A 57,526-nucleotide genomic window follows, 5' to 3' on the forward strand; every position below is an offset into this window, starting at 1 on the left:
CAACGGATCGCCGCGGGTCAGTGAGCACGCCAAGGCCGCCGTCGAGGCCGCGATCGCCGAACTCGGCTACGTGCCCAACCGCGCGGCCCGTGCCCTGGCCGGCAACCGCACCGACGCCATCGCCCTGGTCGTCCCGGAGGCGGAGACCCGGCTCTTCGCGGAGCCGTACTTCTCCGACATCATCCGCGGCGTCGGTGCCGAACTGGCCGACACCGACATGCAGTTGCTGCTCACACTGTTGCGGACCCCGAAGGAGCGGCAGCGCTTCGCCGAGTACCTCGGGGCCCACCGGGTGGACGGCGTCCTGCTGGTCTCGGTCCACGAGGACGATCCGCTGCCCGACATCCTGGAGCAGATGGAGATGCCCACGGTGCTCAGCGGCCGCCGCTCCGACCGGGAGTCGGTGGCGTACGTCGACTCCGACAACGTCGGCGGCGCCCGCTCGGCGGTGGCGCACCTGCTCGGCCGCGGCTGCCGGGCCGTCGCCACCATCACCGGGCCGCTGGACATGTACGTCGCCCGCTGCCGCCTCGACGGCTACCGCCAGGCGATCGGGGACGCCGACGTGGTCCCGGACGACGCCCTGGTCGCCCGCGCCGACTTCACCGAGGAGGGCGGCCGCGCCGCGATGCGCGCCCTGCTGGAGCGGCGGCCGGACGTCGACGCCGTCTTCGCCGCCTCGGACGTCATGGCGAGCGGCGCGCTGCAGGTGCTGCGGGAGAACGGCCGCCGGGTGCCGGACGACGTGGCGCTGATCGGCTTCGACGACTCCGCGGTGGCCCGGCACACCGACCCGCCGCTGACGAGCGTCCGCCAGCCCATCGAGGAGATGGGCCGCACGATGGCACGGGTCCTGCTGGAGGAGATCGGGGCCGCCAGCGCGACCCGGCGGCACGTCGTCCTCGCCACGGAACTGGTGCGCCGGGAGTCGGCATGAGGACGGGGCGCGGCGCCTCGGGGTGACCCCCGCCACAGTGAGAAGGGTCACGGTGTGATATCGCCCCGCGGGGGGCTCGGCCGGGGCTCGCTGTCGGACCCGGCCGATAACATCACGGGTATGTCACCGACCGTTCTGGACCGTCGATCCGTCGAGGCCGCCAATGAGGCAATACGGCGGTACGTGGCGGGCCGGCGTACCTGGTCGCGCGCCGAACTGGCCGAGCTGGACCGCCTGCGGGCGATCTGGCAGGCCGCCCGCCAGGGCCACGGCCGCGGCCGCACGCAGGGCCGCAAGGGCGAGGAGTAGGACCTCCCCGGCAATGCCGACACAAGATGTCGGGTATGCCGGGGAGCATCGTCGTATGACGACACGCTGGGCGGACTTCGAGGCCGCGCAACCCGGCCTCGCACAGGCCGTGACCACACGATTCAGCCCCTACAAGCACCATGTGCTCGCCACGCTGCGGGCCGACGGCTCCCCGCGGTTGAGCGGCATCGAGGCCGAGTTCCGGCTCGGGGAGCTGTGGGTCGGCATGATGCCGAACTCGCGCAAGGCCCTCGACCTCCGCCGCGACCCGCGCTTCTCCCTCCATGTGAACCCCGGTCCCGGCACCTCCATGGACGGTGGCGACATCCGGATCAGCGGCCGCGCCGTCGAGGTCACCGACCCCGCCGCCGTCGCCCGCTTCACCGGCGAGGTGACCGTGCCGGAGGGCCCGTTCCACCTCTTCAGCGCCGACCTGACCGAGGTCGTGCGGACGTATGTCGACGACCCCGACATCGTGGTCCAGGTCTGGCGCCCTGACAGCCCCGTGCGCACCCTGCGGCGCGGCAACGACGAGGGGCCACCGCGCGAGGAGGGCTGAGCCCGGGTCAGCCCGCAGCGAAGGGACTGCCGCCGTCGCGCACGATCGCGACCAGGTCCCCGAGGTGCCGCAGGGCCGCGGTGTGGAGCTGGGGACCGTAGCTGATCCGGGCGACCCCCAGCTCCGCCAGCCGGGACGTCGTGGGACTGCCGGGCAGGGCCAGGACGTTGACGGGGCGTCCGCCGGCGGCCGCGACCAGGGCCGCCGTGGTCTCCTCGTCCAGCGGGCCGAACGGATACACGCAGTCCGCGCCCGCCTCCAGATACAGCCGCGCCCGCCGGGCGGCCTCCGCGAGCCGCTCCTGCGCCGGCGTCCCGGCCTGCACCAGGACGTCGGTGCGGGCGTTGATCACCAGGTCCGGATCGGCAGCGCGGACGGCGGCGAGGAAGTCGGCCTGATCCGCGGCGTCCACGAGGCGGCCCGTGCGCGGATCGGTGTCCTCCAGGTTGCAGCCGACGGCCCCGGTGGCCGCCAGCCGCTCGGCGAACTCCGCCGGGCCGAATCCGTACCCCCGCTCCATGTCCGCCGTCACCGGGACCCCGGCCGCCCGCACGACGCGCGCGACCGCGGCCAGCATCTCCGCCGGCGGTACGACCTCCCCGTCGGGGTGGCCCAGCGACGCCGCCACGGGCGCGCTGCCGGTGGCGATGGCGGGGAATCCCGCGTCGGCCACCACGCGCGCCGAGGCGGCGTCCCAGACGTTGGGCAAAATCAACGGGCGGCCGGGAACGTGCAGCGCGCGCAGGCGGGCGGCGAGCTGCGCGCGGGAGGAGTCTGCTGTGCTCATGGGCCCACGGTAGGCGGGCCACCGTCCGGGCGCCCGGTCCCGTCGCGCGCCGCCGGGACGGGCCACTCGGCCGAGCGGGCGCGACGGCGGGTGCGCCCGGCGCGGGTCTGCCGCAAGCTGGAAGGGTGACCAGCACTCCCATCGTCGTCTCCCTCGTCCACGAGGGGGACCCGCCGTTCCGCATCGTCCAGATCGGCGGTGAGACCGTGGGCATCGCCTACGACCTCCTCGACGTCGTCCGTATCGCCCACGAGGCCGGCATCGACCACGTGGATCTCGACGACCCGGCCGCCGTGCGCTGGGTCGGCGGCGCCAAATACCACTGGAAGCTCTGATCGGCGCCCTCTCACGCTGCCTCTCACGCTGCGCCCCGCGGTGATCAACCAGGGCCCTGTCCACCGATGTTGATGTGCGAAGCTGTCGTCTGCCGTCCGCGGGCCGGGAGCCCGGGCGGCCGTCGAGAGGAGCGCAGCGTGAGACAGGACGGCTTCCGCGCCGAGGAGATAGACACCAGCAGGCCACACCCTGCGCGGATCTACGACTACCTGTTGGGCGGCAAGGACAACTACGAGGTGGACCGTCACGCGGGCGACGAAGTCGCCGCCGCGGCGCCCGAGGTGAGGCTCGGCGTACAGGCCAACCGGGGCTTCCTGCAGCGCGCCGTCCGGTACGTCGTCGGCAGCGGTGTCCGCCAGATCCTCGACATCGGCACCGGGCTGCCCACCTCGCCGAACGTGCACGAGATCGCGCAGGAGGCCGCCCCTGACGTGCGCATCGCGTACGTCGACAACGACCCGATCGTGAACACGTACGCCAGCACGCTGCTCGGCCGCTCCGGCGCCACCAGCGTCGTCCTCGCCGATCTGCGCGATCCGCGGGCCATCGTGGACCACCCCGACGTCCGCAAGGTCATCGACTTCGACGAGCCGGTCGCCCTGCTGCTCGTCGCCGTCCTGCACTTCCTCACCGACGCGGAGCAGCCCGGGCAGGTCGTCGCCACCCTGCGCGACGCGCTCCCGGCCGGCAGCTTCCTGGTGCTCTCGCACGCCACGGGCGACTTCGCCGACCGCAGCGAGGCCCAGGCCGTCTACAGGAAGGCCACCGCCTCCTTGAACCTGCGCTCCCGCTCCGAGGTCGAGAGCTTCTTCGACGGCTTCGAGCCGGTCGCCCCCGGCCTGGTCCAGGTCCCGTTCTGGCACCCGGACACCGAGCCGTCGCCGCGTTCCGGCGAGATCGGCTTCTACGGCGGCGTGGCCCGCAAGGCCTAGGCACGCGGGAGCCGGGCACCGGCGACCGGGCAGGGCACCTGAACCGCGCAGACGCGGTTCAGGTGCCCTGCCCGGTCGGGCACGAAAAGGGCCCGGTCTGCTCTCGCAGACCGGGCCCTTTTCCTTCAGGGTGAGTGACGGGACTCGAACCCGCGGCATCCTGGACCACAACCAGGTGCTCTACCAGCTGAGCTACACCCACCATGACCGGCGCTTGTGTTTCCTTCGCACCGGCCGAGGAAAAGTGTACAGGGTTCGGGAGGGTGCTCGCGCCTACGTTTCCCGCGGGTCGGTCACTTCGCCGTTTCCACAGGTAGGACGTGCTTCGCGGCGATGGCGCGGGCGGTGTCCGTGTCGGGTCCCGGCTGGGGGACGAAGACGGCCTCGCGGTAGTAGCGCAGCTCCGCGATGGACTCGCGGATGTCGGCGAGCGCGCGGTGGTTGCCGTTCTTCTCGGGGCTGGCGAAGTAGGCCCTCGGGTACCAGCGGCGGGCCAGTTCCTTGATCGAGGAGACGTCCACGATGCGGTAGTGCATGTACTGCTCGAGCGTCGCCATGTCGCGGGCGAGGAAGCCCCGGTCGGTGGAGACGGAGTTGCCGCACAGCGGCGCCTTGCGGGGCTCTCTCACGTACTGGCGCACGTAGTCCATGACGAGCTTCTCGGCCTCCCCCAGGGTCACGCCGCCGTCCAGCTCCTCCAGCAGCCCCGAGGCGGTGTGCATCGTGCGGACGATGTCGGGCATGCTCTCCAGCGCTTCCGCGGGGGGGCGGATGACGATGTCGACCCCCTCCCCGAGCACGTTGAGCTCCGAGTCGGTGACGAGCGCCGCCACCTCGATCAGAGCGTCCTGGGCCAGGGAGAGCCCGGTCATCTCGCAGTCGATCCACACCATCCGGTCGTTCATACGTCTCACCCTACGGGGCGATCCCGTGGAGCAGGCACAGCCGCGTTCCTGCTGCGTCCGTCCCGGCCGTCGCGGGGCCGCCGCAGCGGGTGCACCTCGCGGGCGTCGAAGCGGCTGCCGGCCTGCTCGGGTATGCGGGCCGCGTAGGTGTCGGGGTCCTGCTTGACGAGGCCGGCGCCGGCCGGCGGACCGCCCTGGCCGGGGATGGGGAGCACGCCGCCCGCGGTGCGCTCGGTCGCCTGCGGGGAGCCGCGGCGCGGCGTGGGCACGGGGCCGCCGGACGCCTCGTGGCCGCGCGGGTCCTTGGCGGCCGCGGGCGCGTCGGGTTCCTCGTGGGGGCGCCGGGCGCGGAAGGCGGCCCGGTAGGAGGCGGGGGAGGAGCCGAGCTGCCGGCGGAAGTGGCCGCGCAGCGCGACGGGGGAGCGGAAGCCGCAGCGGGCCGCGACCTCGTCGACGGAGTAGTCGGAGGTCTCCAGCAGCCGCTGCGCCTGAAGGACGCGCTGGGTGATCAGCCACTGGAGGGGGGCGCTGCCGGTCAGGGTGCGGAAGCGGCGGTCGAAGGTGCGGCGGCTCATGTAGGCGCGCGCGGCGAGGGTCTCCACGTCGAACTGCTCGTGGAGGTGCTCCAGGGCCCACGCGACGACCTCGGCGAGCGGATCGCCCCCGATCTCCTCCGGTAAAGAGCGGTCCAGATGCCGTGGCTGGCCGGCCCAGTCGCCCCTGCGCGGCGGTACGACCAGCCGGCGGGCCAGCGCGTTGGCGGCCTCGCCGCCGTGGTCGGTGCGCACCACGTGCAGGCACAGGTCGATCCCGGCGGCGGTGCCGGCGCTGGTGAGCACGTCACCGTCGTCGACGAAGAGTTCGCGGGGGTCGACATGGACCGAGGGGTAGCGCTTGGCCAGCGTCGGCGCGTACATCCAGTGCGTGGTGGCGGGGCGGCCGTCCAGCAGTCCGGCGGCGGCGAGCACGAAGGCTCCGGTGCACAGGCCGATGATGCGCGCGCCCTCCTCGTGGGCGCGGCGCAGCGCGTCCAGCGCCTCGGGGGGCGGCGGTTGCGAGATGGAGCGCCAGGCGGGCACGACGACCGTCCCGGCCCGCGACAGCGCCTCCAGCCCGTAGGGCGCGGACAGTTCGAGGCCGCCGGTGGTGCGCAGCGGGCCGTCCTCGCCGGCGCAGACGAGCAGTCGGTAGCGGGGCACCCCGGCGTCCTGGCGGTCGATGCCGAACACCGACAGGGGAATCGAGCTCTCGAAGATGGGGCCGCCGCTGAACAGCATGACGGCCACGACCTCCTGACGGCGGCGCGCCGACAGCTTGCGCGGCGCGCGTCCGGCGGCCGGGGCGGCGGACGGGCCCGCCGCGGAGGCGGCGACGGCCGGTGCGGCGGGAACCCCCGGGACATTCGGCAGGCCGTGGGCCCCCGAAGCCGCCGGAGACAGTGACAGTGCGGTGGACATGCCGGCGGCCGACTGGATCTCCGCCATGGTGCCGGTCCTGGACTCCTGGTTCATGGAGCTGGGGCCCCCCTCGGTCGACTCGTCCTCTCGGTCCTGCACGGATCCCCCGCCGTCGTTTCTCAAGATCGAATCTACTGGCTCAGTTGCATCCGCAATGGCAAGTTCATCACCTGCCGGTATGTCGACATGACCACGTGGCGTGAAGCATTCGATCACGAAGCGTTCCGCTCGTGAAGTGTGCCTCGAAGCGGTGGACAGGCGCACAAGCGCTGTGCGCCCCCTCATTCCGGTTCCCCACCGGCGGTAGGGCGGTTGGCGGTGGTGTGTCCCAAGTGGCCTTCACCACAGGGAAGTTGGCTGAAAATGAGGGGAAGCACTGCACGCGCCCCAGGTCAGCGCCCCGTCGTGCGCCCCCCGGGTGGCCGGTGAGCGAGTGCGCCCCCAGGCGCAGAAGGAGCCCTGAGGACGATTCCGGATATGGCCGGTGGCGGACAGGCCGCGACGGGCGGCGGAGGGGCGACTTGTCCGGTTGGCGACGTGGCGTTGCGCTCGGCGCCGCGCTCCGGCATTCTCCTGGAAACTCCGGGGTAAGGGGACGCTGTGAAGGTCCGCGCACCCCTGTGCAGTGGCCTGGGGCCGCCGTACTCTGGAGTCAGCGGGAAGGGCAGCCCCTTACCGGTCGAAATCCGGCCGGTCCCGCGGCCCCCGCACTGTTGTTGTCCGCCCTCTCGGTGCCACCGGCGCCGACCTTGCCGAGAAACCGCATCATGGCCGGTTACGAGCTTCCCGAGCCCGCCGACGGAAAGCCGCTCGCCGAATCGGCGGCGGCGCCGCAGGCGGACTCCGAGCTGCGCGCTGCCTGCGACCCCGCCTTCAGGCACGGGGTGGTGGTCGGCTTCGACGGCTCCATGTCCAGCGAGCGGGCGCTCGCGTACGCCATCGGCATGGCACGCAGGTCGGGTTCCGCGCTGATCATCGTGCACGTCGCCAACCGCCTGCCGGCCACCGTGTGGGCCGGCTGCGAACCGCCCGTCTTCGTCGACGTCCCCGACCACCGCACCGAGGTGCTCGGCCTCGAACTCGCCTGCGCCGACCACCTCTCGGAGGTGCCGTGGATCCTCGTCGAGCGCGGCGGGGACATCTGCCACGAGCTGGAGGAGGTCGGCCGGGAGTACGAGGCCGACGCCATCGTGGTGGGCGGGACGCACGGGATCATCGGCAAGATCTTCGGTTCGGTCGCCGGACGGCTCGCCCGGCGTGCGCAGCGGCCTGTCGTGGTCATTCCATAACGATTCGGCGCCAGTTGCCGTGAATGCCGGCTCCCGGGGATTGCTTGTGCCCTTGTGAAGGGTATCTCACCTGCAGTTTCTTCCCTCGAACACGAAGGGGGCCGGCGGTGGACAACGACGTCTCCACGGCACGTTCAGCGGGAGCCGGCGCAGCGGCTCTGGGATATCTGGCACTCGGCCTGACACTGATCGCCTACGGGCTGTTCAGCACGGGCGTCATCGACAACGCCGCGGCGGCGGACGCCGCGCGGCTCGCGCTCTTTGTCGGCGGCATCACCCAATTCGTCGCCGGCATGTGGGAGTTCTACGGCGGCAACGGCTTCACGGGCACCGCATTCGCCTCGCTGGGCGCCTTCTGGGTGACCTGGTCCGGCGGGTCCGGCGCGGGTGCGGGCAAGGAGGTCGTCGGGCTGTTCATGCTCCTGTGGGCGCTGCTGGCACTCACCCTCACGATGGCGGCCTGGCAGATGGGCGGCGTGGCGCAGGCGGCCTTCGGGCTGCTGACCGTCTCCGCCGCACTGTCCGGCGTCGCCGCCCTGGCCTCCAACGGCGGACTCGGCAAGGTGGCCGGATGGATCGGCCTGGCGGCCGGCGTGGTCGCCTGGTACGGCGGCACGGCACTGCTCACCAACGCCGCCTGGGGCCGCCGGGCCCTGGCGGACGGCTGGCGGCTCAGCGTCCCGCACCGCGGGCACGCGGCCTGACCCACCGGTACGGACAGGCCCCCCACGCCGCAGGGCGTGGGGGGCCTGTCCATGTGTGCGGGGGCGCAGGGGGCGTCCGGGTCCGCTATTCCACCGTGACCGACTTCGCCAGGTTGCGCGGCTTGTCGATGTCCCGGCCCAGCGCCAGCGCCGAGTGGTACGCCAGCAGTTGCAGCGGGATACCCATCAGCACCGGGTCGAGCTCCGGCTCGTTGCGCGGGACGACGATGGTGTGGTCGGCCTTCGCCTCCACCTGGTGCGCCACCGCGAGGATGCGGCCGCTGCGGGCCTTGATCTCCTCCAGCGTCGCCCGGTTCTTCTCCACCAGCTCGTCGTCCGGGACGATCGCCACGGTCGGCACCGACGGCTCGATGAGCGCCAGCGGGCCGTGCTTGAGCTCGGACGCCGGGTAGGCCTCCGCGTGGACGTAGGAGACCTCCTTGAGCTTCAGCGAGGCCTCACGGGCGACCGGGTAGCCGCGCACGCGGCCGACGAACATCATGCTCTTGGCGTCCGCATACTCCGCCGCCAGCTTCTTGATCTCGTCCTCGCCGGCCAGGACCTCCGCGATCTGGCCGGGCAGCTTGCGCAGGCCCTCGATGATCCGACGGCCGTCGGCGACCGACAGGTCGCGGATCCGGCCGAGGTGCAGCGCGAGCAGCGCGAAGGCCACGGCGGTGTTCGTGAAGCACTTGGTGGACACCACGCACACCTCGGGGCCCGCGTGCACGTACATGCCGCCGTCGGTCTCCCGGGCGATGGCGCTGCCGACCACGTTGACCACGCCCAGGACGCGGGCGCCCTTGCGCTTGAGCTCCTGGACGGCCGCGAGGGTGTCGTAGGTCTCGCCGGACTGGCTGACGGCGATGTACAGCGTGTCCGGATCGACCACCGGGTTGCGGTAGCGGAACTCCGAGGCCGGCTCGGCGTCGGCCGGGATCCGGGCCAGCTCCTCGATCATCTGGGCGCCGATCTGGCCTGCGTGGAACGCCGAACCGCAGCCGAGGATCTTCACCCGGCGCACCGCCCGCGCCTCGCGGGCGTCGAGGTTCAGCCCGCCCAGGTGGACGGTGGAGAAGCGGTCGTCGATCCGGCCGCGCAGCACGCGGTCCACCGCGTCCGGCTGCTCGGCGATCTCCTTGTGCATGTACGTGTCGTGGCCGCCGAGGTCGTAGTTCTCGGCCTCCCACTCGATGGTGGTCGGCTCGGGCGACGTGCGGCTGCCGGCCGTGGTGTACGTGCGGTAGTCGCCGGCGGTCAGGGTGGCCATCTCGCCGTCGTCCAGGGTGACGACCTGGCGGGTGTGGCGGACCAGGGCGGCGACGTCGGAGGCGACGAGCATCTCGTGCTCGCCGATGCCGAGCACGACCGGGGAGCCGTTGCGGGCGACCACGATGCGGTCCGGGAAGTCTGCGTGCAGGACGGCGATGCCGTAGGTGCCCTCGATGCGTGCCAGGGCCTGCTGGACCCGCTCCTCCAGCGTCTCCGCCTCGGAGCGCGCGATGAGGTGGGCCAGCACCTCGGTGTCGGTCTCGGAGGCGAAGACGACGCCGTCGGCGGTCAGCTTGGCGCGCAGTTCGTCGGCGTTGTCGACGATGCCGTTGTGGACGACGGCGACCTTGCCCTCGGCGTCCAGGTGGGGGTGGGCGTTCTCGTCGCTGGGGGCGCCATGGGTGGCCCAGCGGGTGTGGGCGATGCCGGTGGTGCCCGCGAAGCGCTTGGGGACGCGGGCCTCCAGCTCACGGACCCGGCCCTTGGCCTTGACGGCCTTCAGGCCTCCGGATTTGCCCGTGATCACTATGCCCGCCGAGTCGTACCCGCGGTACTCCAGCCTCTGCAGGCCTTCCAGCAGCAGCGGCGCGACCTCGCGCCTGCCGATGTATCCGACGATTCCGCACATGGATGTTGTCCCTCCCGATCGTGGTGCGGCCCGTACGCCGTGGGGTCCGGCGAGACGGCCGTGGACGCGAGTCAGCCGTAGACGATGCGGCGCAGCTGCCGCAGCGAGAACTCCGGCGGGGCCACCGCGCGGTGCGGCAGCTCGGCGGTGATCTGTTCGAAGATCTCCGCGTTCTGCAGCCCCTTGGACTGCAACTCGCGATGGCGCCGCCGTACGAAGTCCTCGGCCGTCTCGTCGAAGTACGCCAGGACGTCGAGGACCACCCGGGCGGCCTCGCCGCGGCTCAGCGGCGTGGTCCGCACCAGGTGGTCCACCAGGTCGTCATAAGGCGTCCGGCGTTCGAGCACCGGTCGATACTGCGGGAGGGGCGGGAGGGTTTGCAAGAATCCTGCCCGATATCGGGCAGGCGGCATGGAAAACTACGCCGGAAGGCCGAGCTCGCGCGCGATGAGGATGCGCTGGACCTCGCTCGTGCCCTCGCCGATCTCCAGGATCTTGGAGTCCCGCCACATGCGCGCGACCGGGTACTCGTTCATGAAGCCGTAGCCGCCGTGGATCTGCGTGGCCTCCCGGGCATTGGTGACCGCGCTCTCGGAGGAGTAGAGCTTGGCCATCGCCGCCTCCTTCTTGACCGGCTCGCCTGCCACCAGCCGCGCGGCCGCGTCCCGCCAGGCGAGCCGGGCGGTGTGGGCGCGCATCTCCATGTCGGCGATCTTGAACTGGATCGCCTGGTTGGTGCCGATCGGACGGCCGAAGGCGACCCGCTCCTTGGCGTACGCCAGCGACTCGTCCACACAGCCCTGGGCCAGGCCCGTGGCCAGCGCCGAGATCGCGATCCGGCCCTCGTCCAGGGTGCGCAGGAACTGCGCGTAACCGCGGCCGCGCTCGCCCAGCAGGTTGGCGGCGGGCACCCGGCAGTCGGCGAAGGACAGCTCACGGGTGTCCGAGGCGTTCCAGCCGACCTTGCTGTACTTCTTGGACACCGTGAAGCCGGGCGTGCCGGACGGCACGATGATCGAGGAGATCTCCGGGCGGCCGTCCTCGCCGCGCCCGGTGACGGCGGTGACCGTGACCAGGGCGGTGATGTCCGTGCCCGAGTTGGTGATGAAGCACTTGGTGCCGTTGATCACCCATTCGCCGGTCGCCTCGTCCAGGCGCGCGGTGGTGCGCGTGCCGCCCGCGTCCGAGCCGCACTCCGGCTCGGTCAGGCCGAAGGCGCCCAGCTGCTCGCCCGCGGTCAGGCGAGGCAGCCACGTCCGCTTCTGCTCCTCGGTGCCGTAGCGGAAGACCGGCATCGCGCCGAGGGATACCCCGGCCTCCAGGGTGATCGCCACCGAGGAGTCCACCCGGGCCAGTTCCTCCAGAGCCAGGCAGAGGGCGAAGTAGTCGCCGCCCATGCCGCCGTACTCCTCGGGGAAGGGCAGCCCGAACAGGCCCATGCGGCCCATCTCGCGGACGATCTCGTAGGGGAACTCGTCCTGCTCGTAGAACTCGCCGATCTTCGGAGCTACGACGTCGTGCGCGAACTCCTCGACCGTGCGGCGGAGTTCCTCGTACTCGGCGGGGAGCCGGTGGGCGGTCGTCATGGCAGTGATCACTCCTGGTGGGAGAGGGCGCGGACGGTACGGGAGGGGCTGGGCCGGCCCAATTGCCCGGCCATCCACACGCTGGTGGCGGTGAGACGGCCGATGTCGACGCCGGTCTCGATGCCGAGGCCGTCGAGCATCCAGACCAGGTCTTCGGTGGCGAGGTTGCCGGTGGCGCTCTTGGCGTACGGGCAGCCGCCGAGACCGCCGGCGGAGGCGTCGACGACGCCGACGCCGTGCCGGAGGGCGGCCAGGGTGTTGGACAGTGCCTGGCCGTAAGTGTCGTGGAAGTGCACGGCGAGCCGGTCGACGGGCACGCCGAGGCCGGTCAGGGCGTCCAGCAGGGCCACCACATGGCCGGGGGTCGCCACACCGATGGTGTCGCCGAGGCTCAGCTCGTCGCACCCCAGGTCGTACAGGCGCCGGGCGACGGAGGCGACCTGGCCGACCGGTACCGCGCCCTCCCAGGGGTCGCCGAAGCACATCGACAGATAGCCGCGGACCCGGGCCCCCGCCTCGCGGGCACGGGCGACCACCGGCGCGAACATCGCCAGGGACTCGTCCACCGTGCGGTTGAGATTGGCCTTGGCGAAGGACTCCGTGGCGCTGCCGAAGACGGCGACCTCGCGCACGCCCAGGGCGAGCGCCCGCTCCAGACCGCGGTCGTTGGGCACCAGCACCGGCAGCCGCACGCCCTCGCCGAGGTCGTCCAGCAGCGGCATCAGCTGCTCGGCGTCGGCCAGTTGGGGCACCCACTTGGGGTGCACGAAGCTCGTCGCCTCGATGGTCGTCAGACCGGCGCCGGCCAGGCGGTGCACGAACTCCGCCTTCACCTCGGTCGGCACGGTGGTCTTCTCGTTCTGCAGACCGTCGCGCGCGCCGACCTCGTGGATGCGGACCCGGCGCGGCAGCCCGTCCAGGGGTACGGCCATCGGCAGTCCGGGACGTTCGTCGCCGGCCGTCACTTCGCCTCCTCCTGCCGCGGGTCCTGGTGCGGCGTGACGACGGCGAGTACCTGGTCCATGGCGACCGTGCTGCCCGGGCTCACGTCGATCTCGGTGACCGTGCCGTCGTGCGGGGCGGTGATGACGTGCTCCATCTTCATCGCCTCGACCACCAGCAGGCTCTGGCCCGCGGTGACCTCGTCGCCCTTGGCGACCTTGACCACGGTCACCGTGCCGGGCATCGGCGCGGCGAGGGTGTCCACCCCGCCGGCGCCCGCGCCGCCGTGCAGTGCCGCCTCCACGGGGTCGTACGCCTGGACGTGCCAGCCGTCGCCGTCCCGGCCGAGCCACTCACCGGCGTGGTCGAAGGCATGGGTGACACCGTCCCACTCCACGGTGACCCGTGGTCCCGCCCCGGCGGCCAGCCGGGCCTTCACGGCGGGGGCGTCATCGACGCGCACCTCGGCGTCCCCCGCGCGGCCGCGCACGCGCAGTGCGACCGGCTCCCGTCCCGGGACGCGCAGCCAGTGCGGCGTCCACGCGGGCTCGCCGCCCAGCCGCCAGCCGCTCGGCACCGAGAAGGGATCGGTCCAGGCCGGTGACGGATCCGCCGGCTCCAGGGCGGCGTGCCGCAGCAGCGCTGCCGCCGCGTAGACCTCCGTGGGCACCTCGGACGGTACGAGCCCGGCCAGTTCGCGGTCGATCAGCCCGGTGTCCAGCTCGCCGGAGACGACCTGGGGGTGCGCCAGCAGGCGCCGCAGGAAGCCGGTGTTGGTCTCCAGCCCCAGCACGCTCGTCCCCGCCAGCGCCGCCCGCAGGCGGCGCAGGGCGGTGGCGCGGTCCGGGCCGTGCGCGATGACCTTGGCCAGCATCGGGTCGTAGGACGTGCCGATCTCGCTGCCCGTGGTCAGCCCGGAGTCGACGCGGACGCCCTCGCCCACGGGCTCGTGCAGGGCCAGCACCGTGCCGGCCGAGGGCAGGAAGCCCCGGGAGGGGACCTCCGCGCAGATCCGCGCCTCGACGGCATGGCCGCGAAGGGCGATGTCCTCCTGGACGAGGGGCAGCCGTTCGCCGGCGGCGATCCGCACCTGCCACTCCACCAGGTCCAGCCCGGTGACGAGTTCGGTGACCGGGTGCTCGACCTGCAGCCGCGTGTTCATCTCCATGAAGCAGTACGCCTCCGGGTCGGCGCCGGGGACGATGAACTCCACCGTGCCCGCGCCGACGTAGCCGCACGACAGCGCGGCCTGCACGGCTGCGGCGCCCATGGCCGCCCTGGTCCGCTCGTCCAGCAGGACGGAGGGGGCCTCCTCGATCACCTTCTGGTGGCGGCGCTGGAGTGAGCACTCGCGCTCGCCGAGGTGGACGACATGGCCGTGGCCGTCGGCGAGCACCTGGATCTCGATGTGCCGGGGGCGGTCGATCCACCGCTCCACCAGCAGCGTGTCGTCCCCGAAGGAGCCGCGGGCCTCGCGCCGGGCGGCCGCGATCTCCTCGGCGAGCAGCGCCTCGTCGCGCACCAGGCGCATACCCTTGCCGCCGCCGCCGGCCGACGGCTTGAGCAGTACAGGGGTGCCGATCTCCAGTGCTGCGGCCGTCAGTTGCCCGTCGGTGAGGCCGCTGCCGCTGCTGCCGGGCACCACAGGAACCCCGGCGGCCTGGACGGTCTCCTTGGCGCGGATCTTGTCGCCCATCAGCTCGATGGCGCGCGCGGGCGGCCCGATGAAGACCAGTCCGGCGTCCTCGCAGGCACGGGCGAAGGCGGCGTTCTCGGCGAGGAAGCCGTAGCCGGGGTGGACGGCCTGGGCTCCGGTGCGGGCGGCCGCCTCCAGCAGCCGCTCGGCGGACAGGTAGCTCTCGGCGGCGGCCGCCGGGCCGATGCGTACGGCGGTGTCGGCCTCACGCACATGGCGCGCGTCGGCGTCCGCGTCGCTGAAGACGGCGACCGAGCGCACCCCGAGCCGCCGCAGGGTGCGGATGACCCGGACCGCGATCTCGCCGCGGTTGGCGACCAGGACGGTGTCGAACATCTGCGGAGTCACGGTCGTCCCCCTACATCCGGAAGACGCCGTAGCCGGGCGCCTCGGGATCGCGTTGCGGAATGGGCGCGTTGGCGCATGCGGTGAGGGCGAGCCCGAGCACCTGGCGGGTCTGGAGCGGGTCGATGACGCCGTCGTCCCAGAGCCGGGCCGTCGCGTAGTACGCGTTGCCCTGCTCCTCGTACTGCGCGCGGATCGGGGACTTGAAGCCCTCCTCGTCCTCCGCCGCCCAGGTGTCGCCGGCCGCCTCGATCTGGTCGCGCTTGACGGTGGCCAGCACGGAGGCCGCCTGCTCGCCGCCCATGACGGAGATCTTGGCGTTGGGCCACATCCACAGGAAGCGCGGCGAATAGGCGCGCCCGCACATCGAGTAGTTGCCCGCGCCGTAGGAGCCGCCGATCACGACGGTGAGCTTGGGCACGCGGGTCGTGGCGACCGCGGTCACCATCTTGGCGCCGTGCTTGGCGATGCCGCCCGCCTCGTACTGCCGGCCCACCATGAAGCCCGAGATGTTCTGGAGGAACAGCAGCGGGATGCCGCGTTGGTCGCACAGCTCGATGAAGTGAGCGCCCTTCTGGGCGGATTCGGAGAACAGGATGCCGTTGTTGGCGACGATGCCGACCGGGTGGCCGTGGATGCGGGCGAAGCCGGTCACCAAGGTGGTGCCGTACTCGGCCTTGAACTCCGCGAAGCGGCTTCCGTCGGTGATGCGGGCGATCACCTCGCGGACGTCGTAGGGGGTGCGCGAGTCGACCGGGACCGCGCCGTAGAGGCCCGCGGGATCGACGGCGGGCTCCTCGACGGGCGCGACCGTCCAGGGCAGCGCGCCGCGGTCGGGCAGGGTCGCCACGATGTTCCGCACGATGCGCAAGGCGTGGGCGTCGTCCTCGGCCAGGTGGTCGGTGACACCCGAGACGCGGGAGTGGACCTCGCCGCCGCCCAGCTCCTCGGCGGTCACGACCTCGCCGGTGGCGGCCTTCACCAGCGGCGGGCCGCCCAGGAAGATCGTGCCCTGGCCGCGCACGATGACCGCCTCGTCGCTCATCGCGGGCACATAGGCGCCGCCCGCCGTGCACGAGCCGAGCACGGCGGCGATCTGCGGGATGCCGCGCGCCGACATGGTGGCCTGGTTGAAGAAGATCCGGCCGAAGTGGTCGCGGTCGGGGAAGACCTCGTCCTGGCGTGGAAGGAAGGCCCCGCCGGAGTCCACGAGGTAGAGGCACGGGAGCCGGTTGTCGAGGGCGATCTCCTGCGCGCGCAGGTGCTTCTTGACCGTCATCGGGTAGTACGTGCCGCCCTTGACCGTGGCGTCGTTGGCGACGATCACGACCTCGCGACCGGAGACCCGGCCGATGCCGGCGACGACGCCCGCGGCCGGGGCCTGCCCGTCGTACATCCCGTCGGCGGCCAGCGGCGCCAGCTCCAGGAAGGGCGATCCGGGATCGAGCAGTCCGTCCACGCGGTCGCGGGGGAGCAGCTTGCCGCGCGCGGTGTGCCGGGCGCGGGCTCTCTCTCCGCCGCCGAGCGCGGCAGCGGCGAGCTTCTCGCGCAGCTGCGCGGACAGCTCGGCGTGCGCCTTGGCATTGGCGTGAAAGGCCTCGCCCGCCGGATCCGCGGCGCTGACGAGGACGGGTGCTTCCATGTCGCGGGCCCCCGGGTGTTAGCGGTCGTTAACTGTGATGTCGCCTACGTTAGCGGTCGTTAACACGACTGTCTAGAATGTGAGGACCACGAGATCGCGGGGGGCGGCCGGACGCCGGGCGCCGCCCGGAAAGGTGAGGTGTGGAGCCCACGAGGACGGCCGCGAAGGCGGCAAGCGGCAGACGCGACCAGATCCTTCAGGAGGCCGCGCGGCTCTTCGCCGCACGCGGGTTCCACGGCGTCGGTGTGGACGAGATAGGGGCGGCCTGCGGCATCAGCGGCCCGGGTCTGTACCGGCACTTCGCGGGCAAGGACGCGATGCTGGCCGAGCTGCTCGTCGGCATCAGCGGCCGGCTGCACGCGGCGGGCCGGATGCGCGTCGCCGAGGCGGGCGATCCCGCCGCCGCGCTGGACGCGCTGGTCCAGGGGCACATCGACTTCGCCCTGGACGACCGGGCGCTGATCATCCTCCATGACCGGGAGCTGGACCGGCTGCGCGAGTCCGACCGCAAGCTGGTGCGCCAGTTGCAGCGCCAGTACGTCGAGCAGTGGGTCGCGGTCGTCCGGCAGGTCCACCCGGGGGCCGCGGAGGCCGAGGCGCGGGCGGCCGTGCACGCCGTCTTCGGCCTGCTCAACTCGACCCCCCACCTGGGTCCGCACGGCGGGCTGCCCGGGCGGGCGGCGACGGCCGTGCTGCTGCACCGGCTGGCCCTGGGCGCTTTTGCCGCTCTGGACAGTCCGCGCGACCGGGAAGTAACTTACTGAGCGCTTGCTTATTTCGCTCGGTCTGCAGAGGAGGCGCCAAGTGCGTCGCACGGTATTCAACGAGGACCACGAGGCGTTCCGGGAGACCGTCCGGGACTTCATCGCCCGCGAGGTCGTCCCGGTCTACTCGCAGTGGGAGGAGTCCGGCTACCCGCCGCGCGAGTTCTACAACCGCCTCGGTGAGCTGGGCATCTTCGGCATCGAGGTGCCGGAGGAGTACGGCGGCGCCGGCGTCACCGGCTGGAAGTTCAGCGCCGTGGTGACCGAGGAGTGCGCCCGCGCCGGGGTCAGCTTCGGCAGCAGCGGTGTGCACACCGGCCTGGTGCTCCCCTACCTCCTCGAGTTCGCGAACGAGGAGCAGAAGAAGCGCTGGCTGCCCGACTTCATCAGCGGCGACATGATGACGGCCATCGCCATGACCGAGCCGGGCACCGGCTCCGACCTGGCAGGGATGACCACCAACGCCAAGCTCTCCGCGGACGGTACCCACTACGTCCTCAACGGCGCCAAGACCTTCATCACCGGCGGTGTCGTCGCCGACCGTGTGCTCGTGGTCTGCCGCACCGCGCCCGCGAGCCCGGAGGACCGCCGCGGCGGCCTGTCGATCCTCGTCGTCGACACCAAGAGCGAGGGCTACGCGGTCGGCCGCAAGCTGGAGAAGATCGGCCTGCGCACCTCCGACACCGCGGAGCTGTCCTTCACCGACGTCAAGGTGCCCGTCGAGGACCTGCTCGGCGAGGAGGGCAGGGCCTTCTCCTACCTGGCCCACAACCTGCCGGTCGAGCGCCTCGCGATCGCTGTGGGCTCCTACGCGCAGGCCGACGCGGCCGTCCGCTTCGCCGGCCAGTACGTGCGCGACCGCAAGGTCTTCGGCAAGGCCGTCGCCGAGTTCCAGAACACCAAATTCGTGCTCGCCGAGTGCGCCTCGGACGTGGACGCCATGCAGGCCGTCGTCGACCGCGCGCTGGAGGCCCACGAGCAGGGCGACTTCACCGCCGCCGACGCCGCCCGTGCCAAGCTGTTCTGCACCGAGACGGCGGCCAAGGTCATCGACCGCTGCCTCCAGCTGCACGGCGGCTACGGCTACATGCTGGAGTACCCGATCGCCCGCCTGTACGCGGACAACCGCGTGCACCGCATCTACGGCGGCACCAGCGAGGTCATGAAGTCGATCATCGCCAAGTCGATGGGCCTGTGACCGAGCGGTCCGCCGCCCGGCCCGAGAGAGCATTGTGACCAACGCGACTCTGCAGTCCCTGCTCGATCTGCTCGACCTCGAGCGGATCGAGCAGGACATCTTCCGCGGCGCCAGCCGCTCGGCCGTCGTCCCACGCGTCTTCGGCGGCCAGGTCGCCGCCCAGGCGCTGGTGGCGGCCGGGCGCACCGTGCCCGAGGGGCGCGACGCGCACTCCCTGCACGCGTACTTCCTGCGCATGGGAGACCCCGGCGCCCCGATCGTCTACCAGGTCGACCGCATCCGCGACGGCCGCTCCTTCACCACCCGGCGGGTGGTGGCGGTGCAGCACGGGCAGCCGATCTTCCACCTCTCCGCGTCCTTCCAGACGTACGAGGAGGGGCTGGAGCACCAGGAGCCGATGCCGGCCGCCCCGGACCCGGAGTCCCTGCCCACCGGCGAGGAACTGCTGCGGCCGCACGCCGACCGCTTCCCCGACCCCACGGTGGTGGACCGTCTCCTGGAGGCGCGTGCCGCCGTCGACCTGCGGTACGTGGACCAGCCGCCGTTCCTCGCCCATGAGCGCGGCCCGCGCGAAGCCCGCTCCCAGGTGTGGTTCCGCACCAACGGCAAGCTCGCCGACGACCGGCTGCTGCACGTCTGCCTGGCCACCTATGTGTCGGACATGACGCTGCTGGACTCCGTGCTCCTGGCGCACGGGCGCGGCGGCTGGGCGCTCGGCGACGTGGTGGGCGCCAGCCTGGACCACGCCATGTGGTTCCACCGGCCGTTCCGTGCCGGACGAGTGGCTGCTGTACGACCAGCAAAGCCCGTCCGCCTCCGGCGGCCGTGGGCTCGGCACCGCCCGCATCTACACCCAGGACGGGCGGCTGGCCGTCTCCGTCATCCAAGAAGGACTCGTCCGGGTCCCGCGCACGTCGTAGCCACGGCCGCCGCCCGGCGGCATCACCGAGCAGGCGGCGGGCGCCGCCGCTGCCGCACCTTGTGCCGCGAAGCGCCCGCAGGCCGCCCTGCGGCCGAGCCGCGGGTGCAGGGCGCCGCCGAATCGGGCGGCACTTTTGAGCGGACGTTGTGCGGTCGTGCGCGGCCGACGCCCGTGCGGTTGCGCGGGACGCGCGGTCACGCCGGGCGGTTCAGCCCCGCGGCGTCCAGCAGGTAGGCGGTCATCGGGTCGTAGAAGCGCGGGTCGGTGACGTGGTCGTCGAGCGGGACCGTGACGGACACCGTGCCCTCGGCCTCGGCCACGAAGAGCGCCGGGTCGTTGCAGTCGGCGAAGCCGATCGCGGTGATGCCGCGCTGCCCGGCGCATCCGGCCCAGCCGTGGTCGGCGACGACCAGGTCGGGCAGCGGCAGGTCCTGCGCGGCCAGCGCGTCCAGGACCGCCGCCATGGGCGCGGGGGAGTGGGTGTGCCACAAGGTGGCGCCGCGCTCCAGCATCGTCACGTCGCAGAACTGGAAGACCCCGCCCTCCTCCGTGGACAGGCCGCCGGGTACGGCCATCACCTCGCAGCCGGCGGCGCGCAGAGCGGCGGCCAGCGTGCGGTGGACGTCCAGGAGCCCGCCGGGGTGGCCGGTGGCGAACAGCACCCGCTGCCCGTCCTCCACGGCCTTGCCGAGCACGCGGGCGGCCCGCTCCAGAGCGCTGATGGTGAGCTCCGGGTCGATCGTGTCCTGCCCGGAGCGGAACTCCGGGTCGGCAACGACGCCGCAGCGCTCGGCCATGACCGCGAGCACCGCCTCCTCGTCCGTCCACCGGTCTGCGAGTTCCAGGCCGAGCCAGTAGTGGCGGTCGCCCGCGGCGAGCCGGCTGTAGTGGGAGCGGTTGTTCTCGCGGGGAGTGGCGACGTCGCCCGCTATGCGCGTGGCGACGAGGTGGTCGGCGAGTTCTTGGCGGGAGGGCACGGTGACATGGGGCAGCATGACCCCATTCTCCCGTGCCGTCGAAGGTCCGTGCGGCCGGGATGCGATCGACGCCGAGGCGTGATCTCCTGCCGGGGCGTCAGAAATCCGGATGCGCCGGGCGGGTTCGGGGTCCGCTCACAGCCAGCGCAGTGCGAACCACAGCTCCATGCGTACGTCCGGGTCGTCCGGGTCCACGTTCAGCGCGGTGGCGGCGCGGCCGATCCGTTGCCGCACGGTGTTGCGGTGCACGCCCAGGGCGAGGGAGGTGCGGTCCCAGCTGCCGTGCAGCCCGATCCAGGTGCGCAGCGTTTCGACCAGGACGGGGGAGCCGGCGATGGGCGCCAGCACCTCGTGCGCCCGCGTCCGCGCGTCGCCGGGGGCCACCAGGTCCGCCATCCCGCCCTGCGCGCCCTGGTGCCGCACCAGCACGCCGCGGCCCGCGACGGCCCGCCGTGCCGCTCCCGCCGCCTGGCGGTCGCCGTCGGCGAGCGCGGCGGCGGGCACCGGGGCGCTCACCCCGAGCGTCCAGCCGGGCTGTGCCACGACCTCCCGCTCCGCGGGCAGCAGCAGGCGCACCGCCTCGTCCCCGGCCTCCAGAAGGGGGGTGCCCAGGGCGGCGCCGAGTGCCGCGGCGGCCGCCGGCTCGGCGGGGGCGCCGCGGCGCAGGGCGTGCACGACGACCCACGGCCCGTCCGGACCCAGCAGGGGGGCGACCTCCTCAGGGGCCGCGCCGAGCAGCAGCCGCACCAGTGCGGCCGACCGTGCGGCCTCCGCCGTCCCCAGGTGCGGCCCGATGAGCAGGGAGAGCAGGACGGCCGCCACGTTGGCCACCGAGTGGTCGGCCGGGTCGGGGTGCGGGGAGGCCAGGACGAGCGCAGGCCGCCCGCCGGTGCCCCCGCCGGCGAGGGCGTAGGCGGACAGCCGTGTCCCGCCGTGCGTGTCGGTGGCGGAGGACGGCGGGCGAGCGGAGGCGGCGGGGCCGACCACGCGGACCAGCCGGTGGGCCGCCTCGCGGATTCCGGCGTCCGGCGCGGCGCCGGCCGCGTACACCTCCGAGCCGTCCGGCGCGACGAGCGCCGCCCAGGCGTCGAGCCGCCGGGCCAGCCGGCGCAGTACGGCCGGGACGGGGTCGGGGCGGGCGGCCGCCGCGGCGAGCGCCTGCTGCGCCTCGGTCACGTGCCGCAGCTCACGGGTCCGCGCCTCGCCCATGGCCTGCCAGACGGCGCGGGCCACGGCTGTGAACGGGGTGCGCGGCGGTACCTCCACCAGCGGCAGCCCGTGGCGGTCGCAGGCCTCGGCCAGTGCCGCCGGGGTCCGGTCGTGGACCGGGGCGAGGCCGAAGCCGAGTGCGGCGGCGCCGGCCTCCACCGTGCGCGCCACATACCGGTCCAGGTAGGGCCCGGCGCTCACCGCGGTGGTGAAGTGCACCCCGGCGGTGAGCAGCAGTTCGCCGCCGAGGAGATAGGGGACGGGATCCTCCATCTCGCTGGTGTGGACCCACTGCACGCGCACGTCCTTCTCCGCCGCCGGTGGCCCGGCCACCTGCCGCAGCCCGAGATCGGGCAGGGCCAGCAACGCGGACAGCGGGATCTGGGGGGTGGGCGGCACGAGGTCCTGGCGCGGGGACGTCATGTACGTTCCCTTCAATCGGACCAGCGAAGATGGAGGAAACGTACACTTCAGGGCGCCTTCCCGGCCACCTAGTGTCGCCACAGGCACACCGCGGCCGTACCGGCGGCGTGCCGCGGGTTCCCGTCCGGTGCAGTGGGCGGACCGTGCGGTCGGACCCCCCCCGCAAAGCGACCAGAACGCATCGAGCGCACGAAAGCAGGCAGTCACTCATGAGCAGCAGCGCACCGCGCGGTCCCCTCGACTCCTCACGTATCCCGCGTTACGCCGGGCCCGCCACTTTCGCGCGGCTGCCGCGACTCGACGAGGTCGGTGCCACCGATGTCGCCGTGGTCGGCGTGCCCTTCGACGCGGGTGTGTCCTACCGGCCCGGCGCCCGCTTCGGCGGCAACGCGATCCGCGAGGCCTCGCGCCTCCTGCGCCCCTACAACCCGGCGCAGGACGCCTCGCCCTTCGCGCTCGCCCAGGTCGCGGACGCCGGCGACATCGCCGCCAACCCGTTCGACATCAACGAGGCCGTCGAGACCATTCAGGCAGCCGCCGACGACCTGCTCGACACCGGCGCCCGACTGATGACCCTCGGCGGCGACCACACCATCTCGCTGCCCCTGCTACGTGCCATGGCCCGCAAGCACGGCCCGGTCGCGCTGCTGCACTTCGACGCCCACCTCGACACCTGGGACACCTACTTCGGCGCCGAGTACACCCACGGCACACCGTTCCGCCGGGCCGTCGAGGAGGGCATCCTCGACACCTCCGCGCTCTCCCACGTCGGCACCCGCGGCCCGCTCTACGGCAAGCAGGACCTCACAGACGACGAGAAGATGGGCTTCGGCATCGTCACCTCCGCCGACGTCTACCGGCGCGGCGCCGACGAGGTCGCCCAGCAGCTGCGCGAGCGCATCGGCGACCGCCCGCTGTACATCTCCATCGACATCGACGTCCTGGACCCCGCCCACGCCCCCGGCACCGGAACGCCCGAGGCCGGCGGCATCACCTCCCGCGAGCTGCTGGAGATCCTGCGCGGTCTGGCGTCCTGCAAGCTGATCTCCGCCGATGTCGTCGAGGTCGCCCCCGCGTACGACCACGCCGAGATCACCAGCGTCGCGGCCTCCCACACCGCGTACGAGCTCACCACGATCATGACCCGGCAGATCGCGGCGGACCGCGTGTGAGCGAACGCAGCGGTGGTGACCTGGTCACCGAGTCCCTGACGGCGCTCGGCGCCACGACCGTCTTCGGCCTGCCCGGGCAGCACGCGCTCGGCACCTTCGACGCCCTGCGGCGCTCGAAGCTGGAGTACGTCGGCCTGCGCATGGAGAACAACGCGGGCTTCGCAGCCGACGCGTACGCCCGTGTCACCGGTTTTCCCGCCCCGCTGCTGGTGTCCACCGGCCCCGGCTCGCTGATGACGCTCGCCGCCCTCCAGGAGTCGGCCGCCGCGTCCGTGCCGGTCGTGGCCATCGGCAGTCAGGTGCCGGTGGCCGGGCTCGGCGGGGGCCGCCACGGCTACCTGCACGAACTGACCGACCAGAAGGCGTCGTTCCGCGAGATCGTCAAGTCCGTGCACATGGTGCGCACCGCCTCCCAGATCCCCTCGGCCCTGGCCGCGGCCTGGGAGTCGTCCCTCACCGCGCCCTGCGGGCCGGTGTGGGTGGAGATCCCGCAGGACGTGCTGCTCGCCCCGGTCAGCGTCCCGCCGGTCGCGGAACTGGCGGTCGGGCCCCGGCCGCCGCGCCCGCGCCCCGAGCTGATCGCGGAGGCGGCCGCACTGCTGTCGCGCGCCGAACGGCCCGTCGTCCTGGCCGGCGGCGGTGTGGTGCGGTCCGGCGCGCAAGGGGAACTCCTGGCGCTCGCCGAGAAGCTGGACGCCCCCGTTGCCTGCACCTTCGGCGGAAAGGGAGGCTTCCCGTGGGAGCACCCGCTGTCGCTGCGCAGCTGGCTGGAGGACCGGCACACCACCGACTTCCTGGAGGACGCCGACGTCCTGCTGGTCGTCGGCTCCGGACTCGGCGAACTCTCCTCGAACTACCACACGTTCCGCCCGCGCGGCCGGGTGATCCAGATCGAGGCCGATCTCGGCAAGCTGGAGTCCAACCACCCGGCCCTCGGCATCCACGCCGATGCCCGCCTCGCCCTGCGAGCCCTGGCCGAGGCGGCAGGCGAGCGTGACGACCCTGGCGCGGCCCCGGCGGTCGCGGGGCTGCTGGAGCGGGTCCGTGCGCGCATCGGCGATCAGGACCTCGGCCTGGAACAGCGCGTGCTGGCCGCCGTGCGGGACGCCCTCCCCGAGCACGCCCCCAGCTTCTGGGACATGACGATCCTCGCCTACTGGGCATGGTCCGCGTGGCCCGGCGCCATGCACTCCGCCCAGGGCGCCGGCGGCCTCGGCTACGGCTTCCCCTCCGCACTGGGCGCGGCGGTCGCCGACCGCGACCGGCCGGTGCTGGCCGTGTCCGGCGACGGCGGCGCCATGTACTCGGTCGCGGAACTCGCCACGGCCCGGCAGTACGGCCTGCCCGTCACCTGGCTCATCGTGGACGACGGCGGCTACGGCATCCTGCGCGCGTACATGACCGACGCCTTCGGCGAGGCCACCGCGACCGAGCTGTCGCGGCCCGACTTCGTCGCCCTGGCCGAGTCCTTCGGCGTCCCCGGGGTCCGTACGACTCCGGAACGGCTGCGCGCGGACCTTGCCGCCGCGCTGGCCGCCCCCGGACCGTCGGTGGTGGTCCTCCCGGCGCTGCTGCGGATGTTCGCGCCGACGCACTTCTGACCAGGGGGTGACGCGGATCACCCGGCGGAACCTCCCGCGGGTGCGTCCGCGCGCCGTCCCCGACCGCCGGCCACTCGTCGGCGAGCACGGCCCACACCTCGTAGTCGTGGCGCACGCCGCGGTAGGGAGGGAGTGCTGCCGCAGCACTCCCTCCCGCCTCACGCCGAGCCGCCGGGCGGTGGCGACGCTGCGCTCGTTGCCCGCGGCGGCCCACCCTTCGGAGCGGTGCGGACCGCGCTCGCCGAACGCCCGGTCCAGGAGCGCCCGTGCGGCCCGGGTCACCAGGCCCCGGCCCTGGCCGGCCGCCTCCAGCCGGCAGCCGATCTCGCACCGGCCCGCGGCGGCGTCGAAGGACACGAACATCACCCCGCCCACCAAGGTGTCGTCCAGCCAGATGCCGAAGATACGGCTGTCGTCCTTGGCCCGGCCTTCGGCGTAGCGCGGGAGGACCGGCCCTTCCGCCCGGCCGCCCCCGTCGACGACTTCCTGGCGGGGCTCCGCGGCCCCGGGACGAGGCCTGCGGGACCTGCCGCTGTCGGACCCACGTCGTAGCTTTGTTGCAGGAGGATGAAATCCGCACATCCGGGCGTTGTGATCCTCCGGTGGAGAAGTACCGACGAGAGGACCGTGGTGGCGGCGAAGGTCGACGAGGGGAAGAGCGGCGGGGCCGGGCCGGGATGGTTGCGACGGCTGACGGGTTACACCTGGCGGTACCGGCGGAACGTCCTGCTCGCGCTCGGCTCGTCGCTCGGCGGCATGGCGGTGATGGCCCTGGTGCCGCTCGTGCCCAAGATCATCATCGATGATGTGATCGTCAAGCACGACAAGCCGCTGGCACCCTGGGCGGCTGTGCTGATAGGCGCCGCCGTCGTGGTGTACGTGCTGACCTTCGTACGGCGCTTCTACGGCGGCCGGCTCGCGCTCGACGTGCAGCATGACATGCGCACGGAGATGTTCCACTCGCTCACCCGCCTCGACGGCGTGCGCCAGGACGAGCTCAACACCGGCCAGGTCGTCGGCCGGGCCACCAGTGACCTCCAGCTCATCCAGGGTCTGCTCTTCATGGCCCCGATGATGATCGGCAACATCCTGCTGTTCGTGATGTCGCTCGTGGTCATGCTGGTGCTCTCGCCCCTGCTGACGGTGATCGCCCTGGCCGTGGCGCCCGCCCTGTGGTTCCTGGCCGACCGCAGCCGGCGGACCCTCTTCCCCGCCACCTGGTACGCCCAGGGGCAGGCGGCGGCGGTCGCCGGCATCGTGGACGGCTCGGTCACGGGCGTCCGCGTGGTCAAGGGCTTCGGCCAGGAGCAGCAGGAGATGTCCAAGATGCGCGCGGTCAGCGAGCGGCTGTTCGCCGGCCGGCTGCGCACGATCCGCCTCACCGCGCGCTACAGCCCGGCGCTGCAGGCCGTTCCCTCCCTCGGCCAGGTCGGCATGCTCGCGCTCGGCGGCTGGATGGCGGTGCGCGGCCAGATCACGCTCGGCACCTTCGTCGCCTTCTCCACCTACCTCGCGCAGCTCACCGGCCCGGTGCGGATGCTCACCGTGATGCTCACCGTCGGCCAGCAGGCCCGGGCCGGCGTCGAGCGCGTCACCGAGCTCATCGACACCCGGCCCACCCTGAGGGAGGGCTCGGGGGAGCTGCCCCGCGAGGCGGCGGCCACCGTCGAGTTCGACCATGTGAGCTTCGGCTACGACCCGGCGCGCCCGGTGCTGGACGACTTCTCCCTCAGCGTCGCCCCCGGCGAGACCGTGGCGGTCGTCGGCGCCTCGGGCAGTGGCAAGTCCACCGTCTCGCTGCTGCTGCCGCGCTTCTACGACGTCACGGGCGGCGCCGTGCGCGTCGGCGGCGAGGACGTGCGCGAGCTGACCTTCGACTCGCTGCGCGACGCCATAGGCCTCGTGCCCGAGGACAGCTTCCTGTTCTCCGACACCGTGCGCGCCAACATCGCCTACGGCCACCCCGACGCCACCGACGAGCAGGTGTTCGCCGCGACCCGGCACGCCCAGGCCCACGGGTTCATCTCGGCCCTGCCCCAGGGCTACGACACCGTCGTCGGCGAACAGGGCCTGACCCTCTCCGGCGGCCAGCGTCAGCGCGTGGCGCTCGCCCGCGCGATCCTCACCGACCCCCGGCTGCTCGTGCTGGACGACGCGACCTCGGCGGTCGACGCCCGCGTCGAGGCCGAGATCCACGACGCCCTGCGCGAGGTCATGGCCGGCCGTACCACCCTGCTGATCGCGCACCGCCGTTCCACCCTCGCGCTCGCCGACCGCATCGCCGTCCTGGAAGCCGGCCGGCTGGTCGACATCGGCACCCACGAGGAACTGCAGGACCGCTGCGCGCTGTACCGGCGGCTGCTGACCGACCCCGACGAACTCGGCGCCGACGTCGTGACCCACGACCCGGCCGGTGAGATCGCGGCCGCCGCGCCCCAGTGGCCGGGCGAGGGCGCGATCGCCGCGCTGCTCGACCGCCCCGCGGCCCCGGTCGCGCCTCCGGCCGCCGGCGGCGTCACCCCGGAGCTGTGGCCCGAGGACCGCCGCCACCGCGACGAGACCCCCGACCGCAGGGGTGCGGCGCCCTCCGGAGCGGCCGCCCGGGGCGGTCCCGGCAGCATGGCCTCGGCCATGGCCGGTATGCCCGCCACGCCCGAACTGCTCGCCCAGGTCGCGGCGCTGCCGCCCGCGGACGACGTCCCGGACGTCGACGAGAAGGCCGCCGCGGGGCTCGACAAGGACTTCGGTCTGCGCAGCATGCTGCGCGGCTTCCGCGGGCCGCTGCTGTTCAGCCTGGTGCTGGTCGCCGTGGACGCGTTCGCCGGACTGCTGCTGCCGGTCCTGATCCGGCACGGCATCGACTCCGGCGTCCGGCAGGTCGCGCTCGGCGCGGTCTGGACGGCCTCGCTGCTCGGCCTCGTCATCGTCGCCGCGCAGTGGGCCGCGCAATGGGGCTCCACCCGCCTCACCGGCCGTACGGGCGAGCGCGTGCTCTACACGCTCCGCGTGAAGATCTTCTCGCATCTGCACCGGCTCGGGCTCGACTACTACGAGCGCGAGCTGAGCGGCCGGATCATGACCCGTATGACCACCGACGTCGACGCTCTGTCGACGTTCCTGCAGACCGGCCTCGTCACCGCTCTGGTCAGCGTGCTGACCTTCGTCGGCATCTTTGTGGCGCTCCTGGCGATCGACGTCGGGCTGGCCCTGATCGTCTTCGCCACGCTGCCCGTGCTGCTGGTGGCCACCTGGGTGTTCCGCCGCAGGTCGGTCAAGGCGTACGAACTGGCCCGCGAGCGGGTCAGCGTCGTCAACGCCGACCTCCAGGAGCACGTCGCCGGGCTCCGCGTCGTCCAGGCCTTCCGCGGCGAGCGCGGCGGGGCCGAGCGGTTCGCGGGGCGCAGCGACGCCTACCGCCAGGCGCGGGTGCGCGGCCAGTGGCTGATCTCCGTGTACTTCCCCTTCGTGCAGCTGCTGTCCAGCGTGGCCGCCGCCCTCGTGCTGATCGTGGGCGCGCACCGGATCGGCGCGGGCACCCTCACCGCCGGCGCCCTGGTGGCGTACCTGCTCTACATCGACCTGTTCTTCTCTCCCGTGCAGCAGCTCTCCCAGGTCTTCGACGGCTACCAGCAGGCCTCGGTGTCCCTGGGCCGCATCCGCGAACTGCTGCGCACCCCGACGACGACCCCGCCCGCCCGGGCACCGCGCGAGGTGGGCCGGCTCCGTGGCGAGATCGCCTTCCGCGACGTGCACTTCCGCTACGCCGAGGACGCCGCCGAGGCGCTGGCGGGCATCGAGCTGCGGATTCCCGCCGGGCAGACGGTCGCCTTCGTCGGCGAGACCGGCGCGGGCAAGTCCACCCTGGTCAAGATGGTCGCCCGGTTCTACGACCCGACATCCGGCGCGGTCCTCGTCGACGGCCAGGACATCCGCGAACTCGACCTGACCGGCTACCGGCAGCGGCTCGGCGTCGTCCCGCAGGAGGCGTACCTCTTCGAAGGCACGGTCCGTGACGCCATCGCCTACGGGCGCATGGACGCCACCGACGCCGAGGTGGAGGCCGCCTCGCGCGCCGTCGGTGCGCACGAGATGATCGCCACGCTCGACGGCGGCTATCTGCACACGGTCTCCGAGCGCGGGCGCAACCTCTCCGCCGGACAGCGTCAGCTGATCGCCCTGGCCCGCGCCGAACTGGTCGACCCGGACGTCCTGCTGCTCGACGAGGCGACCGCCGCCCTGGACCTGGCCACCGAGGCCCTGGTCAACCAGGCCGCCGACCGGCTCGCGGTGCGCCGTACCACCCTGGTGGTGGCCCATCGGCTGACCACCGCGGCCCGCGCCGACCGGGTCGTCGTCATCGACCAGGGCCGGGTCGTCGAGGACGGTACGCATGAGCAACTCCTCGCCGCCGACGGCCGGTACGCCGGGTTGTGGCGCACCTTCGTCGGCGAGGACGAGAACAGCGAGGCCGTGGCCTGACCCCTTTGCGGGTGGTCGGGGCTGGGTGGTGAAGCACACCCCGCCCCGACCGGCGCGCGCGTCACAGCCGGCGGGCGCACCCGACGCTCTCCGAGCCGCCGCCCACCCGGACGTACAGCACCGTGTCCTTGGGGCAGCCGGCCCGGCTGCGGGCGAGCCGCGTGACCTGGTACTGCGGCTTGTGCGCCGCCGAACCGTCGCAGTTGGTCTCCTTCACCTCGCGGTGCCGTGAGGTGTACACGCAGTCGCCCGCGAGGGTGTGCGGTCCGCCGCCCTCACCCGGGTCGCCCGGGTGCGGGGCCATCAGATTGCGCATGCAGGCGTAGCCCTGCGGGTGGGCGGCGCTGACGGTCAGGAGGAAGTCGGTGGTCGCCGGGCAGCGGTCGCCCGGCCGCGCGGCGTCCTTGCCCGAGGGTGACGGCGAGGCGGGCAGCAGCCCGTACAGCCGGGTGACCACGCGGGCGAGGGCGGACGGGTCGTCGCAGGGGATCTCGCGGTAGGAACCGACCGGGTCGCTGGTCGCGCACTCGTCCTGGGCGAGGAAGACCCCGTCCTGCGTGGTGGGCGTGAGGCTGGGGCCCGCGGCGCTGCTGCCGGTCCCGCCGGGGCCCGGCGTGCAGGAAGCCAGCAGCACGGCCAGCAGCCATGCCCCGCCCAGGAGTTGACCCGAGATCGTCTGAATGCGCACGGCGGCCCCCCCACCACTTCCCCCGGGCGACGTGCCCCCTTTGGGGAGGATAAGGGGTCGGGCCCGGTTCCGGGAGGGGCCGCCGTGCGCGCTCCACTTCAGTACCCCAGACCCCACCCGACGGGATAGAGGTCCCGCGTCGGGTCGTCCGCCCGGGGTACCGCCACCGGCAGCTTCCCGCCCGGCCGTACGCGGCCCGCCAGGACCCGCGCCGCCGCGCGCAGGGACACGTCCGTCCACCCGTAGGTGGCGAGCGCCGCGGCCGTCCCGTCCAGCCGCGCGATGTCGTACGGATTCCGGATCGCGATCTGCACTACCGGCACGCCGGTGGCGGCCAGCGCCCGCACCAAAGCGCTCTGCCGGTCCGTGACGGCGGCGGTGACGTTGTACGTGGCCACGACCACCGCGTCGGTGCCGCGCGCGGCGGCCACCGCCCGGTCGATCGCCGCCTGGTCGGGCGCGGTCCCGGTGGACAGCGCCTGGGCCTGGTGCCCGAGCGCGGTGAGCGCGGCCGCCAGTACGGCGGTGGGCGGCCCTCCGGTGCCCGAGGGCGCTGCCGGATCGGCGCCGGCCACCAGCAGCCGGCGTCTGGCGGCCAGGGGCAGGACGCCGCTGTTGGCCAGCAGTGTGACGGTCCGGTCGGTGATCTTGTCTGCGGCGGCGAGGTGGGCCCGTGTGCCGACGGTCCGGTCGACGCCGCGGTGGGTGACGTAGGGGTCGTCCAGCAGGCCCCTGCGCGCCTTGAGGGTCAGGATGCGCACCAGCGACTGCTCGAGGCGCTCCTCGGTCAGCTCGCCGGAGCGCACCGCGGCCAGCACTCCCTGCCAGGCGGTGTCCAGCAGCGGCGGGTTGAGCAGCTGGTCGGCGCCCGCCTTCAGGGCGAGGACGGGGACGCGGTCGTCCCCGTACTTCTGCCGTACGCCCTCCATGCCGAGGGCGTCGGTGACGACCACACCGTCGTAGCCCAGCTCCTCGCGGAGGATGCCGGTGAGGATCGGCCGGGACAGCGTCGCGGGGTCGCCGGAGTCGTCGAGGGCGGGCACCAGGATGTGCGCCGTCATGATCGAGTCGATGCCGGCGGCGACGGCGGCCCGGAACGGCGGTGCGTCCAGGCGCCGCCACTCCTCCAGGGAGTGCGTGATGACCGGCAGTTCGAAGTGGCTGTCGGTGCCGGTGTCGCCGTGCCCGGGGAAATGCTTGGCGGTGGCCACCACCCCGGCCCCCTGATAACCCGCCACCTGGGCGGCGACGAGCGCGGCCACGGCTTTGGGGTCGGCGCCGAAGGACCGTACGCCGATGACCGGGTTGGCGGGGTTGACGTTGACGTCGGCGACCGGCGCGTAGTCCTGGTTGATGCCCATGGCCGCCAGTTCGGCGCCCGCGACGGCGGCGGCGGTGCGGGCGTCGCGCACGCTCCCGGCGGCGCCGAGCGCCATCCCGCCGGGGAAGAGCGTGGCGGGCGAGCCGACGCGGGCGACCGCGCCGTGCTCCTGGTCGGTGGAGATCAGCAGGGGGACGCGGGAGGCGCGCTGGATGCCGTTGGACAGGTCGGCGATCTGGTGGGGGTCACGGGTGTTGTGGGCCCACGCGAAGTAGATGATGCCGCCGACGTGGTACGTGGCGATGAGCTCGGCGGCATCGGAGACGCCGATCTCGGCCTGGTTGGCGGCCACATCGGCGGGGTCGGGCGCGGTGGCCGAATGGCCGTACACCCGCATCACGAAGAGCTGGCCGATCTTCTCTTCGATGCTCATCCGGTCGATGATCGCGCGGACGCGTCTGCGGTCGTTCGCCGTGGCCGCGGCCGCTCTCGCGGTGCCCGGGACGCCGAGGGCGAGGGCGGTGGAGGCGGCCGCGGCAGTGCCGAGGACGGCACGGCGGGACGGACGGGGAGGGCTGTGCATGGAGACTCCTTCCGGCAGGAGGAGGCGGGACAGGCCGAAGGGTGCACTGAAAGAAACCTTCAAGCAGACACGCTTAGCCGGAAAGTTATTGTCAGTCAATGAGGCGTGCACGCTCCGGCACCATCGAGGACGGCACCGCGAGGACCGCCGTCCAGCGCTGCGCCTGGACGCAGCGGATCGTCTCGTCCCCGGTCGTGGCCGCCGACAGCTCCTGACGGCTGATCATCAGCCAGGCGCCGGTGGGCCGGCAGCCTGTCAGCAGAAAGGCGAAGCGCCGCTCGGCCGGCCGGGACGGGTGCCCCGCCAGTTGCTTGCGCACGGTCTTGGCGTCCTTGGGGGAGAGCGTGGCGAGGAAGGCGTCGAGCTGCCGGCCCGAGGTCACCTCGGCGTTCCGCGCGCCCGGCGCGGGCTCCCCGCCGTCCAGCCGGCCGAAGGCCACGGTCCTGCCCGGTCCGGCCGGATCGGGCTGCGGGCTCGGCTCCTGCGCGAAGCGCGGATGCGCGGGCATCCGGTCGCGGGGCACCTCGAAGACCGTGACGACGTGATGGGCCGCGAAGCACTCGCCCGGTGGGGGCGGCTGGTCGATCCCGAGCACCAGGCGGTCGCCGCTGCGGAAGAGCAGCGCGTCCTTGGCGGCGCTGCAGCCGGTCGTGCGGTTCCAGGCGACCAGCACGTACCGCGAGAAGTCCGTCGCCGCGGCGCGCTTGGCGATCTCGGCGCCCACCGCGGGATCGGACGCGGCGAACCAGCTCGGGAAACGGGACAGATCGCGTTCGTCGTTCAGCACCGTGTGGAGTGCCGGGGCGCGGACGGCCGACGAGAAGTACACCCGGCGCGAGGCGATGCCGCCCTGACGGGGCGTCGAGGGTGAGAACGAGACGGACGGGGATGCGGGGGCCTTGGGATCCGACGTCGGCGAGACGATGGCGGACGATGCGGGGCCGCCACCGGTGCTTGCGGAGGGGGGCGCACCGGTGGCGGACTGCTGCCGGCCGCAGGCGGCGGAGAGGGTTGTCAGCGACGCAGCCAGCAGCGTGACCGACACCGCTTTGCGGAGACTCACCAGCAGCACGTGGGTTGGACGGGACGCTGCCCGGAACGGTTCCCTGCGTGTGGAGGACATCCGCCTATGGTCGGTGAACGACCTGGGGGTAGCGAGCCCGCAACACGCGGACTGTCTCACTGATGGCGGGACGTCGTGACGCCCCTGTGCGCCACAAGGCGTACAGCCGCCGCACCGGCGCCGGCTCCAGCGGCACCACGGCCACGCCCGCGGGCACCGGCCCGCGCCCGAGCCGGGGCACGAGCGCGATGCCGAGTCCGGCGGCGACCAGCTCCAGCTGGGTCTGGTACTCGGCGACCTGGAAGGCGAGGTCGGGCTCGCTGCCCAGTTCCCGCAGGGTCCGCACCAGCCATTCGTGGCAGACGTGCCCGGGCGGCTGGCAGATCCACCGCTGGTCGACGAGGTCCTCGCGCGCCAGGGGGCCGCGCGCCGCCAGCGCATGCGCGACGGGCACCAGGATGTCGCAGTGGTCCTCGCCGATCACCACCCGCTCCAGCCCCTCGGGGGCGGGCAGCGGTGCGATGTCCCAGTCGTGCACCACGGCCAGGTCGACCGCGCCCCGCGCGACCAGGTCGACGGCCAGGTGGGCGCCCTCCTCGAGCAGCCGCAGCTCCAGCGACGGGTGGGCGGCGGCCAGTTCGGCGAACACACCGGGCATCAGCCCGCGAGCGGCGGTGGGGAAGGCGACCGTCGTCAACCGCCCGGTGGGCTTGCCGCGCCGCTCCTCCAGGGCGACCTCCGCCCGCTCGACGATGGCCATCAGCTCCTGTGCCGTCTCGGCCAGCAGTTGTGCCGCCTCGGTCAGCGCCACCCCGCGGCCCTGCCGCTCCAGCAGCGTGGTGCGGGTCTCCCGCTCCAGCTTCGTGATCTGCTGCGAGACCGCGGAAGCGGTGTAGCCGAGGGCGGTCGCCGCCGCGCCGACGGAACCGTGCACATGCACCGCGTGCAGCGCCCGCAGCCGGGCCAGGTCCAGCATCCGTCCACCTCATCGTTCAGAGATCCTGAATCGGATCACGCAGCGACAGGCACCGTTGCTGAAGAGTCGCCGGTGTCGAAGGATACGGCGCCCTGCGCCGGGACGATGTGACGCGCGCCTCTCGCGCGCGGCCTGCGCCGACCGGGCGGCCTGCGCCGACCGCGCCGACCGCGACGGGGCGGCGGGCGAATCAGGCCGACTCGCCGAGCAGCCCCAGCAGATGGGAGCGGCCGCGCGACAGCAGCTCCGGCAGTGCCCGCACCTGCGGGTACCAGCGGCGCTCGTACTCCCAGCACAGCCAGCCGTCCCAGCCGGCCCGGCTGAGCACCTCCACCGTGCCGGCGAGCGGCACCGCGCCGCGGCCGAGCGGCACCGGGGTGGTGTTCTGCGCCGAGGAGACGTCCTTGACCTGGACGTAGCCCAGGTACGGCGCCAGCACCGGGTAGGTGTGCTCCGGCTGCTCCCCGCCGATCCACGGGTGCAGCACGTCCCAGAGGGCGCCCGCGCTGTGATGGCCCACCAGCCCGAGGACCCGGGCCACGTCCGCGCCGGTGCGGTGCGAGTCGTGGGTCTCCAGCAGGAGGCGTACGCCCAGGTCCGCGGCCTCCGACGCCACGGCGGCCAGGCGGCGGGCCGCGCGGGTGTCCGCGTCGTCCGGCGGCGACCCGTTCCCCGCGCCCGGGAACACCCGCAAGTGCGGCGCCCCGAGCCCGGCGGCGAGCCGCATGTGGTCGCGCAGCCCGCGCAGTACGGGATCGTCCTCGCCCGGAGCGGCCACCTGGACATAGGAGGCGACCGCGACGATGTCGACTCCGGCGGCGCGGAACTCCTCGCGCACCGAGGCCTGCTCGCGCCCCGTCAGGCCGGCGTGCACCGGCTCGTCGTGACCGGCCCGCAGCTCCACGCCGTGCCAGCCGTGCCCGGCGGCCAGCCGGGCCACGTCCGCCATGGGCAGCCCGGGCACGCCGAGGGTCGAGAACGCGAGCTTCACTTTCCGGACGTTACAGCACCAGTCGCCAGTCCTGCCCGACGAGATCCTTGCCGAAGCTGTGGTGCGGCTTCTGCCCTGTCAGCTCGAATCCGGCCGCCTGATAGATCCGGCGGGCCGAGGTCAGGACGTCGTTCGTCCACAGCACCAGCTCGCGCCTGCCGGTCTCGCGGGCGAACAGTACGCAGGCGTCGACCAGGGTCCGGCCGATGCCGTGGCTGCGGGCTGCGGGGTCCACCAGCAGCAGGCGCAACCGGGCCGTGCCGGGTTCCTCGTCCCGTACGCAGAAGACGCAACCGGCACGTTCGCCGTCCAGTTCGGCGATCCACGCGCGCTCGTGGCCGTCGGCGACGATCCGGGCGACGAGCGTCTCGTACTCGGCGTTCCACCCGAACTCCTCGGCGTAGACCTCCGCGTTGCGCTGCACCACCCAGCCCAGATCGCCCGGGCGCAGCCCGCGCAGCCGGACGCGCCCCGCCTGTGGCGTGGGTGCGGGGGCGGCGCCGCCGAGGACCTCGCGGACCGTGCGCATGGCGCCGGTCAGCCGCTCGCGGTCGCGCGGGGCCAGGCCGCCCAGCAGGGACGAGACCGCGTCCCGCGAGCGTTCCTCCAGCAGGCCGGCCGCTGCCCGACCGTCCGGTGTCAGGTCCACCCGCTGCCGCCGGGCATCGCGTTCCGAGGGGGTGCGGGTCACCAGCCCGCGCTGCTCGAAGGCCGCGAGCATGCGGCTGAGCTGCCCGGCGTCCACGGACAGCGCTGCCCTCAGATCGGCGGCGTCGAGTCCCTCGGCGTGGGCGAGTTCGTACAGCACGCGGGCCTCGGTGAGCGTGTACGGGGTGTGCAGGTGGCGACTGTAGTCCAGCGCCCCGATGAGATTGGTGTAGAAGCGGTTGAACGCCCTGATCTCCTGAACGGTCACGATGACTGGGCCTCTCCCGGGAAAAATACTTGACTCAGTCAAAGATATTCCGCCATGCGGCACTCCGCCAGGGCCGTGCGGTGTGCCGTCCCGTTCGTGTCCGGGCCCGCTACGCGTCCTGCCGCGGCGGCGCGGTCGAGGTCCGCACCATGAGCTCCGTGCGGACCGTCGCCAGCCCCCCGGGCGGCGGCGACTGACGTCCCATCACCAGGCGTCCGGCACGGGCCCCGGCCTCGTGGAGCGGGATCCGCACGGTGGTGAGCGCGGGCGAGGCGTCGGCGCTGAACGGCAGGTCGTCGTAACCGGCGACGGAGACGTCCTGCGGGATGCGCAGCCCGCGCTCGCGCAGGGCGGCGCAGACCCCCAGTGCGACGCTGTCGTTGGCGGCGAGGACCGCGGTGAGACGGGGCTCGCGGCGCAGCAGTTCGTGGGCGGCGTCGTAGCCGGAGGAGCGGTCGTAGTAGCCGTGCACCGTGAGGCGGTCGAGCTCCGCGGCGGAGCCGGTGAGGCCGGCGTGCGCGAGGGCCGCGCGGTGGCCCTCCAGTCGGTGCCGCGTGGTGGTCCGGTCGGCGGGGCCCGCGACATAGCCGATGGTGCGGTGGCCGAGGGCGAGCAGGTGCTCGGTGAGCCGCCGGGCGCCGCCGCGGTTGTCGAAGGCCACGGTCACCACGGCGGCGCCCGCCGCGCCCGGGAGCGCCGCGAGTTCCGGCAGCGGCGGCCGGCCGCACAGCACGATCCGCGTGCCGGAGGCGGCGAGGCGGGAGAGCCGGCCGGCGACGGCCGCGGAGTGCTCAGTGCCCTCCACGGCACCGCCGGTGAGCACGACCCCGGCCGCGCGCTGCCGTGCCAGCAGGGTGAGGTAGTTGAGCTCCGCCTCGGGCGAGCCCCCGGTGTTGCAGACGACGGCGAGCTTCCCGGCGCCGGCGGGCATCGCGGCGGGGGTGCCCGGGCCGCCGCTGATCTCACCCTGCACGGCGCTGGCGATCAGCCCGAAGAAGGGGTCGGCGACGTCGTTGACGAGCACGCCGACCAGGTCGGAGGTGGCGGCGGCGAGCGCGCGGGCGTGACCGTTGACGACGTAGTCCAGGTCGTCCACGGCTCGCAGGACGCGCTCGCGGGTGTTCCCGGCGACCGGGTAGTTGCCGTTCAGCACGCGCGACACGGTTGCGGCGGACACTCCGGCGTACGCCGCGACGTCGGCCAGGGTCACTGCCATGCTTCTGCTTCCTCCGGTTCGGTCCGCTTCCGGGCCCTCGGCCCGCGGCGGCACATGTTCTCATCCCGGGGCCGCGCGGGGAGCGGGTCCGCCCCGTCTCGGAAGCCAGTAAGCGCTGTCTGTCGGAAGGTGGTGCTTCTTGTCGATTGTCGTGGCAATGGCTAGCGTGACGAGCGAGAAAGCGCTTGCTGTGGTTCGTTGCCCCCTCGGCGGCCCGCCGCCGAAGAGAGGAACTGCCGTGCCCCGCAGGACAGTGCGGATCGCCATGAACGACGTCATCGGCCGCATGGGCCACCACCGGCACCTCGTCCGCTCGGTCCTCGCCCAGCGCGAGCAGGCCGGTCCCGACCTCGGCGACGGCACCGTGCTGTGGCCCGAACCGGAGCTGACCCTGTGACGACCATCCACCTGCCCGACCCCTCGGGGGAGTTGCGGCCGTATCAGCCGCGCACCGCGCCCGCCGCCCACTTCTCCGTCCTGGCCGACGCCGCCGTGCCGCGCAGCCGCGCGGTGTACGCGGCGGCGCACGTCGTCGCGGACCCGTTCCGCACTGCTCCCGGTCTGCCGGCGTCCGTCGACTGGGACGCGACCCTCGCCTTCCGCCGCCACCTGTGGTCCCACGGACTCGGGGTGGCGGAGGCGATGGACACCGCGCAGCGCGGCTCCGGCCTGGACTGGGCGGCCGCTGCCGAGTTGATGCGCCGCTCCTGCGCCGAGGCCCGCGCCACCGGCGGCCGCGTCGTGTGCGGCGTGGGCACCGACCAGCTCCCCGTGACCGGGATCGGCTACCCCTACAGCCTGGACGACGTCCGCAGGGCCTACGAGGAGCAGCTCGCGCTCGTCGAGGACGCCGGCGGGCGGCCCGTGCTGATGGCCTCCCGCGCCCTCGCCGCGGTCGCCAAGGGGCCCGAGGACTATCTGGAGATGTACGGCCATCTCCTCAGGCAGGCCGCGGAACCCGTCGTACTGCACTGGCTCGGGCCGATGTTCGACCCGGCGCTGGAGGGCTACTGGGGCAGCACCGGCCTGGACGCCGCCACCCACACCTTCCTGGAGCTGGTCGCGGCGCACCCCGGCAAGGTCGAGGGCGTCAAGATCTCCCTGCTCGACGCGGAGCGCGAGATCGGGCTGCGCCGCCTCCTCCCGGACGGCGTGCGCTGCTACACCGGCGACGACTTCCACTACCCCGAACTGATCGCCGGGGACGACCGGGGCTTCAGCCACGCACTCCTCGGCATCCTCGATCCGCTCGCGCCCGTGGCCTCCCGCGCCCTCCGCGCGCTCGACTCCGGCGACACGGCCGCCTTCCGCTCCCTGCTCGACCCGACGGTGGAACTCTCCCGGCACCTGTTCGGGCCGCCCACCCGTCACTACAAGACCGGCGTCGTCCTGCTCGCCTGGCTGGCCGGCCACCAGTCGCACTTCACGATGCTCGACGGTCTGCATTCGGCACGCCCCCTCCCCCATCTGGCCCGCGCGTACGAACTGGCCGACCGCATCGGCCTGTTCCCCGACCCGGTGCTCGCCGAGTCCCGCATGCGGAATTTTCTCTCTGTGTACGGAGTGTGACAGTGGGTACTGACAATCGGCCTCCGGACGACCTCGTGCGGCTCAGCGTGAACCAGGAGACCGTGCGCCAACTCGCCCTCCCCGAACTGACCGAGGGCCTGGCCGCGCGCGGCGTGCCGGGTGTCGGCCTGTGGCGCGCACCGGTCCGGGAGTACGGCGTGGAGGCGGCAGCGAAGCTCGTCCGCGACGCGGGGCTCACGGTCACCTCGCTGTGCCGCGGCGGCTTCTTCACCGCCTCCGATCCCGGGGAGCGGGCCGCCGCGCTCGCCGACAACCGCGCGGCGGTGGACGAGGCCGCGACCCTGGGCACCGGCACCCTCGTGCTGGTCTCCGGCGGCCTCCCGGCCGGCGAACGCGACCTCGCCGCGGCCCGCGAGCGGGTCGCCGGCGCCGTGGCCGAACTCGCCCCGTACGCGGGCGAGCGGGGCGTCCGCCTCGCGATCGAGCCGCTGCACCCGATGTACGCCTCGGACCGCTGCGTCGTCTCCACGCTCGCCCAGGCCCTGGACATCGCCGAGCGCTTTCCCGTCGAACAGGTCGGCGTCGTCGTGGACGCCTACCACCTGTGGTGGGACGACCTCGCCGGCCGGGACATCGCGCGGGCGGGGGAGCGCGGCCGCATCGCCTGCTTCCAGGTCGCCGACTGGATCACCCCCCTGCCGGAGGGGGTGCTGCTGGGGCGCGGGCAGCTCGGTGACGGATGCGTCGATCTGCGGGGGCTGCGCGAGCAGGTGGATGCGGCCGGATACGCCGGTCCCGTCGAGGTCGAGATCTTCAACCCGGCGCTGTGGGCCCGTGACGGCAGGGACGTTCTGGAGGAAACCATCGCAAGATATCGCGCGCACGTGCTGTGAACCGGGCTTCGAGGGGCGGTCGGAAAACTTTGAGAATTTCTTCCCGAGGGCGCACAACCATCCCCCGGCCTCGCGGGTCTATGTAGCGTCAAGACCCCGGTGGGGGGCCTCGTAGGGTCTTGAACGAGGGGGAGAGCGCGGTGTCCGGAGGGGGTTCGGGACGCCACGCAGAGGGAGGGGAACGGTTAAGGGGTCCGGCTGAGCCGGACCCCTTACGCCGTTCACGGGGCGTTCGAGCCGCGCACTCCACGGGTCCCCGGCGGGGTCAGCGCTTCTCGCGCGCCCGCCGGGCCAGTACCGCCGCGACCACCGGAATGATCGACTCCAGTGCCCCGGCGACCGCCTTCTCCGGCAGCCCGGTCCGCTTGGCCACCGCACGCGCCGCCGGAGCGGCGACCTTCGCCAGGACCGCCACGAGAGCGCCGCTGTTGCTTCCGCCCTGCGCACCGCCCTGCACCCCGGCGAAGCCGACGGCCGCGGCGGGCAGCGGCTCGGTCTCGTTGGCCGCCTGCTCCATGGCCTGGCACAGCTCGGCCGTACCGCCGGGGGTCACCGCGTCGTCGGTCAGCACCCCTGTGATCGAGGCCACGGAACCGCCCACGACCTGCCGCGTCTCGTCGGCGTCGGTACCGAGCAGCGCGGCGATCTCCCGGAGCCGGTCCTCGCCCAGCTCCTCCAGCACCTCGTCCTTCAGCGGTCGATCGCTCATGTTCCGGACGTTAGTTGCGAAACGCCCGCTCGGCCCGCCGACCGCATCCGGACGGATGTACCCCTCTCAGAAGGGGACGCCGCAGCGCAGGATGACGTTCGCGTAGGGCCGGGCCTCCCCGGTGCGGACGACGAGCCGGGCCCGATGGGTGAGCGCCTTGAAGTCCTCGTGGGAGACCAGCTCCAGCTCCGGGAAGGCTTCCTCGAGCTGTGCGGTGACCTCGGGGTTGTGGTCGCGCACCTCCTTGGCGGCGACGGCGCCCTCGATCACCAGCTCGTCCTGCAGCCCCTTCAGCACCTCGGCGAACGAGGGCGTCCCGGCGCGGAAGGCGAGATCGACGATGACGGGGCCGGGCGGGATCGGCAGGCCCGCGTCGCAGACGACGACGAGATCGGTGTGACCGAGCGCGGCGATGGCGCCCGCCAGGTGACGGTTGAGGATTCCGGACTTCTTCACAGCTGTTCCGTCTCGTCGAGGGTGGGGAAGGATTCCTGCGCACCCGCCTTGGTCACGGCCACGGCCCCGACACGCACCGCGAACCGCACGGCGGTCTCCAGGTCGTCGCCGGCGCCCAGCCGCCAGGCCAGCGCCCCGGTGAACGCGTCACCGGCTCCCGTGGTGTCGACGGCGTCGACGCGCACGCTCGGCACGTGCACCGCACCGTCGGCGGTCGCCGCGAGGGCGCCGTCGGCGCCCAGGGTGACGACCACCGAGCGCGGCCCGAGGGCGAGCAGGCCCCGCGCCCACTCCTCCGGCGTGGCGCCGGCGTCCTCGCCCAGCAGGAAGCGCGCCTCGTGCTCGTTGACCACGAGCGGATCGCAGCCCTCCAGCACCTTGGGCGGCAGCGGCGCCGGCGGCGACGGGTTGAGCACCACCCGCGTGCCCGCCTCCGTGGCCGCCGCGACGACGGCGGCCACGGTCGCGGGCGGGATCTCCAGTTGCAGCGACACCACGGGGGCGGCGGCCAGCAGCTCGTGCGCCCCCGCCACGTCGGCCGTCCCGAGGCGCCCGTTGGCGCCGGGCGAGACGACGATGCTGTTGTCGCCGGAAGGGTCCACCGTGATCAGCGCGACCCCGGTGGGGGTGTCGCCGATCAGGATGCCGGAGGTGTCGACGCCGGCCGATCTGAGCGACCCGGTCAGCAGCCGTCCGTGCGCGTCGTCGCCGACCCGCGCGAGCAGCGCCGTGCGCGCTCCCAGGCGGGCCGCGGCGACGGCCTGGTTGGCGCCCTTGCCGCCCGGGTGGGTGGCCAGGTCGGAGCCGAGGACGGTCTCGCCCGCCGCCGGGCGGCGGTCGACGTGGATCACCAGGTCGGCGTTGGCCGACCCCACGACCAGCAGGTCGTAGCCGTGCATTCTTTGTGTTCCCTTCGCGGAATCGGCCGTAGCGGTGCGTCGCGTCAGGACGTGAAGCCCGCGACGTTCTTCTCTGTGACGACCTTGACCGGCACCTTCACCAGGGTCGGGAGCTTGTCGCCCTTGGCGGCCTTCACGGCGTTCTGCACGGCCAGCTTGCCCAGCTCGCTGGGCTGCTGGGCCACGGACGCGGTGAGCGTGCCCGCCTTGACCGCGGTCAGGCCGTCGGGGGTGCCGTCGAAGCCGACCACCTTGACGGTCTTGCCGGCCTTGGAGCCGAGCGCCTTGATGGCGCCGAGGGCCATCTCGTCGTTCTGGGCGAAGACGCCGGTGACGTCGGAGTGCGCCTGGAGCAGGTTGGTCATGACGTCCAGGCCCTTGGTGCGGTCGAAGTCGGCGGCCTGCTGGGCCACCACCTTGATGCCGGGGTAGGCCTTGATGCCCTCGTTGAAGCCCTGGCCCCGCTCGTTGGCGGCGGAGGTGCCCGCGGTGCCCTGGAGCACGACCACGGTGCCCTTGCCGCCGAGGGACTCGGCCAGGGTCTTGGCGGCCAGCCGGCCGCCCTCGACGTTGTCGGAGGCGACGGTGGTCGCGAGGTCGGCGTTGTTGACGCCGCGGTCGGCGGCGACGACGGGGATGTTCGCCTTGTTGGCGGTCTTCACCGACGGGCCGGCCGCGTCGGAGTCCACCGGGTTGACGATGATCGCCTTCACGTTCTGGCTGGTGAAGTTCTGCAGCTGGTTCGCCTGCTGAGACGCGTCGTTCTGCGCGTCGGTCACGGTCAGGTTCACGCCCTCCTTCTTCGCCTCGGCCTGGGCGCCTTCCTTGAGCTGGACGAAGAAGGGGTTGTTGAGGGTGGAGACCGAAAGACCGACCTTCGTGCCGGAGGACGAGCCGGAGCCGGAGTTGCAGGCGGCGGCGGTGAGGGCGAGAGCGCTGACGGCGACTGCGGTGACGGTGATCTTCTTGATACGCATCGGTGGTTCCTTGCGGGTGTGATGAGGCTGGTGGGCGGAAGTGCGGCGTGTGGCGTCAGCCACGACGGCGCAGGGTGTCCAGGAGGACCGCCAGGGCAATGACGACGCCGATCACGACCTGCTGCCAGAAGGCGGAGACCGACAGCAGGTTGAGGCCGTTGCGCAGCACGGCGAGTATCAGCGCGCCGATCAGGGTTCCGGAGGCCTTGCCGACGCCGCCGGAGAGGCTGGCGCCGCCGATGACGACCGCGGCGATGGCGTCGAGTTCGTAGCCGTAGGCCGCCTGCGGCTGCGCCGAGGCGAGCCGGGAGGCCAGGACGATGCCCGCGACGGCCGCGAAGAGGCCGGACAGGCCGTAGATGATGAGCTTCTGCCGCTTGACGCGGATGCCGGAGAGGCGGGCCGCCTCCTCGTTTCCGCCGATCGCGTACATGGCGCGGCCCATGTAGGTGCGGCCCAGGATCACAGCCGTGGCGACGCCGGCGACGATCATCACCAGGACGGGCACGGGCAGCCAGCCGCCGATGGTGTCGCCCAGGTGGGAGACCGAGTCCGGGAAGGCGATCGGGCTGCCCTGGGAGATGACCAGGGTCAGGCCGCGGCCGATGGAGAGCATCGCCAGGGTGGCGATGAAGGGCGGCAGCTTACCGAAGGAGACCAGCAGGCCGCTGAGCAGACCGCTGGCCACACCGGTGGCCACGGAGAGCACGACCGCCAGCCACACCGGCAGGCCCGCGGAGCTCGCGCTCCAGGCCAGCACCGTCGCCGAGAGCGCCGCGACGGAGCCGACCGACAGGTCGATGCCGGCCGCGACGATCACAAAGGTGGAGCCGAAGGCGAGGATCGCCACCACGGCCGCCTGGACGCCGACATTGAGCAGGTTCTGCGTGCTCAGGAAGTCGCCCGACATGAACGACAGTGCCACGAGCAGGACGACCAGGGCGCTGAGGGCGCCGTTGTTGAGGAGCACACGGCGAGCCGCGGCGACGCCACCCGTGTCCGTCGTCTTCTTGAGCGTGTCAGTGGCCACGGGAGCCCTCCACATCCTTCTTCATCGCTGTGGTGTTGCCGTTGTCTGCGGTGCCCGCGCCGACGGCGAGAGCCATGATCGAGTCCTGGGTCGCCTGGTCCGCGGGAAGTTCGCCGGCGATCCGGCCCTGGGACATCACCAGGACGCGGTCGCTCATGCCCAGTACCTCGGGGAGGTCGCTGGAGATCATCAACACGGCGTGGCCGGAGGCCGTGAGCCGGTTGACGAGCTGGTAGATCTCGACCTTGGCGCCGACGTCGATGCCGCGGGTGGGCTCGTCGAGGATCAGCACCTTGGTGTCGGCCAGCAGCCACTTGCCGATGACGACCTTCTGCTGGTTGCCGCCGGACAGGGTGCGGACGTGCTGGTGGAGGCCGGCCATGCGCACCTTGAGCTGCCCCGAGATGCGGTCGGCGTCCTTGCGCTGGCCCGCCCTGTCGATGAAACCGGCGCGGGTGGCGCGACCGAGGGTGACCAGGCCCAGGTTCTCCTGGACGCTGGCGTCCAGGACCAGGCCCTGGCCCTTGCGGTCCTCGGGCACCAGGCCGATGCCCGCGTCCATGGCGGCGTTCACGTCGTGCCGGCGCAGCCGCTTCCCGAGCACCTCGACGGTCCCGGAGTCGTAGGGGTCGGCGCCGAAGACCGCGCGCACGACCTCGGTGCGCCCGGCGCCGACGAGCCCGGCCAGGCCCACCACCTCGCCGGCCCGCACCTCGAAGCTCACGTCCTGGAAGACGCCGCCGCGGGTCAGTCCCTCGACCCTCAGCAGCGGGGCGCCCGCGTCGGAGCGCTCACGCGGGTACTGCTGGTCGATGCTGCGTCCGACCATGAGCCGGACCAGCTCGTCCTCGGGCGTGGCGGCGGGGACCTGGGCGACGCTGCGCCCGTCGCGCAGGACCGTCACACGGTCGCCGAGCGCGGCGATCTCCTCCAGGTGGTGGGTGATGAAGACGATGCCCACGCCGTCCGCGCGCAGCTGGCGCACGATGACGAAGAGCTTCTCGACCTCCTCGCTGGTGAGGACCGCGGTCGGCTCGTCCATGATCAGCACCCGGGCGTCCAGGCTGAGCGCCTTGGCGATCTCCACCATCTGCAGGCGGGCGATGCCCAGTTCCCCCACCGGGGTGCGCGGGTCGACGTCCACCCCGACGCGCTCCAGCAGCGCAGCGGCGTCGGTGTTCATCTTCCTGCGGTCCAGCAGGCCGAAGCGGCGCGGCTGGCGGCCCAGGAAGATGTTCTCCGCCACGCTGAACGTGGGGACGAGGTTGAACTCCTGGTAGATGGTGGCGATGCCGAGACGTTCGGCGTCCTGCGCGCCGTGGATGCGCACCTCCTGGCCGTCCACGAGCAGGCGCCCTCCGTCCGGGCGGTTGGCGCCGGACAGCATCTTGATCAGGGTGCTCTTGCCCGCGCCGTTCTCGCCGAGCAGGACGTGCACCTCGCCGCCGTGCAGGTCGAAGTCGACGCCGTCGAGGGCGACCACGCCGGGGAAGACCTTGCGGACTCCCTCCATGCGGAGGATCTCGGGGCTGGTCGTACTCAACGGGGGCTCCCTTCGGACGCGCCGCTGGAGCGGCGCACTACGAGGCGGGCGGAGACGGTGACCGACGGCGCCGGCCGGCCTTCCACCCGGTCGATCAGCGAGCGCACGGCCGCCCGGCCGAGCTCGCCCGTGGGCTGCGATATCGCCGTGATCGGCGGATCGGTGTGGAGGAACCACGGGATGTCGTCGAACGCGGCGAGCGCGATGTCCTCCGGCACGCGCAGGCCGCGGGCGCGGATCTCGTCCATGGCGCCGAGCGCCATCAGGTTGTCCGCGGCGAAGACCGCGTCCGGCGGGACCGGCAGGTCCAGGAAGCGGGCGGTGGCCCGGCGGCCGCTGTCCGCTTGGAAGTCGCCCTGCCCGATGTAGTCGTCGGGCAGGGCGAGGCCGAATGCCTCGAGCGCGTCGCGGAACGCCTTCACGCGCTCGCGGCCGGTGGTGGTCGCGGCCGGGCCCGAGATGATGGCCAGCCGGCGGTGCCCGAGGGCGTGCAGGTGGGCGACCAGGTCGCGGACCGCGTCGCAGCCGTCGGTGCGGACCACGGGCACGTCGTTGCCGATGCCGGGGATCCACCGGTCCACGAAGACCATGGGGGTGCCGGCGAGCACCGCGTCCATGATCAGCGGTGAGCCGCCGTCCGTGGGGCTGACCAGCAGACCGTCGATACGGCGGTCCAGGAGCGTGCGGATGTGGTGGTCCTGCTGCTCCGGCCGCTCGTCGGCGTTGCCGATGATCACGCTGTAGCCGAGCGCCCTCGCCTCGTCCTCCACGGAGCGGGCGAGCTCGGTGAAGAACGGGTTCAGCACGTCGCTGATGACCAGGCCGAGCGTCCGCGTCTGGTCGGTGCGCAGCGACCGGGCCACCCCGTTGGGGCGGTAGCCGAGTTCGGCTACCGCCTCGAGCACCCGGGTGCGGGTGTCCGGGCGGACCGCGGGGTGGTCGTTGAGCACGCGGGACACCGTCGCGACGGATACGCCGGCGCGGGATGCCACGTCCTTGATGCTCGCCACCGTCCACCTCCTCGTGGAATCGATTACAAGGAGGATTGGAAACGATTACATGCGCCGCGACAAGGGCACGAAACCGGATCGTTACATTCCGGGCCTTCTCCCGGGCGGAGTTGTCCACAGGTCCGGCGGTGCTGTCGGCGGGGGAAGGTACCTTCGGAACACGGCTTCGGATCACATCGCCGCACAGGGGAGGAGGCCCGAGTTCATGGGGGAATCGGGGGATTCGCGGCGGGTCGCGTCCCCGTCCGCGACCCGCTCCGAGCGGGACGCCGGCGCGGCCTTTCCGGGGGGGTGGTGAGATGCGGCAGTTGCAAGAGTCACAACACCCTGCATCGGCCGAAGTGACAGGCGTCCTGGAGCGCATCACGTACGCCAATGAGGAGAACGGCTACACGGTCGCCCGCGTCGACACCGGTCGCGGCGCCGATCTGCTCACCGTGGTCGGTTCCCTGCTCGGCGCCCAGCCCGGCGAGTCCCTGCGTATGCAGGGTCACTGGGGCTCCCACCCGCAGTACGGCCGCCAGTTCACGGTGGAGAACTACACGACGGTGCTGCCCGCCACGATCCAGGGCATCCGCCGCTACCTCGGCTCCGGGCTCATCAAGGGCATCGGACCGCGGATCGCCGAGCGGATCGTGGAGCACTTCGGCACCGACACCCTGGACGTCATCGAGAGTGAGCCGGCCCGCCTGCTGGAGGTCCCCGGCCTCGGCCCCAAGCGCACCCGGCTGATCGGCGCCGCCTGGGAGGAGCAGAAGGCGATCAAGGAGGTCATGGTCTTCCTCCAGAGCGTCGAGGTCTCCACCTCCATCGCGGTGCGGATCTACAAGGAGTACGGCGACGCCTCGATCTCCGTCGTGAAGAACCAGCCCTACCGGCTGGCCGCCGACGTGTGGGGCATCGGTTTCCTCACCGCGGACCGCATCGCCCGCGCGGTCGGCATCCCGCACGACAGCCCGGAGCGGGTGAAGGCCGGGCTGCAGTACGCGCTGTCCCAGGCCACCGACAACGGCAACTGCTTCCTGCCGCAGGAGCAATTGCTCTCCGACGCCGTGAAGCTGCTCCAGGTCGACACCGGGCTGGTCATCGACTGCCTGGCCGAGCTGGCCGCGGAGGAGGGCGTGGTGATCGAGTCCGTGCCCGGCCCGGACGGCGAGGAGCCCGTACGCGCCGTCTACCTGGTGCCCTTCCACCGGGCCGAGATCTCGCTGGCGGGCGCGCTGCTGCGGCTGCTGCGCGGCCCCGAGGACCGGATGCCCGCCTTCCGCGACGTCGACTGGGACAAGGCGCTGACCTGGCTTGCCGAGCGCACCGGCGCGGACCTCGCCGCCGAGCAGCAGCAGGCGGTGCGGCTGGCGCTGACCGAGAAGGTGGCGGTGCTGACGGGCGGGCCGGGCTGCGGCAAGTCCTTCACGGTCCGCTCGGTGGTGGCCCTGGCGCAGGCCAAGAAGGCCAAAGTCGTCCTGGCCGCGCCGACCGGGAGGGCCGCCAAGCGGCTGGCCGAGCTGACCGGGGCCGAGGCGTCCACCGTGCACCGGCTGCTGGAGCTCAAGCCCGGCGGGGACGCCGCGTACGACCGGGACCGGCCGCTGGAGGCCGATCTCGTGGTCGTCGACGAGGCCTCCATGCTGGACCTGCTGCTCGCCAACAAACTGGTCAAAGCGGTGCCGCCGGGTGCCCATCTGCTCTTCGTCGGCGATGTCGACCAGCTGCCCAGCGTCGGCGCCGGAGAGGTGCTGCGCGACCTGCTGGACGAGCGGAGCCCGGTCCCCTCGGTGCGGCTGACCACGATCTTCCGCCAGGCGCAGGAGTCGGGGGTGGTGACCAACGCGCACCGGATCAATTCCGGCGTCCCGCCGGTCACGCAGGGGCTCGACGACTTCTTCCACTTCGTGGAGGACGACGGGGAGGAGACGGCGCGGCTCACCGTGGACGTGGTCGCCCACCGCATCCCGCGCCGGTTCGGCCTCGACCCGCGCCGCGACGTCCAGGTGCTGGCCCCCATGCACCGTGGACCGGCCGGTGCGGGCGTCCTCAACGGACTGCTCCAGCAGGCCGTGACCCCGGCCCGTCCCGACCTGCCCGAGCGACGCTTCGGCGGCCGCACCTTCCGCGTCGGCGACAAGGTCACCCAGATCAGGAACAACTACGAGAAGGGCGCGAACGGCGTCTTCAACGGCACCGTGGGGGTGGTGACCTCGCTGGACACCGTGGAGCAGCGGCTCACCGTCCTGACCGACGAGGACGAGGAGATCCCCTACGATTTCGGCGAACTCGACGAGCTGGCCCACGCGTACGCGGTCACCATCCACCGTTCGCAGGGGAGTGAGTATCCCGCCGTAGTGATCCCGGTCACCACCGGAGCGTGGATGATGCTGCAGCGTAATCTGCTCTACACGGCTGTTACCCGGGCGAAACGCCTGGTCGTGCTCGTGGGATCGCGCAAGGCCATCGGGCAGGCGGTACGCACCGTCTCCGCAGGCAGGCGCTTCACGGCGCTCGATCACCGGCTGTCGCCGCCGGCAAAATAGGCACTGGGTGCCACCTTTCGGTCCTATGGCCGACCCCGAGTGCACGTGGCCACGCCAAATGGGGGACAGTAGGGGTAGGTCAGGGCACCTCGAAACCTCGAAGAAGAGGCACGACGTCGGTGAGGGAATGACGTGAGCGACAACTCTGTAGTACTGCGGTACGGGGACAGCGAGTACAGCTACCCGGTGATCGAGGGCACCGTTGGGGACGACGGCTTCGACATCGGCAAGCTCCGCGCCAATACCGGCCTGGTCACCCTGGACAGCGGCTACGGCAACACCGCGGCCTACAAGTCCGCGATCACCTACCTCGACGGCGAACAGGGCATTCTCCGCTACCGCGGTTACCCCATCGAGCAGGTCGCCGAGCGTGGCAGCTTCCTGGAGACCGCGTACCTCCTGATCAACGGTGAGCTTCCGACCGTTGACGAGCTCGCCGGCTTCCGGGGCGACATCACGCAGCACACGCTGCTGCACGAGGACGTGAAACGGTTCTTCCAGGGCTTCCCGCGCGACGCCCACCCGATGGCCATGCTGTCCTCCGTGGTCAGCGCGCTGTCGACGTTCTACCAGGACAGCCACAACCCGTTCGACGAGAAGCAGCGCTACCTCTCGACGATCCGGCTCATCGCCAAGCTGCCGACGATCGCCGCGTACGCGTACAAGAAGTCGATCGGCCACCCCTTCGTCTACCCGCGCAACGACCTCGGCTACGTCGAGAACTTCCTGCGCATGACGTTCGCGGTCCCCGCCGAGGAGTACGAGCTCAACCCGGTCGTCGTCGACGCGCTGGACAAGCTGCTGATCCTGCACGCGGACCACGAGCAGAACTGCTCCACCTCCACCGTCCGCCTGGTCGGCTCCTCGCAGGCCAACCTCTTCGCGTCGATCTCCGCGGGCATCAACGCCCTGTGGGGCCCGCTGCACGGCGGCGCCAACCAGAGCGTGCTGGAGATGCTGGAGGCCATCCAGGCCGACGGCGGTGACGTGGACGCCTTCATCCGCAAGGTGAAGAACAAGGAGGACGGCGTCCGCCTCATGGGCTTCGGCCACCGGGTCTACAAGAGCTTCGACCCCCGGGCGAAGATCATCAAGGCCGCGGCGCACGACGTCCTGTCCGCTCTGGGCAAGTCCGACGAGCTGCTGGACATCGCCCTGAAGCTCGAGGAGCACGCGCTCAGCGACGACTACTTCGTCTCGCGCAACCTCTACCCGAACGTGGACTTCTACACCGGTCTGATCTACCGGGCCATGGGCTTCCCGTCCACGATGTTCACGGTGCTCTTCGCGCTCGGCCGGCTCCCCGGCTGGATCGCCCAGTGGCACGAGATGATCACCGAGCCCGGTTCCCGCATCGGCCGCCCGCGTCAGGTCTACACGGGCGTCGTCGAGCGCGACTACCTGCCGGTCGAGAGCCGCTGATCCCGCGCCTCCGGTGTCCCGCTCCGGCGGGGCGCCGGGGCACGCCGGAGCAAAGAGAAACGCCCCGCGTCGAATCCCCCCACGGGTTCGACACGGGGCGCTCCCGTTTCCCGGAGCGGATCCCCCCACGGGTCCGTACCGGGCGTTCTTTGGGTGCGCTCGCCCCACCGGAGCGCGCCGCCCGGGAGGGCCGCTCAAAGCTCTCCGGGCAGTGCGTCCAGGTGTGACGACCGGGCTGTCCCCCAAAGACAACCCGTTCATCATCTCACCGAGTCCGCCGGGAGCCCGGTGTCTTCTCGGGGTTAGACCCCCCTGTCAACCAAAAGGTTACGTTTCGGCCAGTGTGATCTAGCTCTCGCCTACGCCTTTCTACGTCATCCGCATCAGGAACGACCCCCGTGTCGGTCGAGCGGGCCCTGTCCCGTAACGTGCTGTCCCACCTTGAGGGGCGGAGCGTGATGTCGCAGAACGCAAGTGTGGGCCGGAACGTCGTGGTGACCGGCGGGGGAACCGGCATCGGCCGGTCGGTGGCCACGAGGTTCGCCGAGGCCGGCGATCATGTGACGATCGTGGGCCGCCGCCGCGAGGTGCTGCGGACCACCGCCGAGGAACTGCGCTCGGAGCACGGCCTCGACGTCACCCCCGTCGCCTGCGACCTCGCCGACCCCGACGACGTCGAGGCGGCCCTCGCGCGGCTGCCGCGACGCGTGGACGTGCTGGTCAACAACGCGGGCAGCCGGGAGCTGGCGATCGGCGCCGGCCCGCACGGCGTCCTGGCCCGCTGGCGCGGCGACTTCGAGCGCAATGTGCTGACCGCGGTCCTGGTGACCGAATCCTTGCGGGACCGGCTGCCCGAGGGCGGCCGGGTGATCACCGTGACCTCGGTGGCCGCGCTGCGCGGCGGGGGCTCCTACGGCGCATCCAAGGCCGCCCTGCACGCCTGGAACCACTCGTTGGCCGCCCAGCTCGGCCCGCGCGGCGTGACCTGCAACATCGTCGCCCCGGGCACGGTGGCGGGAACCGACTTCTTCGGCGCGCGGCTGGACGCCGCCGAGCTGACCCGGCGGGCCGGGCGCACCCTGGTCGGCCGTGTGGGGCGTCCCGACGACGTCGCCGCGGCGGTGGTCTTCCTGGCCTCCCGGGAAGCCGGCTTCATCACCGGCGAGATCCTCCAGTGCAACGGCGGCGAACTGCTCGGGCGCTGAGCCCGCCCGCCGCTCGCCGGTGTACTCCCCTGGTGGGAGCCGGACGCCGTACCCCCTCCCTGAGGATGACGCGGCCCCCGGGAACGCCCCCGATCCCGGTGAAACCGGGTTGCTCCCGCGCGAGCGCTGCTGCCAGCGTGGAACCGGGACAGGGCGGGGCGACAACCGGGTCCGGGCGGGAAGAGGGGCGGCCGTATGGACGTTTCACGCTATGTGTCGGCCCTCGACTTCACCGCAGGTCTCGAGGGGTACCTGCGCGACGGCCATACGCTGTGGGCATACGGGGTGCTCGCGGCCACGACGGCGCCGCCGCTGGTGCCCAATTCAGCGCTGCTGGTGACAGGCGGGGTGCTGGCGGCCCAGGGGCGGCTGGACATCGGGCTGGTGCTGCTGGTGGTCGCGGGCAGCGCGGTCCTCGGCGACATGGTGATCCACCGGACCGGCCGGGCGGTGAGCGGCAGCGTCCTGACGCGGCTGTACCGCAAGCCAAGGCGCCGGGCACTGCTGGAGTGGGCGAGCACCCGCATAGAGCGCCACGGCGTTCCGTTCGTGATCGGCGTGCGGTTCCTGCCCAGCGGCCGGGTGATCGGCGGGCTTGCCGCGGGGATCGTCCGCTACCCGGCGCGGCACTACCTGATCGGCGCGAGCGTGGCGGAAGGGGTGTGGGCGACCTACTCCGTGGGGCTCGGCTACTTCGGTGGTTTGGCCATGTCCAACTCCCTGTACGCGGTGGGACTCGGCCTCGGCGTCTCGCTGTTCGTGGCGGGAATCGGCAGTCTGGCGCAGGTGGTGTCCGGGCGCCGCGCGGCCGCGGAGAACGCCACTGTCGCCGGGCGGGTGGTGGCGTCCGGAGGGACGGCTCCTCCCGGGCCGCGCGTCAGTGACCAGGAGGGACTCGGCGCGAACGACGGGCGCGGCGGCGGGACCGGGCCGGCTGCCGGACGCCGGGGCGTTGTGAGTTCCTGAGGCCCCGGTTCCACGCGCCTCCCGGCCTTCCCGGCTTCCCGGGTTCTGGTGGGGCGGCGGGCTCCGGGGCGGCCGCCGTGCCCACCCGGTGGTTCAGCCGGCCGGAGCCGGGCTGGTGCCCGGCGCGGGAGCGCCGGCTGCTCCGGCCGCCGCGGCCGCCGCCGTCACCTCCACCGGTCCGGTGCCGACGCGCGGCGCGAGGTAGCCGAACAGGGCGTTCTTGAGCTCGCCGGTATAGGCGTCCCGCTCCGCGCCCTCGTGCCCGACGACGAGCGCGAGGCCTGCCTTGAACAGCCCGAAGGCCATGGCCGCGACCTGCGTCCGCTCCGCCGGGGACAGGTCGGGGGCGCGCAGGCCGAGCAGCGTCTCGACCCGTTCCACCAGGGAGCCGTGCAGGGCGTCGTGCTCCGAGGCGACCGTCCCCGGGATGTCGCTGTCGTGGACCAGGGCGAGGAAGGCCGGGTTCTCGCAGTTGAAGTCGATCATCGGGTCCACGATCACATCGAGCATCTCGCGCAGCGGGAGCGAGGCGTTCTCCGGGGTGAACAGCTCGCCGTGGGCCTCGCGCATCCGCAGGTTGAGGGTGCTGCCCAGCTCGATGGCGATGGCTTCCTTGTTGGGGAAGAACTGGTAGAGCGTGCCGGGTGACACGCCCGCCTCACGTGCGATGGCGTTCGTGCTCGCCGCGGTGTAGCCCACCTTGCGGAAGACGTCCGCCGCGGCTTCCAGCAGCTGTGCCACGCGCCGTTCGCCGCGCGCCTGACGGCGGCGCGGTCTCTGCTCCTCGGGCACGTGTAATCCCCAATCACTGTTGACAAACGCGAGTGGCCGCTCGCATTCTGAGAAAACGCGAGTGATCGCTCGTGTTGGCCAGTTTACGGCTGTTCTTATGGGAGGGGACACCTCTGTCATGTCCGATGTCAACCGCGGGCGCCCGCCAGGGGTCTGGACCCGGGTGACCACCGCCCGGCCGAGGCTCACCCTGCTCCTCGCGCTGCTGTTCACCGCTCTTGCCGTGGTCGCGGGCAGTGGGGTCGCGGAGCGGCTGCACAGCGGTGGCTGGGAGGCGCCCGGCTCCGAGTCGTCGTACGCCAGCGCGGCCCTGCAGAAGTACTTCCCGGACTCCCAGCCCAATCTGATCCTCCTCGTCGACAGCCGGGGGGCCGGGGTGGACTCCCCGGCCGTGGCCGCCGAGGGCCGTGAACTCGGCCGCAGGCTCGCCGCGGACAAGGACGTCAGCGGTGTCATCTCTTACTGGACCACCTCGGCTCCCGCCCTGCGCGCCGAGGACGGCGGCGAGGCCATGATCGCCGCCCGCATCGCCGGCGACGACGACGCGATCGCCGAGACCGTCGAGCGCCTCGCCCCCGAATACCGTGGGGAACACGGCCCGGTGGAGGTCAGGGTCGGTGGCCTCGCCGCCTTCCGGCAGGAACTGCAGACCACCATCCAGGACGACCTGGCCCGCGCCGAGGTCATCGCGCTGCCGGTGACCCTGCTGCTGCTCGTGATGGTCTTCGGCAGCGCCGTGGCCGCGATGCTGCCGCTCGTCGTGGGCATCGTCGCGATCCTGGGCACCAACGCCGTGCTGCGCGGCATCACGGCGTTCACGGACGTCTCGATCTTCGCCCAGAACCTCACCACCGCCCTGGGGCTCGGACTAGCCGTCGACTATGCGCTGTTCATCGTGCGCCGCTTCCGGGAGGAGCTGGACGCCGGTGCCGATCCACGGGCCGCGGTGGGCGCGACGCTCCGCACGGCAGGCCGCACCGTGCTCTTCTCGGCGCTCACCGTGGCCGCCGCGCTGTCCGCGATGTTCCTGTTCCCCCAGTACTTCCTGCGCTCGTTCGCCTACGCGGGCATCGCGGTGGTGCTGCTGGCGGCGGGTGCCGCGCTGGTGATCCTGCCGGCGGTGCTGGTGCTGCTGGGCCACCGGGTCAACGCGCTCGACCTGCGCCGGATCCTGCCGGGCCGGCGGGCCGCACGGGAGCCGGGCGCGGGATACGCACGGCTCGCCACCCTGGTGATGCGCCGGGCACCGCTCTTCGCGGTCGGCACGATCGCGGGGCTGGTGCTGCTCGGAGTCCCCTTCCTCCAGGTGCAGTTCGGTACGGCGGACGACCGGCAGCTGCCGGCGACGGCCGAGGCGCATGTCGTGCAGCAGCACATCCGTGACGACTTCCCCGGCAACCCGGGCGACGAGATCACCGTGCTCGCCGAGGGCAGCCCCACGGCCGCCCAGCTGGGGGCCTACAGCAGCAGGCTGTCCGAGCTGCCCGGGGTGGTCGTCGTCGACGGCCCCGCAGGGCAGTACACCTCCGGCGGACGCAGCGCGGCGCCCGGCCCGGCCGAAGTCGCCCGGGCGGCCGGCGGGGCGGCCTATCTGACGGTGCTGCCGAAGACGGAGGCGGTGGACGCGGCCAGTCAGGACCTGGTGGGCAGGATCCGGGCGGTCGATGCCCCGTTCACGACCTCGGCCACCGGCACGGCCGCGCAACTGGTGGACACCAAGGACGTGATCGTCGACCGTCTGCCGTGGGCGGCCGGGATGATCGCCGCGGTCACCCTGCTGCTGGTCTTCCTGCTCACGGGCTCCGTCGTCATCCCCTTGCAGGCCGTGCTGCTCAACGCGCTGAGCCTGACCGCGATGTTCGGCGCCGTGGTCTGGATCTTCCAGGACGGCCATCTGTCGGGGCTGCTGGACTTCACCGCGACCGGGAGCATCGAGACCACCCTGCCCGTGCTGATGTTCTGCGTGGCCTTCGGGCTGTCGATGGACTACGGCGTCTTCCTGCTGTCGCGCATCAAGGAGGAGTACGACCGCACCGGTGACCACCGGTCGTCCGTGGTCTTCGGGGTGCGCCGCACAGGCGGTCTCATCACCGCGGCCGCGGTGATTCTGGCGGTGGTGATGGTGGCCATCGGCACCTCCCGGATCGCCAACACCAAGATGCTGGGCCTCGGGATCGCACTGGCCGTGCTGATGGACGCGATGGTGGTCCGCACGCTGCTCGTGCCGGCCGTGATGCGGCTGACGGGACGGGCCACCTGGTGGGCCCCGGGTCCACTCAAGCGCCTGCACGGCCGGGTCGGGCTGAGCGAGGGGGAGGGGCCGGGCGGGGTCCCGGCGCGGGAGGAGCCCGCGCGGGACCCGGAGCCCGCCGCGACCGGCTGAGCGTCAGCCGAGCTCCCGGCGGCCCCTGTTGCCCGGCCGCCGGGAGCTCCACAGACGGATGGTGTCCGCGTACCAGAAGGGCTTGCCGGCCTCCACGACGTCGGGCGGCGGCAGGTGCCCGTGTTTCCGGTACGAGCGCACCGTGTCGACCTGGACCCCGATGTGAGCGGCGATCTCGGCGTACGACCAGAGGGTCCGATCCGTCATCTCACACACACCTCCTCGCGATGGCTTTCGAGCGGTCAGCCTCGCCGGGTCAACGACATGGGATGACGGGTGAACGGGCCTGTTGATCACCTGTTACGTGAAGCCCGCGTAACGGTGACAAACCTGACAGAGGGGGTGATGATCGGATACTCATCCGGCGGACGGGACCGGAACTCCGTCCGAGGACGTCTCAGTCCCCGAACCGGCCGGGAAGGGACGGTGCTTGCGCCGAGGCGGCGGTGCGCAGTCGCGTGAGGGTGGCGGTGCCCGCCTTGGCGTACGCGGAGGAGTCGTCGGAGAGCACCGACTGCAGATTGACCGACTCCATCAGCGCGATGAGCTCGAAGGCCAGCAGGGGTACATCGAGCGCGCGGCCCGCAACTGCCCGGCCCCCAGGCCTTCTCGACGGTGATCTCGGCATAGGAGGTCCACTCCAGGAGGGCGTCGGCGACCAGTCACGCACCGGACGGTCCGCGCGTCGAACTCGGCCGCGACGGCGAGAAAGAAGCATCCTCCGGGGAACACCCGGCTCCGGGAGTACTCCAGCCACGCCTCACAGAGCCGGCACACCCGGGCGATCCCGGCGGGCAGTTCACGCGGGGCCCGCACCACATGGTCGACGTACAGCTCGCGGGCCGCTCGGACGGTGGCCAACTGCAGCTCCTCCTTGGAACCGAAGAGGGCGAACACCCCGCCCCTGCTCAGTGCCGGTTCGGCGGTCGGCCGGCCCATGGACAGCCCTTCGAGACCCTCGACCGAGGCGAGGGCCGTGGCGCGGCTCAGAACCAGGCGGCGCGTCTCGTTGCCGGGCCGGACCCGGTTGTCCGTACGGGGGGCTGTCACCCGGCCATCCGACGAAAGGCCACGTCCGCCCGGAATGCGGCGGGCGTAGGGTCGGTCGCGTGACCTCGACGAATCCCTTCCTCAGTCCGAGCACTCTCCCCTACGAGCTGCCGCCGTTCGCCGACATCCTGGACGAGCACTACCTGCCGGCCTTCGAGCTCGGCATGGCCGAGCAACTCGCCGAGGTGCGGGCCGTCGCGGCCGACCCCGAGCCGCCGGGCTTCGAGAACACGATCGTCGCCCTGGAGCGCTCGGGCGACCTGCTGAGCCGCGTCTCGAATGTCTTCTTCAACCGCACCGCGGCCGACACCAGTACCGCCGTGCAGGAGATCGAGGCGCGCGTCAACACGGCGCTCGCCGCGCACGCCGACGCCATCCATCTCGACCCGGATCTCTTCGCCCGGGTCAGGACGCTCCACGACTCCCGGCACGAACTCGGTCTGGACGCGCAGTCCCTGCGGCTGCTGGAGCGCTACCACACCCGCTTCGTCCGTGCCGGTGCCGAACTCACCGCCGAGGGCCGCGAGCGCCTGCGCGAGCTGAACGGCGAGATCGCCGAGGCCTCGACCGCTTTCGAGCAGAACCTCTTCGCCGACACCAAGGGCGCCGCGATCGTCCTGGACAGCGCGGACGAACTCGCCGGACTGTCCGCGGACGCCGTCGCCTCGGCAGCGGCCAACGCCACCGCCCTCGGCCACGACGGCCGCTATGTGCTGAGCCTGAAGAACTTCTCCAACCAGACCGAACTCGTCTCCCTGGACGACCGCGCCCTGCGCCGCAGGCTCCTGGAGGCGTCGCTCGGCCGCGGTCTCACGAGCAACCGCGCCCTGGTGGTGAAGCTCGCCAGGCTGCGGGCCGACCGTGCCGCACTGCTGGGATACCCCTCGCATGCCGCGTACGTCGTCGCCGACCAGACTGCGGGCACCACGGAGGCGGTCACCACCCTGCTGGCCCGGCTCACCCCGGCCGCCGTGGCCAACGCCGAGCGCGAGGCCGCCGCGCTGGCCGCCGCCTCCGGCCTGGCGGACTTCGCCGCATGGGACTGGGCGTACTGGTCGGAGAAGGTCCGCAAGGCCGAGTACGACATCGACGCCGCCGAGATGCGCCCGTACTTCGAGCTCGACCGGGTGCTGAGGGACGGCGTGTTCCACGCCGCCGGCCAGGTGTACGGGCTGAGCTTCACCGAGCGCCCCGACCTGAGCGGCTACCACCGCGACGTACGGGTCTTCGAGGTCTCCGACGCCGACGGCGCACCGCTCGGCCTCTATCTCGGCGACTTCTTCGCCCGCGCCTCCAAGCGCGGTG

General features: G+C 72.5%; 47 protein-coding genes, 1 tRNA gene and 5 pseudogenes (2 of these 53 cut by a window edge). 22 read left to right on the top strand and 31 right to left on the bottom strand.

The annotated features are described in order from the left end of the window. From RV983_RS23225 to RV983_RS23235, 3 genes are all read left to right on the top strand, one after another. A protein-coding gene (locus RV983_RS23225) for a LacI family DNA-binding transcriptional regulator (RefSeq protein ID WP_475987668.1) crosses the window boundary here: on the top strand, positions 1–937 show its 3' portion. The gene continues 92 nt to the left of window position 1, outside the view; 937 of the gene's 1,029 nt are visible here — the last part of the coding sequence; its start codon lies beyond the left edge, outside the window; it ends in the stop codon at positions 935–937. A gap of 120 nt (positions 938–1,057) precedes the next feature. After that, complete coding sequence (locus RV983_RS23230) at positions 1,058–1,246, top strand: hypothetical protein (protein WP_360906048.1); 189 nt, start codon at positions 1,058–1,060, stop codon at positions 1,244–1,246. Between the two features lie 55 nt (positions 1,247–1,301). Then, positions 1,302–1,805: a pyridoxamine 5'-phosphate oxidase family protein gene (locus RV983_RS23235; protein ID WP_475987669.1), complete on the top strand. Its 504-nt coding sequence runs from the start codon at positions 1,302–1,304 to the stop codon at positions 1,803–1,805. 7 nt (positions 1,806–1,812) lie between these two features. Here RV983_RS23235 and RV983_RS23240 read toward each other — a convergent pair whose 3' ends face one another. Beyond that, positions 1,813–2,592 (bottom strand): isocitrate lyase/PEP mutase family protein, encoded by a 780-nt coding sequence (locus RV983_RS23240; RefSeq protein WP_475987670.1) that lies wholly within the window; start codon positions 2,590–2,592, stop codon positions 1,813–1,815. Positions 2,593–2,717: 125 nt separating this feature from the next. On the opposite strand from RV983_RS23240, the gene RV983_RS23245 reads away from it, so the two are divergent. Beyond that, a complete protein-coding gene (locus tag RV983_RS23245) occupies positions 2,718–2,927 on the top strand; it encodes a hypothetical protein (protein ID WP_475987671.1) in 210 nt (69 codons plus the stop codon). A gap of 138 nt (positions 2,928–3,065) precedes the next feature. Beyond that, positions 3,066–3,860, top strand: coding sequence for an SAM-dependent methyltransferase (locus RV983_RS23250; RefSeq protein WP_475987672.1), 795 nt, complete (start codon positions 3,066–3,068; stop codon positions 3,858–3,860). A gap of 129 nt (positions 3,861–3,989) precedes the next feature. Here the strand turns inward: RV983_RS23250 and RV983_RS23255 are convergent. From RV983_RS23255 to RV983_RS23265, 3 genes are all read right to left on the bottom strand, one after another. Then, positions 3,990–4,062: transfer RNA gene (locus RV983_RS23255), tRNA-His, on the bottom strand. 91 nt (positions 4,063–4,153) lie between these two features. After that, positions 4,154–4,765 (bottom strand): oligoribonuclease, encoded by a 612-nt coding sequence (gene orn / locus RV983_RS23260; RefSeq protein WP_475987673.1) that lies wholly within the window; start codon positions 4,763–4,765, stop codon positions 4,154–4,156. A gap of 5 nt (positions 4,766–4,770) precedes the next feature. Continuing rightward, positions 4,771–6,078 (bottom strand): helix-turn-helix domain-containing protein, encoded by a 1,308-nt coding sequence (locus RV983_RS23265; RefSeq protein ID WP_475990428.1) that lies wholly within the window; start codon positions 6,076–6,078, stop codon positions 4,771–4,773. A 911-nt stretch (positions 6,079–6,989) separates the two neighbouring features. Here RV983_RS23265 and RV983_RS23270 point away from each other — a divergent pair. Both RV983_RS23270 and RV983_RS23275 read left to right on the top strand, forming a co-directional pair. Continuing rightward, the gene (locus RV983_RS23270) at positions 6,990–7,511 is read left to right on the top strand and encodes a universal stress protein (RefSeq protein WP_475987674.1); all 522 of its coding nucleotides are present in this window, start codon (positions 6,990–6,992) and stop codon (positions 7,509–7,511) included. 107 nt (positions 7,512–7,618) lie between these two features. Then, positions 7,619–8,215, top strand: a complete 597-nt coding sequence (locus tag RV983_RS23275) for an acetate uptake transporter (protein ID WP_475987675.1) — start codon at positions 7,619–7,621, stop codon at positions 8,213–8,215. 85 nt (positions 8,216–8,300) lie between these two features. Here RV983_RS23275 and glmS read toward each other — a convergent pair whose 3' ends face one another. From glmS to RV983_RS23305, 6 genes are all read right to left on the bottom strand, one after another. Then, complete coding sequence (gene glmS, locus RV983_RS23280) at positions 8,301–10,115, bottom strand: glutamine--fructose-6-phosphate transaminase (isomerizing) (RefSeq protein ID WP_475987676.1); 1,815 nt, start codon at positions 10,113–10,115, stop codon at positions 8,301–8,303. A 71-nt stretch (positions 10,116–10,186) separates the two neighbouring features. After that, positions 10,187–10,462, bottom strand: coding sequence for a hypothetical protein (locus RV983_RS23285; RefSeq protein ID WP_475987677.1), 276 nt, complete (start codon positions 10,460–10,462; stop codon positions 10,187–10,189). A gap of 72 nt (positions 10,463–10,534) precedes the next feature. Continuing rightward, a complete protein-coding gene (locus tag RV983_RS23290) occupies positions 10,535–11,701 on the bottom strand; it encodes an acyl-CoA dehydrogenase family protein (RefSeq protein WP_475987678.1) in 1,167 nt (388 codons plus the stop codon). Between the two features lie 8 nt (positions 11,702–11,709). Continuing rightward, positions 11,710–12,633, bottom strand: coding sequence for a hydroxymethylglutaryl-CoA lyase (locus RV983_RS23295; protein ID WP_475990429.1), 924 nt, complete (start codon positions 12,631–12,633; stop codon positions 11,710–11,712). Positions 12,634–12,662: 29 nt separating this feature from the next. Then, positions 12,663–14,675: an acetyl/propionyl/methylcrotonyl-CoA carboxylase subunit alpha gene (locus tag RV983_RS23300; protein ID WP_475990430.1), complete on the bottom strand. Its 2,013-nt coding sequence runs from the start codon at positions 14,673–14,675 to the stop codon at positions 12,663–12,665. 22 nt (positions 14,676–14,697) lie between these two features. Next, on the bottom strand, positions 14,698–16,326 hold the full coding sequence (locus RV983_RS23305) for a carboxyl transferase domain-containing protein (protein WP_475987679.1): 1,629 nt from the start codon (positions 16,324–16,326) through the stop codon (positions 14,698–14,700). A 140-nt stretch (positions 16,327–16,466) separates the two neighbouring features. Between RV983_RS23305 and RV983_RS23310 the strand changes: the two genes are divergently transcribed. From RV983_RS23310 to RV983_RS23320, 3 genes and pseudogenes are all read left to right on the top strand, one after another. After that, on the top strand, positions 16,467–17,090 hold the full coding sequence (locus RV983_RS23310) for an SACE_7040 family transcriptional regulator (RefSeq protein ID WP_475987680.1): 624 nt from the start codon (positions 16,467–16,469) through the stop codon (positions 17,088–17,090). A gap of 40 nt (positions 17,091–17,130) precedes the next feature. After that, complete coding sequence (locus tag RV983_RS23315) at positions 17,131–18,288, top strand: acyl-CoA dehydrogenase family protein (RefSeq protein ID WP_475987681.1); 1,158 nt, start codon at positions 17,131–17,133, stop codon at positions 18,286–18,288. 34 nt (positions 18,289–18,322) lie between these two features. Further along, a pseudogene (locus tag RV983_RS23320) lies at positions 18,323–19,208 on the top strand (acyl-CoA thioesterase). A 196-nt stretch (positions 19,209–19,404) separates the two neighbouring features. On the opposite strand, the gene RV983_RS23325 reads toward RV983_RS23320, so the two are convergent. Together RV983_RS23325 and RV983_RS23330 are read right to left on the bottom strand one after the other, a co-directional pair. Continuing rightward, the gene (locus RV983_RS23325) at positions 19,405–20,205 is read right to left on the bottom strand and encodes a phosphatase (RefSeq protein ID WP_475987682.1); all 801 of its coding nucleotides are present in this window, start codon (positions 20,203–20,205) and stop codon (positions 19,405–19,407) included. Positions 20,206–20,322: 117 nt separating this feature from the next. Continuing rightward, the gene (locus tag RV983_RS23330; RefSeq protein ID WP_475987683.1) at positions 20,323–21,819 is read right to left on the bottom strand and encodes a PucR family transcriptional regulator ligand-binding domain-containing protein; all 1,497 of its coding nucleotides are present in this window, start codon (positions 21,817–21,819) and stop codon (positions 20,323–20,325) included. A 209-nt stretch (positions 21,820–22,028) separates the two neighbouring features. On the opposite strand from RV983_RS23330, the gene speB reads away from it, so the two are divergent. Together speB and RV983_RS23340 are read left to right on the top strand one after the other, a co-directional pair. Continuing rightward, complete coding sequence (gene speB, locus RV983_RS23335) at positions 22,029–22,991, top strand: agmatinase (protein ID WP_475987684.1); 963 nt, start codon at positions 22,029–22,031, stop codon at positions 22,989–22,991. Next, positions 22,988–24,592 (top strand): thiamine pyrophosphate-binding protein, encoded by a 1,605-nt coding sequence (locus RV983_RS23340; protein ID WP_475987685.1) that lies wholly within the window; start codon positions 22,988–22,990, stop codon positions 24,590–24,592. The genes speB and RV983_RS23340 overlap by 4 nt, the downstream gene beginning before the upstream one ends. Before the next feature lie 219 nt (positions 24,593–24,811). On the opposite strand, the pseudogene RV983_RS23345 reads toward RV983_RS23340, so the two are convergent. Next, a pseudogene (locus RV983_RS23345) lies at positions 24,812–25,174 on the bottom strand (GNAT family N-acetyltransferase); the annotation flags it as partial. A gap of 48 nt (positions 25,175–25,222) precedes the next feature. Here RV983_RS23345 and RV983_RS23350 point away from each other — a divergent pair. Next, on the top strand, positions 25,223–29,071 hold the full coding sequence (locus RV983_RS23350) for an ABC transporter ATP-binding protein (protein ID WP_475990431.1): 3,849 nt from the start codon (positions 25,223–25,225) through the stop codon (positions 29,069–29,071). Between the two features lie 61 nt (positions 29,072–29,132). Here RV983_RS23350 and RV983_RS23355 read toward each other — a convergent pair whose 3' ends face one another. The 7 genes from RV983_RS23355 to RV983_RS23385 all read right to left on the bottom strand — a co-directional run bounded on the left by RV983_RS23355 (position 29,133) and on the right by RV983_RS23385 (position 36,825). Beyond that, complete coding sequence (locus RV983_RS23355) at positions 29,133–29,759, bottom strand: hypothetical protein (RefSeq protein ID WP_475987686.1); 627 nt, start codon at positions 29,757–29,759, stop codon at positions 29,133–29,135. Between the two features lie 98 nt (positions 29,760–29,857). Next, positions 29,858–31,663, bottom strand: a complete 1,806-nt coding sequence (locus RV983_RS23360; protein ID WP_475987687.1) for a glycoside hydrolase family 3 protein — start codon at positions 31,661–31,663, stop codon at positions 29,858–29,860. Between the two features lie 91 nt (positions 31,664–31,754). Further along, positions 31,755–32,726, bottom strand: coding sequence for a hypothetical protein (locus RV983_RS23365; protein WP_475987688.1), 972 nt, complete (start codon positions 32,724–32,726; stop codon positions 31,755–31,757). Between the two features lie 64 nt (positions 32,727–32,790). Beyond that, the gene (locus RV983_RS23370) at positions 32,791–33,702 is read right to left on the bottom strand and encodes a LysR family transcriptional regulator (RefSeq protein WP_475987689.1); all 912 of its coding nucleotides are present in this window, start codon (positions 33,700–33,702) and stop codon (positions 32,791–32,793) included. A gap of 190 nt (positions 33,703–33,892) precedes the next feature. Beyond that, complete coding sequence (locus RV983_RS23375; protein WP_475987690.1) at positions 33,893–34,693, bottom strand: sugar phosphate isomerase/epimerase family protein; 801 nt, start codon at positions 34,691–34,693, stop codon at positions 33,893–33,895. A gap of 10 nt (positions 34,694–34,703) precedes the next feature. Beyond that, a complete protein-coding gene (locus RV983_RS23380) occupies positions 34,704–35,609 on the bottom strand; it encodes a bifunctional helix-turn-helix transcriptional regulator/GNAT family N-acetyltransferase (RefSeq protein ID WP_475987691.1) in 906 nt (301 codons plus the stop codon). Between the two features lie 109 nt (positions 35,610–35,718). Then, positions 35,719–36,825 (bottom strand): LacI family DNA-binding transcriptional regulator, encoded by a 1,107-nt coding sequence (locus RV983_RS23385; protein ID WP_475987692.1) that lies wholly within the window; start codon positions 36,823–36,825, stop codon positions 35,719–35,721. A gap of 238 nt (positions 36,826–37,063) precedes the next feature. Here RV983_RS23385 and RV983_RS23390 point away from each other — a divergent pair. The 3 genes and pseudogenes from RV983_RS23390 to RV983_RS23400 form a co-directional block, all read left to right on the top strand. Next, positions 37,064–37,213: pseudogene (locus RV983_RS23390) on the top strand (Gfo/Idh/MocA family protein); the annotation flags it as partial. A gap of 5 nt (positions 37,214–37,218) precedes the next feature. Continuing rightward, entirely contained in the window at positions 37,219–38,394 is a 1,176-nt protein-coding gene (locus RV983_RS23395) for a dihydrodipicolinate synthase family protein (RefSeq protein WP_475987693.1), read from the top strand. 2 nt (positions 38,395–38,396) lie between these two features. Beyond that, positions 38,397–39,248, top strand: coding sequence for a sugar phosphate isomerase/epimerase family protein (locus RV983_RS23400; RefSeq protein ID WP_475987694.1), 852 nt, complete (start codon positions 38,397–38,399; stop codon positions 39,246–39,248). Between the two features lie 265 nt (positions 39,249–39,513). Here RV983_RS23400 and RV983_RS23405 read toward each other — a convergent pair whose 3' ends face one another. From RV983_RS23405 to RV983_RS23435, 7 genes and pseudogenes are all read right to left on the bottom strand, one after another. After that, a complete protein-coding gene (locus RV983_RS23405; RefSeq protein ID WP_475987695.1) occupies positions 39,514–39,957 on the bottom strand; it encodes a DUF937 domain-containing protein in 444 nt (147 codons plus the stop codon). 66 nt (positions 39,958–40,023) lie between these two features. Next, positions 40,024–40,413: a D-ribose pyranase gene (gene rbsD / locus RV983_RS23410; RefSeq protein WP_475987696.1), complete on the bottom strand. Its 390-nt coding sequence runs from the start codon at positions 40,411–40,413 to the stop codon at positions 40,024–40,026. After that, on the bottom strand, positions 40,410–41,312 hold the full coding sequence (gene rbsK, locus RV983_RS23415) for a ribokinase (protein WP_475987697.1): 903 nt from the start codon (positions 41,310–41,312) through the stop codon (positions 40,410–40,412). Before rbsK ends, rbsD begins: the two co-directional genes overlap by 4 nt. Positions 41,313–41,356: 44 nt before the next feature. Next, positions 41,357–42,220: pseudogene (locus RV983_RS23420) on the bottom strand (D-ribose ABC transporter substrate-binding protein); the annotation flags it as partial. 123 nt (positions 42,221–42,343) lie between these two features. Then, positions 42,344–43,319: pseudogene (locus RV983_RS23425) on the bottom strand (ABC transporter permease); the annotation flags it as partial. Further along, positions 43,309–44,832: a sugar ABC transporter ATP-binding protein gene (locus RV983_RS23430; protein WP_475990432.1), complete on the bottom strand. Its 1,524-nt coding sequence runs from the start codon at positions 44,830–44,832 to the stop codon at positions 43,309–43,311. The pseudogene RV983_RS23425 and the gene RV983_RS23430, both read right to left, overlap by 11 nt. 26 nt (positions 44,833–44,858) lie before the next feature. Further along, on the bottom strand, positions 44,859–45,872 hold the full coding sequence (locus RV983_RS23435) for a LacI family DNA-binding transcriptional regulator (RefSeq protein WP_475987698.1): 1,014 nt from the start codon (positions 45,870–45,872) through the stop codon (positions 44,859–44,861). 299 nt (positions 45,873–46,171) lie between these two features. Between RV983_RS23435 and recD2 the strand changes: the two genes are divergently transcribed. The 4 genes from recD2 to RV983_RS23455 all read left to right on the top strand — a co-directional run bounded on the left by recD2 (position 46,172) and on the right by RV983_RS23455 (position 51,996). Further along, a complete protein-coding gene (gene recD2 / locus RV983_RS23440) occupies positions 46,172–48,403 on the top strand; it encodes an SF1B family DNA helicase RecD2 (protein ID WP_475987699.1) in 2,232 nt (743 codons plus the stop codon). A 132-nt stretch (positions 48,404–48,535) separates the two neighbouring features. Beyond that, positions 48,536–49,825 carry a citrate synthase gene (locus RV983_RS23445; RefSeq protein WP_475987700.1) on the top strand — a complete coding sequence of 430 codons (1,290 nt, stop codon included), beginning with the start codon at positions 48,536–48,538 and terminating at the stop codon, positions 49,823–49,825. A 458-nt stretch (positions 49,826–50,283) separates the two neighbouring features. Next, positions 50,284–51,030 (top strand): SDR family NAD(P)-dependent oxidoreductase, encoded by a 747-nt coding sequence (locus tag RV983_RS23450; protein ID WP_475987701.1) that lies wholly within the window; start codon positions 50,284–50,286, stop codon positions 51,028–51,030. A 195-nt stretch (positions 51,031–51,225) separates the two neighbouring features. Beyond that, positions 51,226–51,996: a DedA family protein gene (locus tag RV983_RS23455; RefSeq protein ID WP_475987702.1), complete on the top strand. Its 771-nt coding sequence runs from the start codon at positions 51,226–51,228 to the stop codon at positions 51,994–51,996. A 93-nt stretch (positions 51,997–52,089) separates the two neighbouring features. On the opposite strand, the gene RV983_RS23460 is transcribed toward RV983_RS23455, so the two are convergent. Then, on the bottom strand, positions 52,090–52,788 hold the full coding sequence (locus RV983_RS23460) for a TetR/AcrR family transcriptional regulator (protein WP_475987703.1): 699 nt from the start codon (positions 52,786–52,788) through the stop codon (positions 52,090–52,092). 118 nt (positions 52,789–52,906) lie between these two features. Here RV983_RS23460 and RV983_RS23465 point away from each other — a divergent pair, with 118 nt between their 5' ends. Then, the gene (locus tag RV983_RS23465) at positions 52,907–55,171 is read left to right on the top strand and encodes an MMPL family transporter (RefSeq protein WP_475987704.1); all 2,265 of its coding nucleotides are present in this window, start codon (positions 52,907–52,909) and stop codon (positions 55,169–55,171) included. A 3-nt stretch (positions 55,172–55,174) separates the two neighbouring features. Here RV983_RS23465 and RV983_RS23470 read toward each other — a convergent pair whose 3' ends face one another. The 3 genes from RV983_RS23470 to RV983_RS23480 all read right to left on the bottom strand — a co-directional run bounded on the left by RV983_RS23470 (position 55,175) and on the right by RV983_RS23480 (position 56,221). Continuing rightward, a complete protein-coding gene (locus RV983_RS23470; protein ID WP_319661490.1) occupies positions 55,175–55,378 on the bottom strand; it encodes a MarR family transcriptional regulator in 204 nt (67 codons plus the stop codon). 190 nt (positions 55,379–55,568) lie between these two features. Then, the gene (locus RV983_RS23475) at positions 55,569–55,706 is read right to left on the bottom strand and encodes a hypothetical protein (RefSeq protein WP_475987705.1); all 138 of its coding nucleotides are present in this window, start codon (positions 55,704–55,706) and stop codon (positions 55,569–55,571) included. Beyond that, positions 55,706–56,221 (bottom strand): TetR/AcrR family transcriptional regulator, encoded by a 516-nt coding sequence (locus RV983_RS23480; protein ID WP_475987706.1) that lies wholly within the window; start codon positions 56,219–56,221, stop codon positions 55,706–55,708. Before RV983_RS23480 ends, RV983_RS23475 begins: the two co-directional genes overlap by 1 nt. Before the next feature lie 59 nt (positions 56,222–56,280). Between RV983_RS23480 and RV983_RS23485 the strand changes: the two genes are divergently transcribed. Beyond that, a protein-coding gene (locus RV983_RS23485) for a M3 family metallopeptidase (protein ID WP_475987707.1) crosses the window boundary here: on the top strand, positions 56,281–57,526 show its 5' portion. 776 nt of this gene lie beyond the right edge of the window; 1,246 of the gene's 2,022 nt are visible here — the first part of the coding sequence; the start codon lies at positions 56,281–56,283; its stop codon lies beyond the right edge, outside the window.

Source organism: Streptomyces sp. RLA123 (assembly GCF_056270165.1).

Bases quoted from the DNA above. Each gene is read 5' to 3' on its own strand.
- RV983_RS23305 (WP_475987679.1), bottom strand. From the start codon at position 16,326: ATGGAAGCACCCGTCCTCGTCAGCGCCGCGGATCCGGCGGGCGAGGCC.
- orn (WP_475987673.1), bottom strand. From the start codon at position 4,765: ATGAACGACCGGATGGTGTGGATCGACTGCGAGATGACCGGGCTCTCC.
- RV983_RS23235 (WP_475987669.1), top strand. From the start codon at position 1,302: ATGACGACACGCTGGGCGGACTTCGAGGCCGCGCAACCCGGCCTCGCA.
- RV983_RS23385 (WP_475987692.1), bottom strand. From the start codon at position 36,825: ATGGCAGTGACCCTGGCCGACGTCGCGGCGTACGCCGGAGTGTCCGCC.
- glmS (WP_475987676.1), bottom strand. From the start codon at position 10,115: ATGTGCGGAATCGTCGGATACATCGGCAGGCGCGAGGTCGCGCCGCTG.
- RV983_RS23240 (WP_475987670.1), bottom strand. From the start codon at position 2,592: ATGAGCACAGCAGACTCCTCCCGCGCGCAGCTCGCCGCCCGCCTGCGC.
- RV983_RS23455 (WP_475987702.1), top strand. From the start codon at position 51,226: ATGGACGTTTCACGCTATGTGTCGGCCCTCGACTTCACCGCAGGTCTC.
- RV983_RS23330 (WP_475987683.1), bottom strand. From the start codon at position 21,819: ATGACGTCCCCGCGCCAGGACCTCGTGCCGCCCACCCCCCAGATCCCG.
- RV983_RS23300 (WP_475990430.1), bottom strand. From the start codon at position 14,675: ATGTTCGACACCGTCCTGGTCGCCAACCGCGGCGAGATCGCGGTCCGG.
- RV983_RS23405 (WP_475987695.1), bottom strand. From the start codon at position 39,957: ATGAGCGATCGACCGCTGAAGGACGAGGTGCTGGAGGAGCTGGGCGAG.
- rbsK (WP_475987697.1), bottom strand. From the start codon at position 41,312: ATGCACGGCTACGACCTGCTGGTCGTGGGGTCGGCCAACGCCGACCTG.
- RV983_RS23360 (WP_475987687.1), bottom strand. From the start codon at position 31,663: ATGCACAGCCCTCCCCGTCCGTCCCGCCGTGCCGTCCTCGGCACTGCC.
- RV983_RS23325 (WP_475987682.1), bottom strand. From the start codon at position 20,205: ATGCTGCCCCATGTCACCGTGCCCTCCCGCCAAGAACTCGCCGACCAC.
- RV983_RS23450 (WP_475987701.1), top strand. From the start codon at position 50,284: ATGTCGCAGAACGCAAGTGTGGGCCGGAACGTCGTGGTGACCGGCGGG.
- recD2 (WP_475987699.1), top strand. From the start codon at position 46,172: ATGCGGCAGTTGCAAGAGTCACAACACCCTGCATCGGCCGAAGTGACA.
- RV983_RS23465 (WP_475987704.1), top strand. From the start codon at position 52,907: ATGTCCGATGTCAACCGCGGGCGCCCGCCAGGGGTCTGGACCCGGGTG.
- speB (WP_475987684.1), top strand. From the start codon at position 22,029: ATGAGCAGCAGCGCACCGCGCGGTCCCCTCGACTCCTCACGTATCCCG.
- RV983_RS23230 (WP_360906048.1), top strand. From the start codon at position 1,058: ATGTCACCGACCGTTCTGGACCGTCGATCCGTCGAGGCCGCCAATGAG.
- RV983_RS23430 (WP_475990432.1), bottom strand. From the start codon at position 44,832: ATGGAGGGAGTCCGCAAGGTCTTCCCCGGCGTGGTCGCCCTCGACGGC.
- RV983_RS23475 (WP_475987705.1), bottom strand. From the start codon at position 55,706: ATGGAGTCGGTCAATCTGCAGTCGGTGCTCTCCGACGACTCCTCCGCG.
- RV983_RS23270 (WP_475987674.1), top strand. From the start codon at position 6,990: ATGGCCGGTTACGAGCTTCCCGAGCCCGCCGACGGAAAGCCGCTCGCC.
- RV983_RS23295 (WP_475990429.1), bottom strand. From the start codon at position 12,633: ATGGCCGTACCCCTGGACGGGCTGCCGCGCCGGGTCCGCATCCACGAG.
- RV983_RS23290 (WP_475987678.1), bottom strand. From the start codon at position 11,701: ATGACGACCGCCCACCGGCTCCCCGCCGAGTACGAGGAACTCCGCCGC.
- RV983_RS23470 (WP_319661490.1), bottom strand. From the start codon at position 55,378: ATGACGGATCGGACCCTCTGGTCGTACGCCGAGATCGCCGCTCACATC.
- RV983_RS23370 (WP_475987689.1), bottom strand. From the start codon at position 33,702: ATGCTGGACCTGGCCCGGCTGCGGGCGCTGCACGCGGTGCATGTGCAC.